The 57671-nt window shown below is 61.2% G+C and carries 49 protein-coding genes (1 of these 49 running past the window's edge); 31 read left to right on the forward strand and 18 right to left on the reverse strand.

The window, feature by feature from the left end; all coding sequences use genetic code 11:
• The 3 genes from IH881_09215 to IH881_09225 form a co-directional block, all read right to left on the reverse strand.
• A partial coding sequence (locus IH881_09215) for a hypothetical protein (protein MCH7867863.1) occupies window positions 1–3581 on the reverse strand: 3581 nt, incomplete at its 3' end.
• Window positions 3582–3621: 40 nt separating this feature from the next.
• Window positions 3622–5031, reverse strand: coding sequence for a phenylacetate--CoA ligase family protein (locus IH881_09220; GenBank protein ID MCH7867864.1), 1410 nt, complete (start codon window positions 5029–5031; stop codon window positions 3622–3624).
• A 188-nt stretch (window positions 5032–5219) separates the two neighbouring features.
• Window positions 5220–6053: a queuosine precursor transporter gene (locus tag IH881_09225; protein MCH7867865.1), complete on the reverse strand. Its 834-nt coding sequence runs from the start codon at window positions 6051–6053 to the stop codon at window positions 5220–5222.
• Window positions 6054–6299: 246 nt separating this feature from the next.
• On the opposite strand from IH881_09225, the gene mfd reads away from it, so the two are divergent.
• Complete coding sequence (gene mfd / locus IH881_09230) at window positions 6300–9821, forward strand: transcription-repair coupling factor (protein MCH7867866.1); 3522 nt, start codon at window positions 6300–6302, stop codon at window positions 9819–9821.
• Between the two features lie 7 nt (window positions 9822–9828).
• Here mfd and IH881_09235 read toward each other — a convergent pair whose 3' ends face one another.
• Window positions 9829–10530 carry a TetR/AcrR family transcriptional regulator gene (locus IH881_09235; GenBank protein ID MCH7867867.1) on the reverse strand — a complete coding sequence of 234 codons (702 nt, stop codon included), beginning with the start codon at window positions 10528–10530 and terminating at the stop codon, window positions 9829–9831.
• Between the two features lie 266 nt (window positions 10531–10796).
• Here IH881_09235 and IH881_09240 point away from each other — a divergent pair, with 266 nt between their 5' ends.
• From IH881_09240 to IH881_09275, 8 genes are all read left to right on the forward strand, one after another.
• Window positions 10797–11564, forward strand: coding sequence for an NTP transferase domain-containing protein (locus IH881_09240; protein ID MCH7867868.1), 768 nt, complete (start codon window positions 10797–10799; stop codon window positions 11562–11564).
• Window positions 11565–11570: 6 nt separating this feature from the next.
• Window positions 11571–12458: an SDR family oxidoreductase gene (locus IH881_09245; GenBank protein ID MCH7867869.1), complete on the forward strand. Its 888-nt coding sequence runs from the start codon at window positions 11571–11573 to the stop codon at window positions 12456–12458.
• Entirely contained in the window at window positions 12443–13459 is a 1017-nt protein-coding gene (locus tag IH881_09250; protein ID MCH7867870.1) for an aldo/keto reductase, read from the forward strand. The genes IH881_09245 and IH881_09250 overlap by 16 nt, the downstream gene beginning before the upstream one ends.
• 126 nt (window positions 13460–13585) lie before the next feature.
• Complete coding sequence (locus IH881_09255; protein ID MCH7867871.1) at window positions 13586–14623, forward strand: SurA N-terminal domain-containing protein; 1038 nt, start codon at window positions 13586–13588, stop codon at window positions 14621–14623.
• Between the two features lie 62 nt (window positions 14624–14685).
• Window positions 14686–17520, forward strand: coding sequence for an excinuclease ABC subunit UvrA (uvrA, locus tag IH881_09260; protein ID MCH7867872.1), 2835 nt, complete (start codon window positions 14686–14688; stop codon window positions 17518–17520).
• Window positions 17517–18404: a CPBP family intramembrane metalloprotease gene (locus IH881_09265; protein ID MCH7867873.1), complete on the forward strand. Its 888-nt coding sequence runs from the start codon at window positions 17517–17519 to the stop codon at window positions 18402–18404. Before uvrA ends, IH881_09265 begins: the two co-directional genes overlap by 4 nt.
• Before the next feature lie 221 nt (window positions 18405–18625).
• Window positions 18626–19141: a hypothetical protein gene (locus IH881_09270; protein MCH7867874.1), complete on the forward strand. Its 516-nt coding sequence runs from the start codon at window positions 18626–18628 to the stop codon at window positions 19139–19141.
• A gap of 75 nt (window positions 19142–19216) precedes the next feature.
• The gene (locus tag IH881_09275) at window positions 19217–20848 is read left to right on the forward strand and encodes a glycosyltransferase family 39 protein (protein ID MCH7867875.1); all 1632 of its coding nucleotides are present in this window, start codon (window positions 19217–19219) and stop codon (window positions 20846–20848) included.
• Between the two features lie 21 nt (window positions 20849–20869).
• Here the strand turns inward: IH881_09275 and IH881_09280 are convergent, their stop codons facing one another.
• The 10 genes from IH881_09280 to dnaN form a co-directional block, all read right to left on the reverse strand.
• Window positions 20870–22951: a hypothetical protein gene (locus IH881_09280; GenBank protein ID MCH7867876.1), complete on the reverse strand. Its 2082-nt coding sequence runs from the start codon at window positions 22949–22951 to the stop codon at window positions 20870–20872.
• 44 nt (window positions 22952–22995) lie between these two features.
• The gene (gene tmk / locus IH881_09285; GenBank protein ID MCH7867877.1) at window positions 22996–23643 is read right to left on the reverse strand and encodes a dTMP kinase; all 648 of its coding nucleotides are present in this window, start codon (window positions 23641–23643) and stop codon (window positions 22996–22998) included.
• 419 nt (window positions 23644–24062) lie between these two features.
• Window positions 24063–24368: an ATP synthase F0 subunit C gene (gene atpE, locus IH881_09290; GenBank protein MCH7867878.1), complete on the reverse strand. Its 306-nt coding sequence runs from the start codon at window positions 24366–24368 to the stop codon at window positions 24063–24065.
• Window positions 24369–24488: 120 nt separating this feature from the next.
• Window positions 24489–25208 carry a F0F1 ATP synthase subunit A gene (locus tag IH881_09295; GenBank protein MCH7867879.1) on the reverse strand — a complete coding sequence of 240 codons (720 nt, stop codon included), beginning with the start codon at window positions 25206–25208 and terminating at the stop codon, window positions 24489–24491.
• Complete coding sequence (locus IH881_09300; GenBank protein ID MCH7867880.1) at window positions 25205–25699, reverse strand: hypothetical protein; 495 nt, start codon at window positions 25697–25699, stop codon at window positions 25205–25207. The genes IH881_09295 and IH881_09300 overlap by 4 nt, the downstream gene beginning before the upstream one ends.
• Window positions 25665–25895, reverse strand: coding sequence for an AtpZ/AtpI family protein (locus tag IH881_09305; protein ID MCH7867881.1), 231 nt, complete (start codon window positions 25893–25895; stop codon window positions 25665–25667). The genes IH881_09300 and IH881_09305 overlap by 35 nt, the downstream gene beginning before the upstream one ends.
• Before the next feature lie 460 nt (window positions 25896–26355).
• Window positions 26356–27648: a glutamate-1-semialdehyde 2,1-aminomutase gene (hemL, locus tag IH881_09310; protein ID MCH7867882.1), complete on the reverse strand. Its 1293-nt coding sequence runs from the start codon at window positions 27646–27648 to the stop codon at window positions 26356–26358.
• Window positions 27649–27710: 62 nt separating this feature from the next.
• A complete protein-coding gene (gyrA, locus tag IH881_09315; protein MCH7867883.1) occupies window positions 27711–30170 on the reverse strand; it encodes a DNA gyrase subunit A in 2460 nt (819 codons plus the stop codon).
• Window positions 30171–30283: 113 nt separating this feature from the next.
• Entirely contained in the window at window positions 30284–32728 is a 2445-nt protein-coding gene (gene gyrB / locus IH881_09320; GenBank protein MCH7867884.1) for a DNA topoisomerase (ATP-hydrolyzing) subunit B, read from the reverse strand.
• 445 nt (window positions 32729–33173) lie between these two features.
• Window positions 33174–34304 carry a DNA polymerase III subunit beta gene (gene dnaN, locus IH881_09325; protein ID MCH7867885.1) on the reverse strand — a complete coding sequence of 377 codons (1131 nt, stop codon included), beginning with the start codon at window positions 34302–34304 and terminating at the stop codon, window positions 33174–33176.
• Between the two features lie 866 nt (window positions 34305–35170).
• Between dnaN and rpmH the strand changes: the two genes are divergently transcribed.
• The 16 genes from rpmH to atpC all read left to right on the forward strand — a co-directional run bounded on the left by rpmH (window position 35171) and on the right by atpC (window position 48339).
• Window positions 35171–35320, forward strand: coding sequence for a 50S ribosomal protein L34 (gene rpmH / locus IH881_09330; GenBank protein ID MCH7867886.1), 150 nt, complete (start codon window positions 35171–35173; stop codon window positions 35318–35320).
• An 8-nt stretch (window positions 35321–35328) separates the two neighbouring features.
• Complete coding sequence (gene rnpA, locus IH881_09335) at window positions 35329–35745, forward strand: ribonuclease P protein component (GenBank protein MCH7867887.1); 417 nt, start codon at window positions 35329–35331, stop codon at window positions 35743–35745.
• Window positions 35742–35987, forward strand: a complete 246-nt coding sequence (yidD, locus tag IH881_09340) for a membrane protein insertion efficiency factor YidD (GenBank protein ID MCH7867888.1) — start codon at window positions 35742–35744, stop codon at window positions 35985–35987. Before rnpA ends, yidD begins: the two co-directional genes overlap by 4 nt.
• Before the next feature lie 9 nt (window positions 35988–35996).
• A complete protein-coding gene (gene yidC, locus IH881_09345) occupies window positions 35997–37733 on the forward strand; it encodes a membrane protein insertase YidC (GenBank protein MCH7867889.1) in 1737 nt (578 codons plus the stop codon).
• 54 nt (window positions 37734–37787) lie between these two features.
• Window positions 37788–38675, forward strand: coding sequence for a hypothetical protein (locus tag IH881_09350; GenBank protein ID MCH7867890.1), 888 nt, complete (start codon window positions 37788–37790; stop codon window positions 38673–38675).
• A gap of 218 nt (window positions 38676–38893) precedes the next feature.
• A complete protein-coding gene (locus IH881_09355; GenBank protein MCH7867891.1) occupies window positions 38894–39463 on the forward strand; it encodes a class I SAM-dependent methyltransferase in 570 nt (189 codons plus the stop codon).
• 191 nt (window positions 39464–39654) lie between these two features.
• Window positions 39655–40575, forward strand: a complete 921-nt coding sequence (locus IH881_09360; protein MCH7867892.1) for a ParA family protein — start codon at window positions 39655–39657, stop codon at window positions 40573–40575.
• Window positions 40568–41542, forward strand: coding sequence for a ParB/RepB/Spo0J family partition protein (locus IH881_09365; GenBank protein MCH7867893.1), 975 nt, complete (start codon window positions 40568–40570; stop codon window positions 41540–41542). The genes IH881_09360 and IH881_09365 overlap by 8 nt, the downstream gene beginning before the upstream one ends.
• Window positions 41539–41970 carry a polymer-forming cytoskeletal protein gene (locus tag IH881_09370; GenBank protein MCH7867894.1) on the forward strand — a complete coding sequence of 144 codons (432 nt, stop codon included), beginning with the start codon at window positions 41539–41541 and terminating at the stop codon, window positions 41968–41970. Before IH881_09365 ends, IH881_09370 begins: the two co-directional genes overlap by 4 nt.
• A gap of 312 nt (window positions 41971–42282) precedes the next feature.
• Window positions 42283–42873: an ATP synthase F0 subunit B gene (locus IH881_09375; protein MCH7867895.1), complete on the forward strand. Its 591-nt coding sequence runs from the start codon at window positions 42283–42285 to the stop codon at window positions 42871–42873.
• A complete protein-coding gene (locus IH881_09380) occupies window positions 42870–43484 on the forward strand; it encodes an ATP synthase F0 subunit B (GenBank protein MCH7867896.1) in 615 nt (204 codons plus the stop codon). Before IH881_09375 ends, IH881_09380 begins: the two co-directional genes overlap by 4 nt.
• A 3-nt stretch (window positions 43485–43487) precedes the next feature.
• Window positions 43488–44033 (forward strand): ATP synthase F1 subunit delta, encoded by a 546-nt coding sequence (gene atpH / locus IH881_09385; GenBank protein ID MCH7867897.1) that lies wholly within the window; start codon window positions 43488–43490, stop codon window positions 44031–44033.
• A 3-nt stretch (window positions 44034–44036) separates the two neighbouring features.
• Window positions 44037–45587, forward strand: a complete 1551-nt coding sequence (locus tag IH881_09390) for a F0F1 ATP synthase subunit alpha (protein ID MCH7867898.1) — start codon at window positions 44037–44039, stop codon at window positions 45585–45587.
• Window positions 45588–46463 (forward strand): ATP synthase F1 subunit gamma, encoded by an 876-nt coding sequence (gene atpG / locus IH881_09395; GenBank protein ID MCH7867899.1) that lies wholly within the window; start codon window positions 45588–45590, stop codon window positions 46461–46463. It abuts the gene before it with no gap.
• A 47-nt stretch (window positions 46464–46510) separates the two neighbouring features.
• The gene (gene atpD / locus IH881_09400; protein MCH7867900.1) at window positions 46511–47929 is read left to right on the forward strand and encodes a F0F1 ATP synthase subunit beta; all 1419 of its coding nucleotides are present in this window, start codon (window positions 46511–46513) and stop codon (window positions 47927–47929) included.
• Between the two features lie 2 nt (window positions 47930–47931).
• On the forward strand, window positions 47932–48339 hold the full coding sequence (atpC, locus tag IH881_09405; GenBank protein MCH7867901.1) for an ATP synthase F1 subunit epsilon: 408 nt from the start codon (window positions 47932–47934) through the stop codon (window positions 48337–48339).
• Window positions 48340–48373: 34 nt separating this feature from the next.
• On the opposite strand, the gene IH881_09410 is transcribed toward atpC, so the two are convergent.
• A complete protein-coding gene (locus tag IH881_09410) occupies window positions 48374–48967 on the reverse strand; it encodes a hypothetical protein (protein ID MCH7867902.1) in 594 nt (197 codons plus the stop codon).
• 87 nt (window positions 48968–49054) lie between these two features.
• On the opposite strand from IH881_09410, the gene nagA reads away from it, so the two are divergent.
• A complete protein-coding gene (nagA, locus tag IH881_09415; GenBank protein ID MCH7867903.1) occupies window positions 49055–50224 on the forward strand; it encodes an N-acetylglucosamine-6-phosphate deacetylase in 1170 nt (389 codons plus the stop codon).
• Between the two features lie 29 nt (window positions 50225–50253).
• Here nagA and bioD read toward each other — a convergent pair whose 3' ends face one another.
• The 3 genes from bioD to bioB are packed head-to-tail and all read right to left on the reverse strand — an operon-like array spanning window position 50254 to window position 53247.
• Window positions 50254–50937, reverse strand: a complete 684-nt coding sequence (gene bioD, locus IH881_09420; GenBank protein MCH7867904.1) for a dethiobiotin synthase — start codon at window positions 50935–50937, stop codon at window positions 50254–50256.
• Window positions 50937–52145, reverse strand: coding sequence for an 8-amino-7-oxononanoate synthase (gene bioF / locus IH881_09425; protein MCH7867905.1), 1209 nt, complete (start codon window positions 52143–52145; stop codon window positions 50937–50939). The genes bioD and bioF overlap by 1 nt, the downstream gene beginning before the upstream one ends.
• Before the next feature lie 10 nt (window positions 52146–52155).
• Window positions 52156–53247 carry a biotin synthase BioB gene (gene bioB, locus IH881_09430; protein MCH7867906.1) on the reverse strand — a complete coding sequence of 364 codons (1092 nt, stop codon included), beginning with the start codon at window positions 53245–53247 and terminating at the stop codon, window positions 52156–52158.
• A 136-nt stretch (window positions 53248–53383) separates the two neighbouring features.
• Between bioB and radA the strand changes: the two genes are divergently transcribed.
• The 5 genes from radA to IH881_09455 form a co-directional block, all read left to right on the forward strand.
• Window positions 53384–54820, forward strand: a complete 1437-nt coding sequence (gene radA / locus IH881_09435; GenBank protein ID MCH7867907.1) for a DNA repair protein RadA — start codon at window positions 53384–53386, stop codon at window positions 54818–54820.
• 86 nt (window positions 54821–54906) lie between these two features.
• Window positions 54907–55962 (forward strand): polyprenyl synthetase family protein, encoded by a 1056-nt coding sequence (locus tag IH881_09440; GenBank protein ID MCH7867908.1) that lies wholly within the window; start codon window positions 54907–54909, stop codon window positions 55960–55962.
• A 20-nt stretch (window positions 55963–55982) separates the two neighbouring features.
• On the forward strand, window positions 55983–56429 hold the full coding sequence (locus IH881_09445) for a helix-hairpin-helix domain-containing protein (GenBank protein MCH7867909.1): 447 nt from the start codon (window positions 55983–55985) through the stop codon (window positions 56427–56429).
• Window positions 56430–56581: 152 nt separating this feature from the next.
• A complete protein-coding gene (locus tag IH881_09450; protein ID MCH7867910.1) occupies window positions 56582–57583 on the forward strand; it encodes an ABC transporter substrate-binding protein in 1002 nt (333 codons plus the stop codon).
• On the forward strand, window positions 57583–57671 hold the beginning of the coding sequence (locus IH881_09455; protein MCH7867911.1) for an iron ABC transporter permease. Its footprint extends 931 nt past the window's final position; only the first 89 of its 1020 coding nucleotides appear in the window; the start codon lies at window positions 57583–57585; the stop codon falls past the right edge of the window. The genes IH881_09450 and IH881_09455 overlap by 1 nt, the downstream gene beginning before the upstream one ends.

The raw sequence follows: 57671 nt of genomic DNA on the forward strand, positions 1-57671 counted from the left end.
CCGAGGGGCTGCTTGCGCGCGAGATCCCATAACGTTCCTCGCACATCGACGGGCAGCCGCAACTCCACCACCCGATGTTCCGCCTTCCCAGTCGACTTGCTTGTCGCCCCACCGGTGTAGTCGCTCAGCAGCAGATGATGCGGGCCGTTTGACAACCCCGTTGCGCTGACACGCGAGCCCTTCGCTTCGATCGAGGCCATCGGCTGGCTTCCCACGATCACATCTTCGACGGGAATCACCGCCTCCATCGCGCGAGCAACATGGTAAAAATCTGCTCCCTCGAAGTTCATATATGAAAACCATGCGATCCCGAGCGATCCCGAGCCGAATACTTCGATCACTTTGTCGTAGACCCAAATGCTCGGGAACTCCGCGGCGGTACCCGGATCCACCCAGGGAATGATGTCGCCGCGCGCCATCAGGGCGCGAATGTTTCGCAGACGCTCCCCTACCAGCTTTGGCAGGTTTCTGTAGACGACAGGCTGCGCGTAGTCGACCACTTCGTCGTAGAGCTTGTTGAAGTCAAATATCCCCGTGTAGATCTGGTTGGGTTCGCTGTTGTACGCACCCATGCGCGGAGCCACGCCCCCCGGCAATACCTCTTGCAGCTTGTCCCGGATGTTGAATAGCAACTCGACGCCAAGGTCCGTTACCGCGTCGGTGGGATCGCTCGCATGGTCCTGCGTGATGGCGGCAAGATAGTCGCTGCACTCCGGCGCGTTGCCAATCAAGCACGCATTGGCGCCGCCACCAAAGCACTCTATGTCCATCATGTACCACTCAGGCTTGACTTCGCGGTTGCGCGTGGCGATGCGCTCGAGTTCCTCCCAATAGTAAGTGCCTCGATAAGACGGGTCGATGAACGACTTGCGCACGCCATCCGAGTCCACAATCCGGGTTTCGGCAAAGATTGCCATCCGGTGATAAGGAGAGTCGACGACCAACAGGTCAAAGCCCTTGCGACGCGCAGCTCCGAGGAACTTGCTTCGCGTCTTCTTGTCGATGGGTGTGTCGAAAGAAACGAGGACCGGAACCGTGTTGAACCCCAGGCCTCCGTAATTCTCCAAGAAGTTGGGCCAGCTCATACTGTTGTGTAGTCCCATCCAAGCCAGACTGTGATGGAGCTTGGTTGCAGTCGGCAGCACGGGGAACGCCTTTGCGAGCAGGGCGACAGAATCGGGTTCTTCGAGCCCTACACGCTCGGCTTCCTGGAAGTACATGCGCGGGAGCGCGGTGCCGGGCGTTTCGGTGGGTTTCCCGTTGGCCCGAATGAACAGCGGGCCAAATCCTGACTCTCCACCCACGACCCAGCGATAGCCCAGCTCGACTCGGTAGCGGCGGATCTTCAAGCCGTCACGCATCCCCTTGCCAATTTTCTTGACCGTGTTTTCGACAACCTTTCCGTTTTTGACCTGACTCGCTCCGCTGGCCACCAACTCGAAATCGGTGGGAACCTCGACGATGTACTCGAAGCGAGCACCGGCACTGAGTCGCCGCGTGCAGGTCGCGCCAAGCCAGTTGGGCACCAACAGGTTGCTGCCCACGATCATGGTTTCGCGCAAGGGCTTCGCGCGGCAAGGGGTATCTGTCTTGGCCGACCCGAACAGTTTTATCTCACCCTCGGTCTCCGAAATGCTCTCACTTCGCATCAGGAGTTCAACGTTGCGGATGCTTCCCTTCACACCCTTGCTCGGCGGATAGTAGTAGGCACCAATGAGCAGCTGTTTCCTCGCCTCGGCGAGTTCGAACTCCGGAAAATCAAAGCTACCGATCACTACGCCCGATACCGCGACTTCGAGTTGATCGTGAACAAATCGAAGCAAGATCGGAGTCCACTCGTGCGCCGGAATGTCGAAGGGCAACGCGACTTGGACTTCGACCTGGCGCTCGCCATCCGCAAGTTTCACCTCGAGTTCACGTTTGTCGCCCCGGTAAAAAATATTGAAGCCGCCCAGCACCCCCGAGGATGTCTTGCTCGACATGAGCGCGCTCCAGGCGTTCCGCGGCTCGTCGAACATGACCTCGAGCCGAATTTCGAAATCGTTGCCGTAGAGTGGACCCGCGTCCCGGACCAGAACGCCTCCCGAGTCGGAAGTGCCACCAAAGTGCAACCGATCGCCGTGCCACTGGGCGGCGGCGCGCTTGGGAGAGCTTTCGATCACGCCGTGGTGCTTTGAAGCGCGATCGTGAATCACGATCCCAGCGCCTTCATTCAACGACCAACTTCCCCGGCTCACGAACCCCAAGGGTATGGCGCGCATGCGTTTCGCTGCAGACGCAGTGTCGCGCATGGTGACGTTGCGAATCTTGCCGCGAAATCCCGCCTCACTCTTCTCTACCCCAGCGCCGATGACGAGCGGATAGGGGCTCTTGGTCAAGCGCAGTCGAGGGACGTCAAATCGCTTGATCCGGCGATCGTCGACGTAGACTTCCAGTGCTCCGGCGTGACCGCGAACCCGGATGGAAGTGAAGCGCTGGGGTTCGAGAGGGGCCGTCATGATGCTCGCGTACTCGCGCCGAATCGTGCCGTTCGACATTTCGAAGCTCAACACTTGAGTGGCCTGCGACACGCAGAGGCGAAAGCCCCCGAGACTGCTGCCCTCGGGCTGGCTCGCGAGCAGGCAGCCTTGGACGAAATCGCTGGCGGGCGAAACCTCGAGAGAGAGTTCGAAGGTCTCGCCAGCGATGGGCTGCCCGGAGTCGACCCGCACTCGCGAGCCCGGCTCGCCGCTCAGAAACAGTGCGCCCCCTCGCCACTCCGCCGTCTGGCCCGAGCCGAAGGACTCGATCACGCCATTGCGACCGGCCACATAGTCGTGGATCAATGCTCCCTGGCCCTCGTCGAGCATCCACTTCCCGGCCGTGGCGAGGCGCTTCCCGTCGGTCGCGGCCGCGCGGAGTGACGCCGTGTCCGGGCACGGGTCGAGGTTCTCATAGTCACGAAAGTACGCGCACAGCGGCGGCGCCATCCCGGTGGCGAGCGAGGCCGGCTCTGAAAGCCCGACAACCCGAAGATCATTGAGCATCACTCCGGGGCGCGCTCCGCGCAGAGACACGAACTCGACCTCGAGCTCCCAACTGTGGTCTTTCGTTGAGCTGCAGGGGTCGCGAACGGGGATGCTTACGATCGTGCGCAGCGTCTGCCAATCGTCGGCGCCTTCGTACTCGGCAAACATCGAGAGGGGTTTGCGCGCACACTGAGGACCCTTCCAGTCTGGATCGTGAAGAATGATCCGCACGTGTTGACGCTTGGAAGCGTGAACTTTGACTTCGACTGCATAACGTCTTCCCGGAGCAAGTCCGCGGATCCGCTGTTTGACGATCGTCTGATCGCCCGGTTGCACATTCAACTGCAGGCACTGGCTGTCGGGACAACCCCCGGCGCCTATATGTCCCGTGCTGTCCTGGGCATCTCGTTCAGTGGTGTCGACGATCCAGTGCTCGAGCCCGGCGGCAAAGCTTCCATTGCGGACAACGTTTGCACCGAAATTTTCGATCTCTGCTGTCTCGACGATCTCTGCTGTCTCTCTCGACGCATCCTCGGCAATTGCGGGAAACCCACACCCGAGTGCAAGCGCCACTGCGATCGCGCTTGCGACTGGCCCTCGTCGGCCGCTGCAACTAAGAGTCTGCGAGTTTTGCAATGGTGGACTTGACCGCGCGGAACTTGCCGTTTGGCTCTCGGTCAATTTCCGTCACGCTGTGAAGGTGCACTGTTACATCGCCGCCAACGCGAGAGCGAAATTCACGCCGTAGCTTCGCTTCGGTTGCGGCGTTGAATCCCCGTCCCGGCACAAAGACGACGTCGATTGCATCGGGCGAGCTCTGCAGGATCTGCGCCTCTTCAACCTCGCTCATCGACTTGAAGATGTGATCCATGCGCCCGATTCGGCGACCGGAGGGCGTCACGATGAAATCTTCGATGCGACCGTCAACATCGAGAAAGACGTCCCCCGGTCTACCGCAGGGACAGGGGGCCTTGAGGCGCGTGCCCACGTCTCCAATGCGGTAACGAAGAAACGGGGTCGCGTTGTTCGAGAGCCCCGTTACGAGCAACGGGCCGCGAACATATTCGTCGGTCTCTTCCATCACCTCGACCTCGACGATGCAGAACTCCATGTCGACGTGGAGATTCTCCTCGCTGCACCCCGTCATCGAAACCGCAAACTCCGCACTCCCGTAGCGGTCCCACACCTTGGCGCCAAAGGCTTCCTCGATGTCCCGACGCTGGAACGCCAGCAGCGATTCCGAGGAAGTGAACACCGCCTTGAGCTGCCCGCGCGGAAGTGTGGTCCCCGCGGCGAGCATGTTGCGGGCAACCAGGTGCAGACCCGAGGGATAACCATTGGCGTAACGGGCATCCGTTTCGTGGAGTTGATCGACGTAGAGTTCGAGGTTGTCCGGCGACATGTGGTAAAGCGAAAAGAGCAACTGGTTGTTGTAACTGTTGTTGCGCCAAAAAGGGGCCTTGGTCTGGGTCACGGGCACCACGACTTTGCCCGTAAAGGTGAAGTGAAGGTCGTAGAGCCCGACGCCCAGCTGTTCGCGCAAGCGCCACACCGTGGCATACTCTTCCGCTTCCGTTTCCCGGGTATAGTAAAGACGCAGGGCCGTACCCGTAGTGCCGCTCGTCATACCGCGCCGGAGCGTGCGCTGGGGAATGTCTCGAGTCACGATCGCGTCAGTGTTCTCGCGGTAGACGCTTTTCGAAAGAATGGGGATCCGCGAAAGGGTCTCTTCAATCGCCTCCTCGGCATCCGCTGCGTACGACGGCGCGGGAAGATTCTGATAGAAGGGAGAGTGCTCGCGCGCGCGCTCCACCAGACGCACCAAACGTTCGCGCTGAATTTCCTTCAACACGGCTACCGGGCCGTGGATCGTTTCTTGCCACTTCCCGAGCGTGTTGTGAAAGTGATCCGAGAACCGGTTTAGAAAGCGCCGCTGGCCCGCCGCACTGATGGCCAGGTTCTGGGTAAAGACGGGCAAGTAGTCAAAGATATACCGTTCCGCGAGATCTGATATCGAACGCATTACGATCCAGCTCCCGCTCGAGACCAACCTCTCGGCCTTCGGGACACGCCTCGAATCACTGCTCGGTTCACTCCCATCATGCTTCGAAAGCCTATCTCAGTTTCGGCGCCGGATTTCGCGCTGCGCTCGTCCGTCGCGGTTGCATCATCGCAAAAATCCGCTCCGGCGGGTAGCGACGCTTCCGCGCGTCACTTCTGGCTCGCGTGCTCGGCACTGGGGTCCACTTCCAGGTATTGGCTCAAATAGTGGACGCCCACGTAGAAGGGAAGTGTATCGACCAGGGCGATGATCAGCTTGAATACATAGCCCGATGCAATAAAAACCCACAATTGTGGCCAAATCGGGCTGGCGGCATCGACCGGCAATCCGTTCGCATAAAAGTGTGTGATTGTGATCACCGCAAACGTGTCGATGAACTGGCTCACCAGGGTCGAGCCGTTGTTTCGCAGCCAGAGATGCTTGCCCCGGGTGAGGTTCTTCCAGAAGTGAAACAAATAGACGTCGCAAAATTGCGCCGCCAGGTAGGCGACCATCGATGCCGTTACCGCACCCATGGTGAGTTGACGGATACGAAAAAATGCAAAGTCGTAGGCATCGGTCGGCGGGAGTCCGGTGGCCACATCGAGGTCGGGAAACGGAGGTAGCGCGCCGCCGAGCCATAAGAAGCCCACCACCATGCCGTTCAACAACACCCCCACCCAGACCACGAAGTTGGCGCGCTTCCGACCGTAGAGTTCGCTGATGAAGTCCGTGCAGAGAAACGTGATCGGATAGGGAAGCACGCCGACCGCCAACGCCATGGGGATCTGAAGGCCGAACACGTTGAACGAAAGATCGATAAAGCGCGAGATGCCCAAAATGTTGAGCATCGTCATCGAGCCCAGGAAAACTCCAGCGAGTACGAGAAAGACGCGTTCGCGCCGCGCCTGGAGTTTCGACGCTTCGATGGGGTGTAGTTGGTGTCCTTGGTGTCGTTGGTGTCCTTGGTGGTTTTCTTGATTTGAATGCTGTTCCTCGGCCATGACGGGACCATCATACGCCGCCGCCCTGGGGAATCGCCACACACGCCTACGCCTGGGCCGATCGGGGTTCTTCAACAGGTTTCAAGGGCTGCGAAGTGCTGGCCGGGATGGTAAACCCCTGCAGACCGAAGCTCTGCCCGGGTACCCCGCCGTCGCGGTGGTACGCGGGCCTTCTTGCGTTCAGCGGCCGACGTTTTCGGGCGATTTGGTTTGACGTACAGCTGAGCGCACGCACGGGAAATACTGTTGAGTCGAACGAAGAGCAAAACGATCAAGCAGGTCGTGGGCCAGGTGCGAAAGCGCACTACGCCCGTGCGGATCACCGGATTGCGGGGCGCTGCGCGTTCGCTCGTCGCCGCCGAACTCATTCGCACCCAGGGGACCCGACCGATTCTGCTGCTGACCGCGCATTCCCGCGCCGCGGACGCACTCGCGGAAGATCTGCGTTTGGCCCTGGGAGAGCAAGAAGACGAAACTCGCGTCTTTTTGTTTCCCCGCCACGACACCCTTCCCTATGAGCGCTTCTCGCCCCAGTCGTTTGTCACGACCCAGCGTATGGCGATCCTCTACAGGCTGCTTCGATCGTTCGATATCGCAGACGTTGCGCCGATCGTCATCGCTCCCTGGAGCGCCCTGTTGTCCCGGGTGCCCGCACGCGAGCGGGTTCGCGCGCACACCACCCAACTCGAGGTGGGGCAGTCGATCGACCGCGATGTCCTGATAGAAACCCTCACCTGTGCGGGCTATTCGCGGGTCGCGATCGTCGAAGATCCCGGTGAGTTCGCCGTGCGGGGTGGCATCGTCGATCTCTTCTCGCCTCACTGCGGTCTTCCCTGTCGCGTAGAGTTCTTCGACGACGAGATCGAATCGATTCGCGACTTCGACCCCGCGAGCCAGCGCTCCCAAGGCAAGTGCGAGCACGTCACCGCATCACCCGCCCAGGAGCTGCTGATCGATCGCGAACAGGTGCTCGAGCGCGCAGACAGCTTGAGAGAACTCGCACTCGAACAGGGAAACGACGATCACGAGATCGAAGAAATCATCGACGCCTTGTTGCGCGGCAGCCTGCCGCCGGGCATCGAATCCCTGGGCCCCCTGATCCAACCCGATCAAGAGAGCGTGATCGACTACCTGCCCGACGACACCCTGGTGCTGATCGACGATCCCGCGGCCGGGCAGAAACGACTCGCCCAGTACTGTGAAGAAGCGCTGCGAAATCACGCGGCGGCCCGGGACTCGGGGCGCACGGTGATCGACCCCTGCGTGCTGCTGCTCGAACAGGAAGAACTCGAGAACGCGATTCGCGAGCGCAATCCCGTTTCCCTCGAGCGTCTTTCCATTCACGATCGCAAGAGTGGCGCGATCGAGATCGACATCGGTTCGACCGGGCACGATGAGCTGCGCCGAGATCTCGCCCGGGCCCGAACTCACGAACGAGCGCTCTCGCCCCTGATCGACAAGCTGGCACTTTGGATCTCGTCTCGGTACCGCATTGTGCTCACTTGTTCGGCGCTCTCGAGCGCCGAACGCTTGCGCGCGTTGCTGAGGGAGTACGGGCTCGAACCGCGGCTCGCGAACAATCGACGGCCGGTTTGGCGCTGGTCGGCACCCGGACGCATCGAGGTCCGGGTAGCGGACCTGTCCGAAGGCTTCGAACTCCCCGGCGAAGGCCTGGTGGTCGTCGGCGAAGAAGAAATATTTGGCAAGCGCGAGAAGCGACACACCCGCAAAACCTGGCAGGAGGGGGCGGCGATCGACGGTCTCTCTCAGCTTTCGCCCGGGGATTATCTGGTGCACAGCGATCACGGCATCGGGACGTATCGCGGGCTCGTGGAACTCGTGGCGGGTCGCGTCACATCCGAGCTGCTGTGCATCGAGTATCTGGCCGAAGACAAGTTCTTTCTGCCCGTTCACCGGCTCAACCTGGTTCAGCGCTATGGCGGTGCCGATGGCACCAAGCCCCGCATCGATCGCCTCGGCGGTGCAACCTGGGAAAAGGCCAAGCGACGCGTCAAGAAATCCCTCCGCAACATGGCCGCTGAACTCCTCAGTCTGCACGCGGCTCGAGAGTTGGCCCCGGGTTTCGCCTTCAGTCCCAGGGATACCTATTTTGAAGAGTTCGAGGCCTCTTTCGCCTTTGTCGAGACCCCGGATCAAATGAGCGCCATCGAAGACACGCTGTCGGACATGCAGCGCAACAAGCCGATGGATCGCCTGGTGTGCGGCGACGTCGGCTACGGAAAGACCGAAATTGCCCTGCGCGCGGCTTTCCGCGCCGCACTGGACGGCAAGCAGGTCGCCGTGCTGGTGCCTACCACAATTTTGTGTCAGCAGCACTACGAAAATTTTGTCGAACGCTTTGAGGGTTATCCGATTCGCGTCGATTTCCTCTCTCGTTTCCAGGGGACCAAAAAGTCGCGCGCTGTGATCGAAGGCTGTGCAACGGGTGAAATCGACATCGTGATCGGAACGCATCGCTTGCTGCAAAAGAAGATGAAGTTTCGCGACCTCGGCCTGCTCGTGATCGACGAAGAGCACCGCTTCGGGGTTACCCACAAGGAGCGCATCAAGCAATTGAAGAAAACCGTCGACGTCGTCACCCTGACCGCGACGCCGATCCCCCGCACGCTCCAAATGGCATTCACCGGGGTGCGGGACCTATCGGTGATCAACACGCCTCCTGTTGACCGCTTCGCAATCCGGACCCAGGTGAGTCGCTTCGACGAGTTGCTGATCCGCGAGGTGATTCTGCGCGAAACTCGGCGCGGGGGTCAGGTGTTCTTCGTCCACAATCGAGTGCAGAGCATCGATGCGATTGGCGAGATGCTCGGGCGTATCGTGCCGGAAGTGTCGGTCTTGATCGGGCATGGCCAAATGAAGGAGCGGGATCTCGAAGATGTCATGCGAGCGTTCATACACGGCGAGGCGGATGTCCTGCTCTGCACCACGATCATCGAGAGTGGAATCGATATCCCGCGCGCGAACACCATTGTGATCAACCGCGCCCACACCCTGGGGCTCGCGCAGCTCTACCAGTTGCGGGGGCGCGTGGGGCGCTCGACCCATCGCGCCTACGCGTACTTGTTGGTGCCGAGCCTCAATCATTTGACCCCTGATGCGGAACGACGCCTGGAGGCGATTCAGGACCTCTCCGCGCTGGGGAGCGGTTTTCGGCTCGCAAACATGGATCTCGAGATCCGAGGTGCGGGCAACATGTTGGGTCTCGAACAGTCGGGCAACTTGATGAGCGTCGGGTACGAAACCTATATGTCGATGCTGCAAGAAACCATGGAAGAGCTGCGAGGCGAGTTTCATCGGGCAGAGATTGACCCGGAGATTCGGTTACCCGTCGAGGCTCGGCTGCCCGAATCGTATGTTGCCGACGTCAGTCAGCGGCTGGTTCTGTACAAGCGCGCAGCGAGTGCGCGGGACGAAGAAGAGATCGCGCGGGTGCGCGACGAAACACTCGACCGCTACGGCCCCCTCCCCATCCAGGCCGAGAATCTCTTTGATGTGATTCGCCTCAAGGCCATGGCGCGCAGGATCGGAATTGCCGCAATGGATGTCGTGCGCGGAGAGATCGTGCTCCAGGTTGCGGAGAAGTCCAAGATCGAACCCGAACGACTCGTACACCTGTTGAGTCAGCCCGCCCTCGGATTGCGCGTAGCACCCGACCACAAAATCTACGCCCCTGCCCCGTCACTATCCCACGGCGCAGCGCCACTGTTCGAGGCCGCAACCGAACTCCTCACTAGACTCGGGGCCTGACTGCACCTCAGCGCGTGGCCGCGGCGACGGCGGGGTGAAGACGTACGAGGGTTTCGATCAAGGCTTCGCGGTCAGCGCGGCTTTTGTCTTCGAGCCACCAACACACGACGCTGTTCTGCATTGCGACGAACGCGCGCGCAGCAACTCCCGGGTGGAGCCGCATGTCGAGCAAGCCACTGGCCTGAAGTTCGGCGAGCCGCCGCTCGGTAACACGCGTCGAGTAACCCACCTGGGCTCGGGCCGGGGCGAGTTTGCCGGACTCGTCCCGGGCAACCCGGGGCGCGCGGATCGCCGCGGTGCCAGCCCCGAAGGCCACTCGAAACCGGGCGGGATTTTGTTCCCCGTACGCGACGATCGCCTCGACGAGATCGCGGACCTGTGCTTCGATCGTGCCGCCCGAGCGCGCGACCGAATGCGCGATCTGGCGGCGCAGCCGCTCGAGGGCGTCGAGTACCACGGCCTGGTGGACCTCGAATTTGTCCTGAAAATGGTTGTAGAACGTCCCGACCCCAACCCCGGCATCTCGCGCGATCTGGTTCGAGTTCACCCCGTCGAAGCCGCGATCTGCAAAGCGCTGGGTGGCGGCGGTGATCAACCGGCGACGGACCTCGCTGGGGTCTCGCGCCCGCTTCTTTTTCTTCGTTCGAACCCCGGCTCGCGGGGGGGGATCCAATGGATGGAAGGTTGGCGGTTGGATTGGGCCGGCCATCTACACCCCCCTCTATGTTGATACTGAGTCGCTTCCGCTCTTCTGGTGCGGATACAGATATCTAAGTCGGGGAATTGGATATCTGGCAGGAGTCTAGAGCGGGGTTCTCAGATGTGCAACAAGGCGGCATGAAACTTGTATTACAAAGGGAAGCGGGATTTCGTCGGCCCTCGGTCAACCACGACGCGTCTCGTGCGGGGCCGCAGTTCAGGCTGAAACGCCACATCGCGTTCTGTACCTCGCGAACGAGAAGGAAAGGGGTGTTGATGGCCGTGCTCGGAATCATTCAGGCTCGACTCGGCTCGACTCGGCTCCCGAGCAAAATTTTGGCTCCGCTCGCCGGACGCCCGATGCTCGAGCTGATTTCTCACCGATTGCGGCTCTCTCGAGTTCAGGAGTGGTGGCTCGCCACCAGCTCGGATCCGGCTGACGACGTCACGGAAAGTTGGGGCCACGGCCTCGGGTTGCGGGTTTTTCGGGGCGAGGATGAGAACGTGCTGTCTCGCTTTACCGCCATCATCCGGGAGCGCGAGCCCGAATGGATCGTCCGGATCACGGCCGACAACCCGTTCATCTCGGCTGAAGCGGTGGACCTGTTGCTCGACGCCCGAGTCCCATTCGGCAAAGACCACCCGCTGATCGAGTTTGTCGCCAAAGCCGATGGTTCGCACCAACTCCCTCTCGGCTTTGGTCCGCAGCTCGCCCGCGCCGAAGCCGTGTTGGCAAGTGAGGATGAGATCCCCGAGGACCAACCCCATCACCGCACGCATGTGCTCTCGTGGTTGGCGCAATCTTGCGCTGCAAAGTGCTGCCCGGTTCCAGATCACTGGCCCGCTCGACCCGAGTGGCGCTGGACCGTCGACACCTTTGCGGATCTCGCGATGGCCCGCAGTGCCTTCGCATTGTTCGAAGCACATTCCTCTGATCGCGCCATTGCCATCCACTATTCGGAAATGGTCGCGCTCCTGGATGCGCATCCCGAGATCGTCGCCCAGAACAACGGCGTCGAGCAAAAGCAATTGGTGGAAGGATAGGCCGGTATGTCTACGACGACTTCTGAAACAACGATCACGACGACTTCAACTACGACAACAACAAACGAGCCGTTCGATCTTCGCGGCTTTGGGATCGGGGTTACGGGCGGGGGAAGTGAGCTCGGCAGTGCGATCGCTCTGGGGCTCGCCGCCGCCGGGGCCACCGTGGTGATTTGCGGACGAACGCCGTCGACCCTCGAACGCGTGCTCGCCGAAGCAAAGTCCCGTGTTTTGCCCGGGGATGTAATCGCCATGGTGGGAGACGCGTGTCGCGACGCCGACCTCGAACGCATGCTTGATTTGATCGAAGCGGAAGCTGGACGGGTCTCGGGCTGGGTGAACAACGCCCATCCCGCCCAGGCCGCCGTATCGCGATCGAATCACTGGATGGAGTTGTCCCGCGCTCCCTTTGAAGCGTCGGTTGCAAGCGCGATCGGCGCATTTGCGCTGGCGACCCAGGCCGCCGCAGCGCGGATGTCCCGCCGCGCTGACCCACCGGCGGAGGCTCACGAAAGCGCGGGAGCCATCGTCAACGTGGCTTCGATCTATGGCGTGGTCTCGCCACAACCCAAGGTCTATTCACGCGCGAGTCAATTCGCGAGCCCGCCGGCCTACGGGGCCGCCAAAGCGGGGATCATCCAACTTACCCGGCACGCCGCATGTTCCCTGGCAGAGCTTGGAATCCGCGTGAACTGCGTTAGCCCCGGACCGTTTCCCAAGCGAGAGATCCGACAACACGAAGAATTTATCGAGGACCTCGCTCGCCGAATTCCGTTGGGCCGCGTCGGGAATCCCGAAGAAATTGCGGGCCCGGTGACGTTTCTGTTGAGCCGGGCCGCAAGTTATGTGACGGGACAAAACTTGTTGGTGGATGGAGGATGGACCACTTGGTAGCCACGACGATCCCGCTTGCCCTGGGTACGGCGCAGTGGAGCGGGAACTACGGAATCAATAATACGAGCGGTGCACCCGAGCCCTCCGCGGCGCAGGAAATGCTCAACCTTGCGATGCACGCAGGCATCACAACCCTCGATACCGCGCGGGGCTACGGTGACAGCGAAGCCTTGATCGGCGCCTCGTTGCGGGCCATCGGTTGCCAGGATTCGTTTCGGATCGTGACCAAGTTGCATCCGAAGGTCACGGGACCCGGAGCGACTTCCGCCGAGGCGCTCGCGAATACCGGCCGCAGTCTTTCCGAGAGCCGCCGCGCACTCGGTCGCCAGGTGTTGGACGTCGTGATGCTCCATCGCCAGCGACACTTGGAAGCACATGACGGGCGGCTGTGGCGACGCTTGCGGCGCGAACGAGAGCAGGGATTGATCGGAGCGCTCGGAGTATCGGCCGCAAATCCCGAGGAGGCCTGGCTAGCGCTCGAGCATCCCGAGATCGAAGTCATCCAGGTCGCAGCCAGCCTGCTCGACCAACGGCTGGCGCGTCGGGGGTTCTTCGAGGCCGCACAGGAGGCGGGAAAACAGATCTACCTGCGCAGCATATTTCTGCAGGGACTGGCGTTCATTCCGCCGCGTCAGCTACCGCACAAGTTGCGCGGCTTCACGCAGCCCCTGGCCGAGATCCGAGGCTGCATTACAGCGCTCAATTGCAGCATCGAAGAACTCTTCGTCGCCTACGTGGCCACGCTTCCGGGTTGCACTGCAGTGGTGGGCTGCGAGACCGCGTCCCAATTGCGCGGAATCATTGCTGCGAGCGAATCAACGGGCCCCAGTCCCGAAAGTCTATGCCGGCTTGCATCCCGAATCGTTTCCATGCCCGCAAGGCTGCTCGATCCCTCGCGCTGGAGTGAACTTCCGTCCGGTCACGCTGTCCAACCCAGCGCGGCCAAGGACCTCGCCCCCGCTCGTGCGTTGAACGGCGAATTGGCGCTCCCGATACCCTGAAGCGCAGCGGTCGGCGACGAGAAGCCGAGAGCACGGGACCTTGGCGAAGGCGAGGGTTTCGCAATGGGCTGCTAGCATCGCCGCCTGCTCATGGGGACCATTGCTGGCCCGCGGGGGATTGTACGAGTGAAGACGGGCACACACATCATCGGCCGTGCGGGAATCTGGTTTGCGGTGCTCTGCGGAATCGTCCTCTTGCAGAGCGCGAACCTGTCCGCCGAAGAGATTCTGGTTGACGGCATCGCCGCACAGGTCGGGGACCAACTTGTACTCGCGTCGGAGATCGAAGAAATCGCGAGGCCGGTCATCGAGCGCATGCGCGCCGCCGGAGTTCCCGAGGACCAGATCCTTCAGATGCGCAAAGACGCCCTCGAACGGCTGATCGAGTCCAGGTTGATCGACGTGGTGGTTCAACAGCTGGAACTCGGCGCTTCCAAGTCCGAGGTCGACGATGCCATCGCTTCCATCGCGCGGGACACCGGCCTCAGCCTCGGACAACTCGCCGAGAGCGTCGCGGGATATGGCATGGCGTTCGAGGACTATCGACTCAAGATCAAATCCGAGATCGAACGCGACAAGGTACTGAACTCCATGGTGCGCTCGAAGGTGCAGGTCCCCGATTCTGAGATCGTAGCTCTCTACGAAAAGCGATTTGGAAATCAGCCTGGCGGTGGAGAAGAAGTTCACCTGCGACACATCATGGTGGGCTTCGACGCGAACAGCGTCATGAGCGGAGACTCCGCTTGTCGGCGGGTCACCACCGCGAGAGAACAAATCGTCAGTGGACAGAAGAGCTTTGAGGAGGTCGCCCAAGAGATTTCCGACGCGAACCCCGAAAACGGGGGAGAACTCGGCTGGATTCACCTCGATGACCTTGCGGGCTGGATGGCCTCCGATCTGTTGAACATGAACCAGGCCAACCCCATCAGTCGCGTGATCGATATGCCCTTTGGTTGCAACCTGCTCGAGCTCGTCGAGCGGCGTACATTTCGACCCGTCATGATCGAAGATGCGCGCCCTCAACTCGAACGGGAACTCTTTCGGACCAAGACCGGGGAGGAGTACACCCGCTGGGTGAACGCGTTGCGCGAGCGGACGTTCATCGAGCGCAAGGGAATCTACGCGGCATCGAGCGTTGCGGAAGCTTCCGCGGACGCGCAGTGAAACCTCAGGCGGTTGCCCGGCTCGACGGCCTGCTGCCCCAGCGCGCGCATCCGAACATTGAAATCCGTGGCGCGCGCGAACACAACCTGCAGGACCTGGACATAGACATTCCCCGTGGTGCGCTCGTGGTTATTACCGGCCTCTCGGGTTCGGGCAAATCTTCTCTCGCTTTTGACACCCTCTACGCCGAGGGCCAACGCCGTTACGTCGAATCACTGTCCGCCTACGCGAGACAGTTTCTCGACCAGATGGCAAAGCCCGACGTCGATTCAGTGGAAGGGCTTTCCCCCGCAATTTCGATTGAACAGAAGGGCGCGACCAAGAGTCCTCGCTCGACGGTCGGGACCATCACGGAAATTGCCGACTACCTCCGCTTGCTCTACGCCCGGGCCGGAGAACCCCATTGCTACAGCTGTGGCAACCCGATCGCGGGGCAATCGCCCAAGGAAATGGTCGAACGCATCAGTGCCCTCGCAAACGGCACGCGCGTCCAGTTGCTCGCGCCGGTGATTCGAGGCCGCAAGGGTGCGTACAAGAAGGAACTCGACGACTACCGCCGCAAGGGTTTCGTGCGCGTGCGGATCGACGGAAAGATGTTCGACCTCGCCAACGAGATCAAAATCCCGCGCACCAAGGTGCACGACATCGACGTGGTGGTCGACCGCATCGTGCTCAAGGACGGGATCGCGGCCAGGCTCGGCGAGTCGGTCGCGACCGCACTCAAACTGGGCGTCGGCATGGTGAAGGTCTTGATCGGCCGCGAAGGGGAACCCGGTGCAGACGAATGGCTGCTCTCCCAGCACCGCGCCTGCGTGGCGTGCGAGGTTTCGTTTCCCGAACTCGTCCCATCGCTGTTCTCCTTCAATACCCGCAACGGCGCGTGCGTCGATTGTTCGGGCCTGGGGGTCATCGAAATTTTTTCACCCGAGCGGATCATCCCGGACCCCACGCGGTCCCTCGCCCGGGGCGCGATCGAACCCTGGTCCCGGGGCAAGGCCGCGGACTATTACGCCGAAGTGCTGGCGGCGCTCGCCGAACACTACGACATCGATCTCGAACGCCCGTGGAATCAACTGCCCGCCAGGGCGCGAGCGGGAATCCTCGAAGGAACGGGCAAGCCGAAAATTCCAATCCCCGGAGGCCTGCTTCGACCGGGTCGGAAACGTCGGCGCGCGAGGGCCGTGGTAGTGAGGCCGTGGCTCGGCGTGGTGGATGAACTCGAACGCCGCTGCGAAGTCGACGAGCGCGCGGCAAAAACCCTGGCGCGCTATCGGGTCGCAGGATCGTGCAAGACTTGCGGGGGATCCCGTCTCGGCCTCGAGGCCCGTCACACGAAACTCGGGGGCATGACGTTGCCCGAGCTGTGCGAACTCCCCATCGCGACGCTGGCCGAGACTTTGCCCAAGCTATCCCTGAACTCGATTCAACGCATAGTGTGCGAGCGAATCTTGCGCGAGATCGAAGAGCGGTTGCAGTTTCTTGTGGATGTCGGGCTCCATTACCTCACGCTCAATCGACCGAGCGCGTCGCTTTCGGGGGGTGAAGCCCAGCGGATCCGTCTCGCGACCCAGATCGGTTCCCACTTGATGGGTGTCCTCTACATCCTCGACGAACCTTCGATCGGCTTGCACGCCCGAGACAACGCCCGCCTGATCGAAAGTTTGCTGCGCCTGCGTGACATGAACAACAGCTTGATCGTGGTCGAACACGACGAAGCCACGATCCGCGCAGCCGATCACGTCATCGACATGGGCCCGGGCGCGGGGATTCACGGTGGGTTCGTGATCGCCGAGGGAACACCCGAAGCGCTGATGAAACATCCCAAGTCCCTGACCGGCGCCTATCTCTCGGGCAAGCGCGCGATCGCGATTCCGGTCGTGCGACGCAAGCCGAACGGCAAGTTCTTGGAAATTCACGGCTGCGCGGAACACAACCTGAAGAACGTGAGCCTGCGGCTGCCGCTCGGGGTCTTCACCGTAGTGACTGGGGTTTCGGGGTCGGGCAAGTCGACGCTCATCAACGCGACCCTCCACCGGGCGTTGGCGGCCAAGCTCCATCATGCGCGGGAAGTCCCGGGGCGGTTCAGCCAGATCGCCGGCCTCGAACACATCGACAAGGTGATCGATGTGGACCAGAGCCCCATCGGGCGCAGCCCGCGTTCAAACCCCGCCACCTACAGCGGCGCCTTCGACGCGATTCGCAGAGTCTTTGCCCAACTGCCCGAATCTCGAGTGCGGGGCTATGGCCCGGGACGCTTTTCATTCAACGTGGCCGAAGGGCGTTGCGAAGCCTGCGACGGTGACGGCGCACTGCGGGTCGAGATGCACTTTCTGCCGGACCTGTTTGTGCTGTGTGAGGTTTGTCGCGGCAAACGCTATACGGCAGAAACCCTGGCGGTTAAATATCGCGGCAAGTCGATCGCAGATGTGCTCGACATGACGGTGGAAGAGGGGCTCTCGTTCCTGGAGAACGTGCCTTCGATTCGCCGGCCCCTCGAAGCGTTGCGCGACGTGGGACTCGGGTACATTCATCTCGGACAATCGGCCACGACACTTTCCGGGGGCGAGGCGCAGCGGGTCAAGCTCGCAAAGGAACTCGCCAAGCGGGCCACTGGATCCACGCTATACCTGCTCGACGAACCCACGACCGGGCTCCACTTTGCCGACGTCGAAAAGCTACTCGAAATGCTCGGGAGCCTGGTGGATATGGGAAATACCGTGGTGGTTATCGAGCATCATCTTGATGTCATCAAAACGGCGGACCATGTGATTGACCTCGGACCCGAAGGCGGGGCGGAGGGAGGAGAGATTGTGGCCGAGGGAACCCCGGAAGCTGTGGCGCGATGCGCCCGGAGCCATACGGGCGTGGCCCTTCGCAGGATCTTCGAAGCCCGATGAGTGAACCTGGACGCAGATTTCGACAAGGCGGTCCGACGACGGAGCAACCGGAACACTACCCCGGTCCGATGGCGGCGCTGGGCCTTACCTTCGGTGCGGTGTTCGCCACCGCGATCGTCGCGGATATGTTCGCGAACAAACCCGACTTCGGTGCGATCGGGATTGGCCAGGTCGTGGGATTCGGCCTGGTCGCGATCCTCGCAACCCAGCGCATCCCCGAACCCCATGCGGAGCGGTTGGGCTTGCGGGGGTTCGATCCTCAGTTTCTCTGGGTGCTGCTTCTCTTGCTGCCATCACTCTTCTTGATGAGCGAGGTCGACAACATCATTCGCGATCTGACCGTTGTGCCGCCCAACCCAGAGATCGCACCCGAAATCGTTTCCCTCTTGTCGCCGGGCTTCTACGGGGAGATCCAGCGTTTTATCGTGATCGTCGGACTCGCGCCGGTGATGGAAGAGTGGCTGTTTCGCGGAGTCATTCAGCAAGGCCTGATGGGGAAGCTCGGCCGCATCCGCGGCTTGATCTTGACCGCCGTACTCTTCGCACTCTGCAGACTGGTCCCCGGATCGCCCGCCAGCACGTTGCTCTCATTTTTGCTGGTCTCGTTCGCCATGGGGTTACTGCTCGGCTGCGTTCGCATTGCAACAGGATCGCTTCTTGCCGTGATCCTCCTCCACACCGGGTTCAACGCGATCGGCTGGGCCGCCGGATTCTTTGCCGACGAGATGCCGATCGACGGCTTCAACGTGGAAAATTCTCACACTTCATTTCAGGTACTCGCCCCCGCAGTGGTGGCGACCGGATACGCATTGATGGCCTTGTACCGGTCACTACTAGACGCTCCGGCCGATCCGCCCCTCAACCCTTCCTCGGATGACGCGTAAGTTTTTCACGGTCAGCGTTTCCGCGGATGAGTTCGTCGAACGCGTTCTGCACACCACTTGCCTATCCGTGTATGCAACTTGCCGGCGGGCTGCCTTACTCCGCACACGGGTTGCCTCGATTCATCACACGAAAGTCAAGCCGCTGATAACGGCGGCCGATCACTTCCAATAGGGAGCTCGCCCCAGATTAACCGGGGTGAGCTATGGAGGGGGCGGTCATCATGGTTCGCAACGCGTTCGGTTTCGCGTCTTGCATGGTTCTTTGTTTTATTCTGTTTAGCCTCTCGGCTCGAGCAGCCACGCATTCGGCAGGTGCCGAACCCAGTATCTTCGAAGGCGGCGGAAGTCACGGCGTTCTCGACTTCGATATCCTGGACCGCGATGCTCCGCTCCGACCAGGCGAATTCGATCTCTTCGCAAGCGGGATTCCCAGTCGCTCGCTCACGAGTTCCGGCGATTCATTCGACTCCTTCAACTTCGGACTGTGGGGCATCAAGCCGATCCCTTTCTCGGCAGCCCCCGCACCCGGCAGCGCCGTCCTGTTCGCTGTGGGGCTGACGATCCTCGGGGCAACCCGGCGGAGGCGGCGGCGCAGCCAGCTCCTTTCCCGCAAGTTGAACAAAGTGACACGACATCTCGATCCCGGCCTTCACGATCAAAGCGAGTCCGGAGCCTGCGCGACTGAGGACGCGGGTGGCGGGGTGTGGAAACGAATACAACGCAGCAAGCGGGATTAGCCGCGGGTCAGGACTCGCGTGCCTGCTGCCGCGCAGGCTCCTGGCTCGGAGTCCGGCTAAGCTGGGTTGCGAGATATGCCGAACCCACGCACCCAGCAGCAACTCTGGCTATGTCTAGTAACGCTCGGCCTGCTGCTCCCCTTCGCGGGGAAAGCCTTTCATATCGACGATCCCATCTTCCTCTGGACCGCGGAGCAGATCAGCGCATCGCCAACTGATTTTTTTGGCTTCGATGTCAACTGGTATGGCTTCATCGAGCCCATGTATGCGGTCAACAAGAACCCGCCACTGGTGAGCTACTACCTGGCCCTGGTCGCCGCGTTCGCGGGTTGGTCGGAGTTCTCGCTTCATCTCGGCATGTTGCTTCCAACGCTGGCTCTGGCCCTGGGCATTTACCGTCTGGCCGAACGCTTCTGCGACGAACCCTTCCTGGCGGCAATCCTGGCCCTGGCCAGTCCGGTGTTTCTCGTCTCCGCAACATCTCTGATGTCGGACGTTCCAATGCTGGCTCTCTGGTGTTGGGCACTGGAGTTCTTTTTGCGCGGAATCGAGCGGGATCGATGGCGCGACTTTATCGTGGCGGGTTGTTTGATGGGGTTGTGTGTCCTGGCCAAGTACTTCGGACTGGCCTTGATTCCCCTGGTCCTGGTGTATGGCGCTGCACGGCGGCGCGCCCCCGGGCGCTGGTTGATCAGCGTCGCGCTGGCGCTCGCAATCATCGCCATTTTCGATCTCTACACCCGCGCGCTCTACGGCTTCGATCCGCTATTGGACGTGGTCGGCTATGCGATCAATCCCGATGTGCGGTTTCGCGTTTCCCCGCTCCAGCGAACCGCGACGGGCTTCTTCTTTTTGGGTGGCTGTATGCTTGGGAGCGCGTTGTTTGCACCGTGGTTGTGGTCCAGGCGCGCGTTGGCCGCGATGGTGTTTTGCTTTGGGCTCATCGCCGCAGCCTTCGTCTACTCTTTCGAAGCCGGACAACCGGGCTTTGATCTACAGATCCACCGGGCGATATTTGCATTTGCCGGCCTGCACCTGGTTGCCCTCGGGTTGGCGGATTTTGCGCGGCGGCGAGATCCCGAATCCATGCTGCTGATTCTCTGGCTCCTGGGCGTGTTTGTCTTTGCGACCTTCACGAACTGGACGACAAGCGGTCGCGCCATTCTCGCGGCGATCCCAGTCGTGGGAATCTTGCTGGTGCGCAGACTTGCGGATGTCCAAATGCTTCGGCCCCCGTTGATCGTTGGGATCCTGGTGCCCGGCCTCGCGCTCGCGATCGCGGTAGGGAAGGCCGACGCCGATTGGGCCCATTCGGCCCGGAGCGCGGCGCACCAGTTCGCCGCCAGCTCCGCTTCGGATCACGGCAGGCTCTACTTCCAGGGGAGTTGGGGATTTCAGCGCTACATGGAGATGGCGGGATTTACGCGTCTGGCCATGGGCGAGACGGCCCTGGTACCCGGCGACCGCGTCGTAATGGCAATCGATGGCTCAAACGTTTTTCGCTTGCCGCCGGGACGCTCGAAATTGATTGAGACACAGAGCTTCGCGTCTTCGAAGTGGATCGCCGTCATGTCGCGCGAGCGCTCGGCCGGATTCTACGCTTCGGTGTGGGGGAGCTTGCCCTATCGCTTTGGCAGTCCGTCTGCCGATCGCTACCGAGTCTTTCGCATGACTCGCAGCTGGTCACCGCAGAGGCTCCGCCGCTAGCAGCCTGCTGAGCCCGTCGATTCATTGATCGTCGGCGCGCAGCTGCCACAAGACGGCATGGTCGTTTCCGAATACACGTTCGTAGTGCTTCGCGAGAATTCGTAATGGAAAGTTTCCGCTTTCGATGAGCCAGAGAATTTTTTTGGAGCGCAGCCAGACCGGATCGAAGTTCGGGGGTCGAACGTGCGCCTGATAGGCCCCGGCCGTAAAGGACCCGCCGTCGAGTCCAAGAAAGAAGCTGGTGCGGATATCGCTGAAGAGGGGAACGGCGCGGCCAGCGTGGGTCGTAAGGATCCAATGTTCGTGTGGCGTCCCTACCAGGCGCCCGGGTAGCAGCACCCTTTCTTCGTCGCCGATCCGTTCTCGGGCGCGCGCCAGAAACTCGATATCCGATGCATAGACCCGACCAAGCGGGCTCTCGCGCAGCCGCGGGTAGTAGGCCCTGGCCTGATCCACGCCTGCGGATCCGAGCAGTGGCAGGCTCCCGACTGCAATCACTAGCCCCATTGCCAATCGTTTCCCGGATGTTTTGTCCTCGCCCGATCCATTTCCGAACATCTCGACCAGCAGGGCCGTGAAGCCGATTGCGAAAAAGAGCGTGTTGATCTGATACTGAAGTGACTGTGTGTAACGCGCCAACAGGGCGCCCTGGAGCACCTCGGGCTTCGCCAACAGCAGTGCGATTTCCAACCACAGGGCATGGATCGCGAGGCAGGCAAAAGCAGCCACTGCGAGGGTCAGGCTGCTGCGTTCGACTATCGAGCGGGACCGGCCGCGCGTCCGTCCGGTGAATAACGCTGTCGCGACACAGACCAGCAGGCCGATGAGCAGAGCGATCTGAACGGGATAGGTCGCTCCCGCGCCACCCGGGTTCGCGAGCAGGTTTGTAAGGCCAACATCAAGGTCCAGCTTCAGGTCGAAGTCGAGGGACAACGCATCTCCCGTGAGATCTTGCGCTTCCTCTACCTGGCCTTCCGGGCCGAACTGCTGGAGAAACAGACTGCGATAAAACGGATCCGTCCCGAGAAAAACGAAGAAGAGTGTCGCGAGCACGGCGGCGGCCCGGGTCAGACGCGCGATCCCGTGTCCCTTGATGGCGAGGCGAGTCTCCCGGTCTGAGCAGAGAACCGCGAGGGAAACGGCCCCGAACAGCAACGCCGCAGGTGCATGTGTGGGATTGACGCAGATTCCCGTGACGACTGCGCAGAGGGGTAGCGCCAGGAGCAACGGTCGCCGGCCGAGGACCCGGGACTGCTGCAGAACAAAGAAGAGAGGAAAGACGAGGACTGCGCTGTGGGCCAACCTCGGAGTGCCTTCGAGCATTTCTCGCGACGGAGCGAAGACTGCATTGAAACAGAGATATGCCACGCCGAAGTGAACCAGGCCCAGACTGACGAGCGCCCGGGGGCGCTGGGCGGATTGGCTCAAGACGGCGAAGGCCGCTCCGCAGAAAAGAGTGAACTGGACGTAGGGGCCGATGTTCACGACTTGCACTGGATGCAGGCCGGATAGCAAAGCCAAAATAAAATTGAGACAAGAAAATCCGCTGGGGTACACCATCCATGCGTCTGAGAACGGCATGAGGTCGTAGAAGAGATGCCCCCGTTCGATCAGAACCTTGGTATAGAACGCGTGGATGTCCGGATCCGAGGACGGGGTATAGAGCAGGTCGAGTTTTTGAAACGCGATTGCCGCAAGCCAGCTCAGCCATGACAGCTGGACGATCAAGCTGGGTAGCCGACTTCGCAGGGGTTGTGAGATCAACCTTGGGAGTTCGGGGTAACGACGCAATGCAAACCAGACAAGCGCGCCCTCGGCCAGCATGACCTCCGGAACCGAAATGCCCGGAAGTCCCACCGCACTGCAGAGCGCGGAGCGGATGTACACGTATCCCAGCGCGATCACCTGTCCGAGCAACATATGACTTGCGATCGCGAGATGCCGGGGGCTCTCGAGCTCGAGCAGTCGGGATGCGCCCCAGCCGATGGCGGCCAGGTGCGTCAGTCCAACGGCGAGCTTGGCGAGCGCGGCTCCGGTGTTGAACGATGACAACACACTGTTGAGCCCTGAGAGGGACAGAATGATTGCGAGCGAGATCGCCACGAGCCGAGGGTCAGCCGCAAATCGGCTTGCCGTCGAACCCTCGGTCATCGCGCGCCCACGGCCCCAAGGCCGTGAAACCGCTCGGCATCGAGTTCGACGACTGCCTCGACGACTGCGGCGTGAATTTCAGAAACCCCGGGACGTGCGTCGATTCTTCTGGCCCAGGGCAGGTCCATCGACCCAAAAATTTTCTCCGCGCGGGTGAGAAACTCGAGTTCTTCGAATGCGGGCTCCGCGATCCCACCCCGGGCGTTGACCCGGGCGAGACCCGCGGCGGCTGGAATTTCGAAGATCAGGGCAAGGTCGGGTTCGGGAAATTCGCTGCGGTTGGCGCGCAGAATCTCGTCGGCGTCGAGACCCCGGGCTCCCTGGTAGGCGACGTTCGAAAGCCAGTAGCGATCGGACAACACGATGGCGCCGTTGGCCAGCCCGGGCTCGAGTACTTCGCGTACATGCTCGCGGCGATCTTCCATGAACCACTCGAGCTCCTGCTCGGGGCTAACGCGTTCATCCGAGCGCGCCATTTTGCGAATGCGCGTTCCCACTGGACCGTCGGTGGGTTCTTTGGTGCGAACGACCGGACGTTGTTCCGCGCGCAGCCTTTCGCACAACAGGTCGGACAACAGATCGAGCTGAGTGCTCTTCCCGCATCCATCCAGGCCTTCAAAGACAATCAGTAATCCGCGCTCCACGAATCCTCCGTCTATCTATTCACAGACCTGCGCGACCTTGCGCCCTGAAGCTTAGCGACCCTTGAATTTGAAGCGTATTTTTGCCCGCAACGTATGGATCAGGACTGGCACGCGACTTGCTCTAGTAGCGGACATCGTCTTCGGACGTCGCCCAAGCAACCCCTTTAACGGGACCGGGGGCTACTGGGTGTGAGTCGTCGGGGGGAGGCAAACTGTATGTGTAGAGATTGTAACGGGGTGAGTCTCTGCGCTTGCTTCCACCCGGCGACTCAGTTGTACGGGGTGGGGCCCACGGGGTGGGGCCCCAGAAATGCAAAACCCGAACTCGTTTCCGAGCTCGGGTTCGCCGAACAACTACGGTCGCCATGTCCATCGCTAGCTAGCTAAATAGACAGGCGACCGGTGTCACGATCTCGCGGTCAGCCGATCAGCATGAACGCAACGACGAGGCCGTAAATTGCGATCGACTCGATCAGCACCATGCCGAGGATGAAGTTGGTGAACATCGCTCCAGCGGCGCCCGGGTTGCGCGCGATACCGGCGGTGGTGTTGCCGGCCGTCAGTCCCTGGCCAATTCCGCAGCCGAGACCAGCGAGACCCACGGCGAGACCCGCACCAATGCCGGGACCCATTCCAAGGCCGTGGTCGGCTCCCTGGGCCATTGCGACGCCGGGTAGCACGACGGCAACCAAGGTCCAAACCAGCAACTTTCCAAACTTCTTCATGATGATCTCCTTAAGATGAAACCTGTGTTCTAAACAGTTCTTGTAAAGGCCGTGCGGCCGCCAAATCGAACAAAAATCATTAGTTCGTTCTATTAAGTTCGTTCTTTGATTGTTCTTTGATTAGTGAGGCTCCTGCGAGGCGGAGCCGATGTAAATCATGGTCAAAAGAGCGAATACGACGGCCTGGAGGAAGCACACCATCAGGCCCAGGCCCATGAAGACGGCTGGGATCGCGAAAGGCACAAGCGAAATCCAGACTGCGACGACCTGGTGATCTGCGTACATGTTGGCCAACAGTCGGACGGCCAGGGTCAAGATGCGGGCCAGATGCAACACGATCTCGAGCGGCAGGAAGAACGGCGTCAGGGGACGTACGTGATAGGTCGTCCCGCCGATCTTGACGTTCATCAGCGCCGGACCCATGAATTGGTAGATGTACTTGAAACCGTGGATACGGATGCCCACGTAGTTGTAGTACACGAACGAGATGATCGCCCAGGCGGCCGTGGTGTTGACGTCAGAGGTTGAACCTCCGACTCCGGGCACCAGACCCATCAGGTTCGAAACCAGTACAAAGAAGAAGATCGTGCCGATCAAGGGGAAGTGACTGCGCCAGTCCTCGCCCATGATGTCCCGACTGAGGTCCGCGAGTTGGATCACGATCACTTCGATCAGATTGCGGAGCGTCACGCCCTCGTCGGGCAGGATGCCGCCGCCCTCGCTGGCAAGCTTGCTCTTGATCGACAGGGCTGCACCGCCCAACAGGATTGCCGCGAGTGCCGCAGCTTGAAAGACCATGCTGATGCCGACGGATTCGAGAGGTGCGTATACGCTGGTCATTCGGTCTCCTGGGCGCGATGGGAAAGCTGCCGCCCGGGATTCCAGACGCTGAATTCGTCCCAGCTCGGATCTTCGGGGCCAATTGCAGGGGCGGGGTCCTGGGGCACGAGCTTGGGTCGGTTCCACACCGCCGCGGCCACGGTTGCGGGCATTGCTAGCGATAGCCCGATCACCAGGCCGACGGGATCTGCGCCGGACATCAAGGCGGCGATGATTCCGCCGAACACCAGACCGAGGCGCAAGCCCAGGACGACAACCCAGGGCCCGCCACCGTTCACCACGCCGGTAAACAGAGCCTCCGCGGTCCGATGAAGAAAGCGGAAGTTCACGGCTTCGAGCGCCACACCGATGGCGAGGCTACCGGCAAAGTGAGGCGAGGCGATTGCGAACGAGGCCGCGATCGCACCTGCACCGATCCCCATGTTGAGTTTTTCGGCGGGATAGAGCTTCATCGATTCATCGATCGCTTTCCTGGTCTTGGTCTTGGTCATTCTCTGGTCTATCGGCGGTACCAGAAGTTTCCGTTGCTCGTTCTGTCGGTCCCGCCGGGTCTGGCTCGGCCGGTCTCATGCGTACGATTCGCAGCAGCATGGCGAGGAAGCCGATTCCCGTACCCACCAACAAGCCAACTGGGGCGGAATCAAAGTAGCTGTCGCACCAGTAACCGAAACCAACGGCGATCGGCACAGCCAAAACGGCTTCGAACGCGCCTTGATAGCTGGCCTTCTGTTGTTCAGTCAGGCCTTGCTTCTTGCCCGGACCCGACGTCTCGCCAAGTCCGTATCGCTTGCCGAGACTTTGTTTCGTTTTGCAAACCTCGAAGCGCGAGAGCGCTTACGAATCGGGTCGAGCGTTCGCGCGCGATCCATCAGGCGGGCGCCGTTGGCTTCTCGCTTCCGGGCGCTCGCAAGTTCTCTTCTGAATTCAGTGCCTTACGGGCTTTTAAATCGAGCGGGGCCCCTCGGGCGGCGGCATAGTAGCCGACCTCCCAGACCCGCTCAACGGCGTTCAGCGTCGAGAAACGCAATGGCAACCATTAGTTGCGGGTGTACTGGCCACCCATGGCGGGGGAGAGGGTGCGGCGGTCAGAACGGATCACCCGATTGAAAATCACGGGTTCTCGCCGGTGCTCTTTAACGCTTTTCGTTCACAGGCGAGCGACGCTGCGCAGGGCTTCGCTCGCGACCTCGAGGGTCTGGTCGATATCCGCCTTGCGGTGGGCGAGGGAGACAAATGCCGCCTCGAAGGAAGAGGGTGCCAGGTAAATCCCCCCTTCGAGCATGGCTGTAAAGAAGCACTTGAAGCGCTCCTGGCTGGCCTTCTTGGCGTCGGTAAAGTTTCGCACGGGACCCGGATGAAAGAAGAAGCCCATCATCCCGCCGGCGGCGGCGACACAGAATTCGACACCCTCGTCTCGCGCAATCTTCGCCAGGCCCTTGGTAAATTGCTGTGCGCGAGCGGTGAGTTTTTCGTAAACACCTTTGTGTTGCAGCTGTCGCAGGGTTTCGAGGCCCGCCGCCATCGCGAGGGGGTTTCCCGAAAGGGTTCCGGCCTGGTAGATGTCGCCCTCGGGCGCGATGCGTTCCATCAGGTCTCGACGCCCCCCATAGGCGGCCGCGGGCAGCCCACCTCCTACAATCTTGCCGAGGCAGGTGAGGTCGGGCGTCACACCGAACAGCGATTGCGCGCTCCCCGGATGAACCCGAAATCCCGTCATCACTTCGTCGAAGATCAGCAGGGCTCCGCGATCCGTGCACAGGTCGCGCAGGCCTTCGAGAAAGCCGGGCTGCGGTGGGACGAAGCCCATGTTGCCCGCGATCGGCTCGACGATCACGCACGCGAGATCGTCGCCCCATCGCGCAAATGCGTCGGTGACGGCATCGAGGTCGTTGAATGGGGCCTGAACGGTGAGCTCGGTCATGGCCTTGGGCACCCCCGGCGAACCCGGGATGCCAAGGGTCGCAACACCGCTTCCGGCACCGACCAACAGGCCGTCGGAGTGGCCGTGGTAGCAGCCGTCGAACTTTAGAATCCGGTCGCGTCCCGTCACCCCGCGCGCGAGTCGAATGGCGCTCAGGGTCGCTTCGGTCCCGCTGCTCACCATGCGAACTTTTTCGATACTGGGGACGAGCTTGCAGATCTCCTCGGCGAGCTCCGTTTCAATTTGCGTGGGTGCGCCAAAGCTCGTGCCACGGCGCAATGTATCGCGCAGGGCGCGCAAGACCTTGGGGTGTGCGTGGCCCAAGATGAGCGGACCCCACGAACCCACGTAGTCGATGTACTCGTTGCCGTCGACGTCGTAGATGCGACAGCCCTTGCCGCGTTCGATGAAGCGCGGCACGCCGCCCACGGATCCAAACGCGCGAACGGGAGAGTTGACGCCGCCGGGGATGCTCTGCAGGGCGCGCGCGAGTTGGGCGCGAGAGAGCTCGTCTTTCATGATGCCATGATGCCTCCAAGCGGATCCGCATGCGGTGCTTTGGGGGTGCGGTTCGAGAGGTTCTAACTCGAGTCCGAATCGGATGAGTCGCTACTCGCAGTGTCGATTCCGCTTTCGGCCAGTCGCTCGACCGAAACGACGCTCTCGCCGGCGTCGAGATTCATGACCCGAACCCCCTGGGTTGCGCGCCCCATCGTCGAAATCGTGTTCACTGGACAGCGCAGAACCTTGCCGCCACTGGTGATGAGCATGAGCTCGTCCGTTTCGACAACTTGCTCGATCCCCACTACTTCGCCGTTACGAAGGTTTGTACGAATCGCGATGATCCCCTGGCCGCCGCGCTTCTGTACCCGGTAGTCGTCGAGGGGAGTGCGCTTGCCGTAGCCGTTTTTCGTCACGGTGAAGATGGTCGCGTCGGGAGAGAGGATCTCCATGCCCACGACCTTGTCGGAAACGCCGTCGGATGTGGTGAGGGTAATGCCCTTGACGCCCGCGGCGCTGCGGCCCATGGGTCGGACCTCCGATTCGCTGAAGCGAATGGACTTGCCGCCCTGGGTCGCGAGAATGACTTCGTTCTGCCCGGTCGTGCGGCCGGCTGCAATCAGTTCGTCGCCGTCGGTGAGGTTGATTGCGATAATGCCCGCACGTCGGGGGTTCGCGAACGAGGCGAGGGCGGTCTTTTTGATCAAACCGTTACGGGTGCTGAGCAGGACGAAATCGTCGTCGACGTTTTCGAAGCTGCGCACCGGCAGCATGGTCTGCACCGCCTCGCCCTGTTGCAGCTGGAGTACGTTGACAATGGCCTTGCCCTTGGCCGCACGACCCAACTGCGGCAATGCGTGGACCTTGATCCAGTGCACGCGTCCCTTGTTGGTGAAGAACAGCACATACGCGTGGGTCGAGGCGATGAACAGGTGTCGCACGAAGTCTTCGTCCCGGGTCACCATGCCGCGCGCGCCCTTGCCCCCGCGCCGCTGGGCGCGGTACTGGGTGATGGGATTGCGTTTGATGTAGCCGAGATGAGAGAGCGTCACGACCATGTCTTCTTCGACGATCAAGTCCTCATTCGAAATGCCGTCGACCGCCACCGTTATTTCGGTGCGTCGATCGTCTCCAAACTGCTCCCCAACTTCTTCGATTTCTTCGATGACGACGTCGAGGACGAGCTCATCGCTCGCGAGCAATGTCTTGAGTTCGGCAATTTTCCCCCGCAGTTCGCGCAACTCGTTCAAGATCTTTTCGCGCTCGAGGGCGGTCAGGGCGCGCAGTCGCAGCTCGAGGATCGCCTGGGCCTGGCGCTCGGTCAGGGCGAAGCGCTCCATCAGTTGGCTGCGCGCTTCGTTGGCGGTTTCGGAGGCGCGGATCATTGCGATGACTTCGTCGAGGTTGTCGAGTGCGAGCTCGAAGCCTTCGAGGACGTGTGCCCGGGCTTCGGCCTGGGCGAGGTCGTAGATCGCGCGGCGGATTACCACTTCTTTGCGGAAGCTGAGGAAGTGGTTCATGCAGGTCTGGACCGGCAACGTCTCGGGGCGGCCGTTCACAAGTGCGAGCAGGTTGACGCCGAACGTCGTCTGCATCGCTGTCATTTTGAACAGTTGGTTGAGGATCACGTCGCGGTTCGCGTCGCGTCGGAGTTCGACCACGATCCGCATGCCTTCTCGATTTGATTCGTCGCGCAAGTCGACGATGCCAGCGATCCGACCTTCACGGACCAGGTCCGCCATCCGTTCGAGCAAGGCGCTCTTGTTGACCTGGTAGGGAATTTCCGTAACGACGATGCGTTCTCCGCGCTTGGTCTCTTCGAATTCCGCCCGCGCGCGCAGGGTCAGGTGACCGCGACCCGTCTTGAAGTAACTCCGCACGCCATCGGTTCCGCACAGAAGCGCACCGGTGGGAAAGTCTGGGCCGGGCATTCGATCCAGGATGTCGTCGAGGCTGCAGTCCGGGTTGCGTGCCTGGTAGACGATCGCCGCGGTCAATTCGCGCAGGTTGTGCGGGGGAACATTGGTCGCCATCCCCACGGCGATTCCCGAAGAGCCGTTTGCGAGCAAGTTGGGGAAGCGCGCGGGAAGCACCACGGGTTCGAGCATCTGGCCGTCAAAGTTCGGTTGGAAATCGACGGTCTCGCGGTCGATGTCGCGCAGCATCTCCCGCGCGATGAAGGCGAGGCGCGCCTCGGTATAGCGGTAGGCCGCTGCGGGGTCGCCGTCGATCGAGCCGAAGTTCCCCTGGCCGTCGACCAGCGGATAGCGGAGTGAAAAATCCTGGGCCATGCGGACCATGGAGTCGTAGACCGCACTGTCGCCGTGGGGGTGGTAGTGCTTCAGGACTTCTCCCACGACACCTGCCGACTTCGAGTAGCGGCGGTTGGGAAGCAGTCCCTCCTGATTCATCGCGTAGAGGATGCGGCGGTGGACGGGCTTGAGTCCGTCGCGCACGTCGGGCAGCGCTCGCGTGATGATGACCGACATCGAGTAGGCGAGAAACGAGCTGCGGACTTCGTCTTCAATATTGACAGGCATGAGGTTGCCGCCGACGGGCGGATCGCCGCCGTCGCCCGTTCCCTCGAAGTCTTGTGGATCGTCGCTCAATGGAACCTCTACATGCGCGGGGGCCAGCGACCCCGTGCGCCTAGCTAGACGTCGAGGTTTTCGACGTTGAGGGCGTTGTCCTCGATGAACTTGCGCCTGGGCTCGACGACGTCGCCCATCAGCGTGGTGAATACCTCGTCCGCTTCAACCGAATCATCGACTCGGACTTGGCACAGCACGCGATTTGCGGGGTTCATGGTGGTATCTGCGAGCTGCTCGGGGTTCATCTCACCCAGGCCCTTGTAGCGCTGAATCGAGACGCCCTTCTGACCAATTTCGAGCACACTCGCGAGCAGTTCGTCGGCCCCGTTGAACTCGCGAACGTCGTCGTCGAGCCGCAGGTTGTAGGGTCTGGGTGCAATTTCCGCGATCTCGTGGTGCAGGCGGATCAAGCGCTGCATGTCGCTCGACTCCATGAACGTGCGGTCGATCGTGAGCCGGTGTTCGATGCCCGCGCGCCGGGTCGTCGCAATCAGATAGGCGGCGCCGTTGCCGCCTTCCGTCGCAAAGCGAACCGCATCGGCGTTGGGAGCGATGAGTGCAAACTCTTCCTGGATCCTCGGCCCGATTTCGCCGAGTAGTACTTCGGGATCGCTCAAGTCGTCATCCGCAGTGAGGTTGCTCCTCACCAGGGCATTGATCACGCGCTCATCGAACATCCGCACCACAAAGCGATCGAGCGCCTTGCGAAACGTGCTCGCCTTTGCGAACAGCTCGCCGAGCACCTCTCCTTCGACGGGAGTGGCGTTTTCTCCGCTGGTGACGACGGCCATGGCAAGCGCATGATCGAGCAAGTACTCCTCGAGGGCGGGTTCGTCTTTTAGATACACCACCTTCTTGCCGCGCTGGGCGCGGAACAGGGGTGGCAGGGCGATGTAGAGATAGCCGTGGTCGATGAGCTCCCGCATCTGTCGGTAGAAGAAGGTGAGCAACAGGGTGCGGATGTGACTGCCGTCGACATCGGCGTCGGTCATGATCACGACCTTGTGGTAGCGCGCCTTTTCGGCATTGAAGTCGAGCCCGATGCCACAGCCGAGCGCCGCAATGATGGCCTGGATCTCCGCGCTCGCGAGCATGCGATCGAGGCGCGCACGTTCGACGTTGAGGATCTTGCCGCGAATCGGGAGAATCGCCTGGGTCCTGCGATCGCGACCCTGCTTGGCCGTGCCTCCAGCCGAATCGCCCTCGACGATGAAGATCTCACACAACCTTGGATCGCGTTCCTGACAGTCTGCGAGTTTGCCGGGCAGGCTGAAGTCGGCCAGCGCGCCTTTGCGTCGCGCCAGATCTCGGGCTTTGCGCGCGGCCTCACGGGCCTTGGCAGCATCTACCACCTTGGCCACGATGGGCTTCGCGACCCGCGGATTCTCTTCCAGGAAACTGCTCAGCTCCTGGTACAGGATCGCTTCGACAATACCCTTGACCTCGCTGGTGCCGAGCTTCGCCTTGGTCTGCCCCTCAAACTCGGGCTGGGGGAGCTTCACGGACACCACCGCCGTAAGGCCTTCGCGCAAATCGTCGCCGCTGACGCTTTCTGCGGGACTCTTGCCCCCCTTGGCCAGGTTCGTGAGGTAGCGGTTTATCGTGCGCGTGAGCGCCGTGCGAAACCCGATCAGGTGACTGCCGCCTTCATTCGTGTTGATGTTGTTCGCGAAGGAAAAAACGCTCTCGTTGTAAGAATCGTTGTACTGCAGTGCGATTTCAACGTTGACCAGAACCGTGCGTCCGTGGTCGTTGAAGGACTTCTCGCCCGAAATGTAGATGGGGTCGTCGTGCAGCGGGGTCTTGTGCTCGTTCAAATGCTCTACAAAGGAACGGATCCCGCCCTCGTAACAGAAGTCGTGTCTCTTGTCGTCGCGCTCGTCGACGATCATGATGCGGACCCCGGCGTTCAGAAACGAAAGCTCGCGCAAGCGCTGGGACAAGATGTCGAAGGAGAAGTCGACCGAGGGAAAGATCTCCGGGTCGGGCGAAAATAAAATTTTGGTGCCGGTCTTTTCGGTCTCGCCGATCGATGCGAGCGGAGACGTGGGAAAGCCGCGCTCATAGTGCTGCTGCCAGACTTCTCCGCTGCGACTGATTGTGAGCTCGAGCTTGGTCGAGAGCGCGTTTACAACCGATATCCCGACGCCGTGAAGTCCGCCCGAAACCTTGTAGCTCTTCTCGTCGAACTTCCCGCCCGCGTGCAGGGTCGTCATCACGACCTCGGCCGCCGACCGCTCTTCCGTGGGATGAATATCGACCGGGATCCCGCGACCGTCGTCTTCGATACTGATACTGCCGTCGGTATGGAGAACGATTGAAATTTCGTTGCAGAAGCCCGCCAACGCTTCGTCGATTGAATTGTCCACGACTTCATAGACGAGGTGGTGCAGTCCAGCGGGACCGGTGGTCCCGATGTACATGGCGGGTCGTTTACGAACTGGCTCGAGACCCTCGAGGACCTCGATCGAACTAGCGTCGTATGTCACGCGCGGGTTGTCCCTGATGTTTCTTGCACTCTATGTCTGCCTGTTCTGTTTGCGTGCCGCGCGCTTTCGCCGGCAGGCTGTACTTTCGGATCAACTCCAAGAGCGGGAATCGTCGAGTGTTCCAGGGCAATCGAGCGCCCATTGATAACTTCGTCCCTCGTTCCGGGGCTTCGAATTTTGACGATGCGATGCGAAGTCGCGGCGCAGCTGTGGCTCCTCGGGCAAAGAATTTTCGCCCTTTTGGGCGGTTTAAAAAGTGGATTTTTTGTGATGTCGAACCGAAAAACTCCGGGCGGTACGCGCTTGTGCGCGACCCCGGAGCGCCGCGGTTTCGCGTAGGTTACAGAATACGTAAGTCTGCGTAAAGACTCTGGGTTCGACGAATTTCAGCTGCCCGCAACGCGCCGGGCGATGGGGCGCTGTTCTCGCTTGAAACCGCTGTCGAAACCCGGCCTGCCCCGGCTCAAACTCGCATCGGCATGACGACCGCGAGGGTGTCTTCATCGTCGGTCGGAACCAACTGTGCGGGAGCGAGTTCGTTCTGTAGACCAAAGCGAACTTCCTTCGAGCGGAGCGTCGAAAGTGCGTCCATGAGGTAACGGGCATTGAAGCCGATCGCGAGGTCTTCACCCGCGAAATCGATGTCCAGCTCTTCTCGCGCATCACCCAAATCCGGGTTGCTCGAGCTGATTGTCAGCCGCCCGTTGCTGAGTTCCAGCTTGACCGCCCTGCTGCGCTCCGACGACAGCAGCGCAACTCTGCGTAGAGCCCGTCCGAACTCCTCAGCGGGCAACACAATCGAGCGCTCGATCTTGGTGGGAAGCACCTGGGTGTAGTTGGGGAACTCGCCCTCGATGAGCCGCATGATCAGGGTCACCCTGCCCTTGCGCGCCAAACCGTTATTGCCCTCGAACGCGAGTTCGATTTCGTCAGCGTCGTCTTCGTCGACGAGCTTCTTGAGTTCCCCGATCCCTTTACGGGGGATTATGACCCCGTTCTCCAGACCCAAGACATCTTCGGAAAGGGTTCGATCGACCGACGCCAAGCGATGGCCATCGGTTGCGACCATGCGGATGCGGCCAGGCTCGTCGAGAACTTCGAGATACACGCCATTGAGGTTGTAGCGCGTCTCATCCACAGAGGCGGCGTACATCGTTCGTTCGATCATCACGCTCAAGACCTGGGCCTGCACCCTCGCGGTCTGTTTGGGCGCAAAGTCCGGGAGTGTTGGGTATTCCTCCGGCGAGGTGCCGGCGAGGGTAAAGTCGCTGCGGGCACATTTGATATTGAGATACCCGTTAGCGGTCGCTTCGAGAAAAATATCCTCTTCTGGCAACTCGCGAACAATCTCAAAGAGCTTCTTTGCCGAAACCGTGACGCCACCGGCCTTCTTGACCTTCGCGTCGTGAGAACTTTGAATCCCGACCTCGAGATCGGTGGCCGCGAGATGAAGCTGCGCGGCCTCATCGCCTGCCTTGACCGTTGCACGAATCAAGACGTTGGCCAGGATCGGCATTGAGTTGCGTTTTTCGACGATGCTCTGAAGACGTGAGAGACCTGTTTGTAACTCGCCTTTGCTAATTGAGAGTTTCATCTTCATCCTATTTATTTTTTGGATAGATTTATTAGAGAGAGATAGTAGTAATAGGTGGCTGACAATCGGATAAAACCCACCTAATCAGTGGATGTAAAACAGGATTACTGATCGCCTAGATTTGTCGGGTACCACGTGAACTGTCGGAAACCGGGAGGCCGGGTCGTTTCTGGGGTGTTATGCGTCACGATTTGACTCGGAGCTTACCACGAACCTCGGGTCGAGGTGACGGTTTTGTCCAGAGACTTCGGTGCGTTGAGTGTCCGGGAAGCTAGGGTTCGGCGTTGCAGGAGCTCTTCGCGGTGGATAAGATCTCGCGTCCGCAGAATGCCGGCGGGCGGTTGGAACCCGCTGAGAAATGGGGGTCGGGGACGCTCGAGCCAGGTCAGTTTTTTGGCCGGCCAGGAGGCGTGAGTCGGCCGCAGGGTTTTTGCGGGTCGATGGGAACTGTCGGCGGAACGCTCGAGTGATGGCCGGCCGTCTAGCGGATCGACCGTTTGCAGACGTCGAGTGCACGTGTCGAGAGTTCAGCGAATTCAAGACCAGCAGAGAAGTTGTCGTACTCGGTCGCAAGTGATCGAAAGCAGCGGTTGGGTCGAGCGGGTGTCGGACGGTGGAGACAAGCACGAAGAAGGACGAAGAGAGAAGCGATCGAGCGCGAAATCGCTTGATCTTCGCAGTTCGGGGAAGTAGCGAGAAACGGCTTTAATTGGGTGATTGGGGAGGTTTAAAAAAGTCACTCGAGGCCGGCCGCAGGCTGAGCCCAAGCAGAATTTACGGTTGTCGAACTTCGATTATTCGACCGACAACTCGACCACTAGAACAAAACTTGCAATATCCGCATTCAAGCAAAGAGAGCATGAGCAATGAAGCGCACATACCAGCCCAGTCGAATCAAAAGAAAACGCAAGCACGGCTTTCGAAGCCGGATGAGCACCAAGGCGGGACGCGCGATCTTGAGCCGCCGCCGGGCGAAGGGACGCTCGCGTCTCACGGTCTCGGTGGGCTCGAAGTAGGGGCGACTGTGCCCCCCCCCGCTCGCTTTCAACGAGCGGATCGAGTGATTTCTGCTCGGGACTACGCACGGGTGCGCCGCCAGGGCGGACGCGCGGCTTCGAAGAACTTCGCGGTTTCGATCGCCGCCCGGGACGAAGAAGTGCCCGGCCAGGACGGATCCGGGAATAAATCGCGGACACGCCTCGGACTCATTGTCAGCCGAAAGGTCGGGAACGCGGTGGTGAGGAATCGCGTGAAGCGGTCGATCCGTGAGTGGTTTCGGACTACCGGCACCCGGTTGGCGGAAGGCGTCGATATTGTGGTGATTGCGCGTCAGGGCGCGGCCAACAAACTGTCGAGCGAGATCTGGCGAGAACTCAGTTCGCTGTTCTCAAAGGGATTGTCGAAGAGTCCGGTGGTCACGAAATCAGGGGTGAGAAAATGACGCGAGTGACTACTCGTGAGACTTTGGGAATAGCGCGGTCGATCGCAATATTCGCCATCCGCCTCTACCAGATACTGATATCGCCGTTCTTCGCCCCGGCGTGCCGTTTTGCGCCCAGCTGTTCGCAGTACGCAATAGACGCAGTGGGCCGCCACGGTGTTTTGCGCGGTTGTTCGCTCGCTGCGCGGCGACTCGTAAAGTGCCACCCCCTACACGAGGGCGGGTTCGACCCCGTTCCCTGAGGCATATCGTTGGACCGCAACACCCTTCTAGCCATTGCATTGTCGCTACTCGTGCTGAGCGCCTGGTCCTCTTGGGAGGCGACCCACGTGCCGCCGCCGACAGAGGCGGCGGAGGAAGCCGCAGCGGCCCCGGGCGATTTTCGCGAGGCGCCGGAAGCGACAACCGATAGCTGGCCTGGCGATGATTCCGCGCGAGACAGCGTGTGGCGGAGCGAAGGGGTCGGCCAAACCACAGTCCGGGCGGCGACGCCCCAGAAAGTGATCGAGCGCTGGAAGGGCGGCCCCGAGAGTGCGCTTTATCGCGTCCAACTCGACAATCGCGGCGGCGGAATCGCGAGCTGGTTATTGCTCGACGAGGTCTATGAGGTCGGCTTTGGCGAGTCGGCGGTTCCGATCGAACTGGTGACTCGCGACGATGAGAACACCGTCATTCTCGCGACCCCGCTGAAAGGTCTCGGGATAGGGGATCTAAGCGAAGCGCTGTTTCGAGTAGAGGGCCAGGGATCGCAGCGCGTGGTTTTTGTACTCGAGCGCAACGGGATCGTGGTTCGCAAGACTTTCGAATTTGATCCAACGAGTTACGCCTTCGCAGTCGAAGTCGCAATCGAGAACGCCACAGATCGCGCTTTAAACCTCGATTTCGACCTCGAATGGGCCGCTTCGGTCGTCGAGGGCAATGACTTCACCGAGCAGTCGTTGATCGCCTTGGCCAATGATGAAGTCGAGCGCGAGCTGATCCCGAGCGTGGGCTCCGGGGGGTTCTTTTCGTTTCTGGGTGGTGGCGACGACGAGGGACCCACCACATTCAAAGGCGTGATCGAGTGGGCCGGCGTGTCGAATCGCTACTTCCTCGCGGCGCTGATTCCGAACTCGCTGGAGTCGAGTATCGCGACGGTGAGCTTCGAGCCCGTGATTCCGAGCAAGAGTGCGGTTACGCGCCTGGTCTACGAAGACGTGGAAATTCTCCCGGGCCAGGTGGTGGCGCGAAACTTTCGTGCGTATATCGGACCGAAGGTCGCCGCAGGGCTTACCACGGTGGAGCCGGGTCTCGAGCGGTCGATCGACTACGGCTATTCCTGGCTCGAGCCGCTGACGCGGTTCTTTCACTGGCTGCTCGAATTTCTCTACGGCGTCTTTCCCAACTACGGGGTGGCGATCATCATGGTGACCCTGATGGTGCGCCTCGCGACGCTGCCCATCATGCAGAAGCAGATGAAATCCATGGAGCGCATGCGGGAATTGCAGCCTCGCCTGAAGGAGATCCAGGAGCAGTTCAAGGAAGACCGTCAGCGACAGTCCGAAGAGACGATGAAGCTATATAAAGAAGAGGGTGTAAATCCCCTCGGTGGCTGCCTCCCGATGTTGCTTCAGTTTCCGGTCTTCATCGGCCTCTTCTATGCGCTCCAGAGCACGATCGCGCTGCGCCACGCCCCGTTCATTCTCTGGATCAACGATTTGTCGGCCCCCGAGGAGCTGTTTTCGATTCCGGGTCTAGATATTCCTATCAGGATTCTTCCAATCGTGATGGGGGCCAGCATGTTCATCCAGCAGCGCATGACCCCCATGACCGGGATGGATCCCGTGCAGGCGCGAATGATGACCACCGTCATGCCATTGATGATGTTGGTGCTGTTTTACCAATTTCCCTCGGGCCTGGTTCTCTACTGGATGATCAGCAACTTCCTGGGAATTGCTCACCAGTTGTGGGTACGTCGCACTCGACAGGCGCAAGCGGCGGCCTCCTGAAGATCTATTTAACCATCCAAATCAACCCACTAGTTGAGAGAGGGACGAAGCATCATGTACGACGCAAAAGCGGAAGCAAATGAGTTTGTAGCGGACGACCGCGCCGAGGCGGTAAGCAAGGCGTGTCGGTTCTATGGGATCGAGGAGTCGGAATTGAAGATCATTGTCCCCGAGGGGGGCGAGATATTCGGCGCTGGCGCTCGGGCCGTGCTGGTCGCCATTCCCAAGAACGCAAAGCCCATTACTCCACACTCCGACTCCGGCGATCGAGGCGGCAGGGGACGCGACTCCGAACGCGGGCGAGGTTCGCGTGGGCGCGGCGGGGACCGGGGTGATCGAGGCGGTCGGGATCGAGGACGCGACAGCAGCCGCGGCCAGGATCGCGAGGTCGTGTCGGCAGAGCGCGAGAAGCCCCAGGGAGAGTCTCGTGGGGTAGTCGAGGGTCAAGTTGGAGAGGTCGGGAAGTTCATTCTCGGAATTGTCGAGCGCATGGGCCTCGGCGAGTTTCGCATCGCGGAATCGTCGGAAGGCGATTTCTGCGTTTACGAGCTCCGGGGCGAGGCTGCGCTCGCGCTGGGGACCGGCGACGGCCGGGCGGTAGACGCCCTGCAGCTGCTCGGCAACCAGTTCGCCATGCGGTTGAGCGATGATTCTCCCAGAGTTGTGGTGGACGCCGAGGGAGACGCTGAGAAGCGAACCGACTTTCTCGCGCGTCTCGCCAAGCGGGCGGCCGGACGCGCGAGCGAAACCAAGCGCGCGGTCGCACTCGACCCCATGAATGCACGAGATCGGCGGATTCTCCACGTGACGGTCAAAGATCTCGATGCCGTTGCGACCATGAGCGTGGGAACGGGGCGGTACCGCCAGGTCGTCGTCGTGCCAGAAGGCGCGGACGAGTACGCCGAAGCGGTGGCTTCGAGTTCCGCAACCCAGGACGACTAGGCGCCCTCGATTGGGGGGATTGTTCTAACCCGCCTCGAATGTTCCACGGGGAACAGACTGGGCATGTTCCACGGGGAACGGAACCCATCGACCCCCAAATACCCACAACAGACGAAGAATTTGAGTCCGCCCGAGAATCCATCTCGCTAGGCCTTGTGGCCCTGGGGTACGACCGCGAGCCTGCGGTTTTCGACCGCCTCGCGCGTCTCGCGACCCTATTGTCGAGCTGGGCCCCGCGAATGAATCTCACCGGCCACCGCGGCGCGGACACCATCGCGCGGCGGCTGATTCTCGACGCCCTCGCGCTTATCAATGTGCTTCCAGACTTCGAGAAGCTCGTGGATCTCGGATCGGGTGCGGGATTTCCGGGCCTCCCGATCGCGATTCTCTTTCCCGGCAGGACTGTAGTCTCGGTAGAGGCTCGCTCGCGCCGAGTATCGTTCCAGAAAACCGTGATCCGCGAGCTCGCGCTAGAGAACGTCACCATTCTGCTGGGGAGAATGGAATCCCTAGACCCCGTTCTGGCCGATGGCGTGGTGGCCCAGGCGGTGGCCCCGCCCGAACGCATTCTCGACCTGATGTTGCCCTGGTGCGTCGATGGCGGTTGGCTTGCGATTCCCGGGTCAGCCGACTCGCTCTCGAGCCCGCCGCCCGCGGCCGCCTCCCACACGCAATCCGCAGAGCTTCGCTATCGAGTCCCACTCGGGGGTGCGGATCGGCGGGTGTGGATGGCGAGAAAGTCCGCTCAACAGCCCACGGTTGAACAAATCTCCGAGATCGAGCGATGATTGTCGCCACGGCGACACTTATCCGAGCAACTATCCAAGCAACCACGCCGGGCGTGTGATACTTAAGGCGTTGGAGGGGGTGGGCGGGTTGGACGCTCGCCCGGCTCGGCAGAACACGAAATCTACCGGGCCGGGAGGCCCCTCCAGTCGGCGCCTCCTGGGCGTCGCGCGAACTGAGAGGTCAAGCCTCGGTGTCACCCTGTCGCGTCATTGCAGTCGTGAACCAAAAGGGCGGAGTGGGGAAGACCACCACCGCGGTCAATCTCGCGGCTTGCTTCGCGGTTTCAGAGCGCCGAACCCTTTTGATCGACCTGGACCCCCAGGGGAATGCCAGCAGCGCCTTTGATGTAGTGAATCCACCATATCAAGTATATGACACATTAATCGGTCGCATGGCGATCAAGGAGGCGGTGCTCGAGACCCAACTCGACTGCCTTCAGCTGCTGGCCGCGGGCCCCGATTTGGTTGGCGCCGAGATCGAACTCGCGGCTGCCGAAGATCGCGCCGAGCGCCTGGCTGAAGTCGTCGTCGACGCCCGCAACGACTACGACCTGATCCTGATCGACTGTCCGCCCTCGCTCGGAATCTTGACCCTCAACGCGCTCACGGCCGCGGACTCAATTTTGATCCCACTTCAATGTGAGTATTACGCCCTCGAAGGTTTGGCGCGTTTGCTGGAGACACGCGACCTGGTTCGCGCCCAACTCAATCCCGCTCTCGAACTCGAGGGCATCGCACTCACCATGGTGGATATGCGAAATAACCTCAGTCGCCAGGTCGAATCCGAGGTGCGCCAACACTTTGGAGCCAAGGTCTATCGGACGCGGATCCCGCGCAACGTTCGCCTGAGCGAAGCACCGAGTCACGGCAAGCCGATCCTGCTCTACGACATTCATTCGCGCGGAGCCGTGGCGTACCTGAAGCTTGCCGAAGAGATGCTGTCGAATATCCCAAGAGAAGAGGACGCGACCGCTTCCAACGCAAACCGACAAGCTGAAAAACAGCTCGGCCAGGCATCTGAATCGAAACCATCAACAGCGAGATCATCCATATTGAAACCATCGATGTCGGAAACATCAATAACGAATAGACGGGGAACCCAACATGAGTAATCGTCGCAACGCATTGGGTCGCGGTCTCGGAGCATTGATTCCTGGGGCCGGAAGTACGGAAGCACCGGCGACACCGCCCGCGTACGGCGAGCGCGTCCAGTCCGGTCACATTCGCGATATCCCTCGAGATGGGGCGCGAGACGCCGAATCGGCCCATCGGGCGGGATCGGGAGATCCAACACTTTTGAGAGTCGACGACATCGACCCCAACCCCGAGCAGCCGCGCCGTAACTTCGATGCGAATCAGCTCGAAGAACTCTCGCAGTCGATCCTGCGCCATGGCGTCCTGCAGCCGGTTGTCGTCCGGCGCGCCGGATCTCGCTATGAGTTGATCGTCGGCGAGCGGCGTTGGCGCGCGACCCAGGCCGCGGGCCTGAAGACGATCCCCGCAGTGGTGGCGGACATCGCTCCCCAGGAGCGACTCGAAATCGCGATCATTGAGAACGTTCAAAGGCAGGACTTGAATCCGATCGAGCTCGCCTATGCGTATCGCGCGTTGATCGAGAGCGGTGCGACTCAAGAAGAGGTGGGGAAGAAGGTCAGCAAAGAGCGCTCGAGCATTACCAACCACGTACGCCTGCTCGATCTGTCCCGGGAAATTCAGGAAGACGTGGAACGGGGCCGCCTCACGATGGGTCACGCCAAGGCGCTCCTCCAGGTCGGAAATCCAGAACGGCGCCTGCATCTGCGCGATCGAATCGTGAACGAGCGGCTCTCGGTTCGGGAGGCGGAAATGCTGGGTCGCGAAATCGCCGGGCCAGTGGCCCGGACCGCACCGCGAAAACCGCGCAAAGCGTCCACGGTGCTGGATCCGAGCCTGGCGCCGGTTCTCGAAGCCCTCCAGCGACATTTGCAGACGCGGGTAAAAATCGTCGGCGGGACCGAGCGCGGAAGGATCGAGATCGAATACTTTGAGAAGGAGGATCTCACGCGGATCGTGAGTCTCCTGATGGAAGGATCTCCTTGAGCCAGGTCGTCCCAGCTTCCCCGGCTTCGCGTCCGTCTTCCGCGGCGGATCCGTATCCCCCCGCGCCTCGCCAGGCAGGCCATCCGGCGCAGGAAGCAGCGCCGGTGATTCTCGCAGCGGGTGCCTCATTCGAAGGTTGGCTGACGTGCCGCAAGGCGGCGCGCATCGAAGGTTGTTTCCGCGGGACCGTGGTGGCCGAGGGTCGCATCGAGCTCGGCGAGGATGCTGAAGTGATCGGTCGAATCGAGGCGCGGGATATCGTTGTGGCGGGGAGCTTCGAGGGCGAACTCGTCGCCAGCCATTGCATCGAACTTCTCGCAACCGCTCGGGTCACGGGTGAACTTTACGCGCGAGAACTCGCCGCGGAAGAGGGTTGTACGGTGTCGGGGCGCTGTCGCACCGGGTCGCCTCCAAAAGCCCCCCTCTGACCCGACGCGGTTCCCCGAACGTCTTGAATCTGCGCTCAACTATGCAAAAATTGCCGCGCTGAAAACTCCACATCAGGCGTCCGAAGCATTGCAAGTGCGACCCCAAAGCACCGAAGAGAGTGGGGAAGCAAAGCAGGCTGGAGCGCTCGATGGACGGGGGCCTGCAACAATCTGGCGCATCGACAATGGGTACGACTAGGCGAGCATACGAGCCCCCGAATGACCGCGGGCACGACGTTTTAGACACGGACACCGGTGACCTAGATAGATGAAGCGGCGCGCATCGCTTCCCGGCGCCCGGGAGAGAACCAGGTGACAAATCTACGAATGCGGTCCTCGACGCCGGCGCCCGGCGCGATGGCCTCGCCAACGCTCGGGCGAGCCCGAACCGTCGAGTTCTGTGTGCGCACCGCGGCGTGGATCGTGTTCGCAAGCCTGATCGCGACTCCGGCGTACGCTTCGGGCAAACTCGTACTCCTGCCCAACCCGACTACGCTCGTCCCCCTGATCATCGCGTTCGTGCTTTTGATCGGACCCCTCAACGCGATGATCTTCCGTCCTCTACTCCGCGTACTCGACGAGCGCGACGCCAAGATTGCCGGAGCGACCCATGAAGCGGGGCAGTTGGTCGAGAGAGCGAGAGAGTTGACCCAGCGATACCGCGAGACGGTTCGAGAAGCGCGCGACGATGCCGAGGTTGCGCGCAAGCAACAACTCGAAGCAGCGCGTTCGGAACACGCTTCGATCACGAACGAAGCGCGAGCCCAATCAGAAGTTGAAATCAGGCGCGCGCGAGTAGACATCGAAGGCGCTCTCGTAGAAGCCCGGGAAACGCTCGAAGCCACATCTCGCGATCTCGCCAAGGTCGCGGCGGAGCGCATTCTCGGACGGCCACTGCAATGAGCATCCGTTCAGTGCGCGCCAAAGTAGACAGCGGTCTTTGCGGGTTCGTCTTCGTCTTCGTCCTCGCCGGCTCGGCGCTTCCCGCCCATGCTTCTTCTGGCGGGTCGGGTCCCGGGGTCAAAGAGCTTCTCTGGCAGGCGGCCAATCTGGTCCTGCTGCTCTGCGTATTGTTCGCTGTTGCGCGCAAACCCATCTCGGCATACTTCGCCGAGCGGCGCGAACAGATCCGGAGCGACATCAAGGACGCCGACAAACTCCTCGCCGAAAGCCGCAAAGAGTTTGCGCAATGGCAGGGAAAGCTCGCGGAGATGGACCAGGAGATTGAGGGCATCCGCGAAGAGACGCGTCGCCGCGCCGAAGACGAGCGCGACCAGATCGTCGCGGCCGCTCACGATCGCGCCGAACGGATCAAGGCAGATGCTGTCGTCGCGATCGATCAGGAACTGCGCAACGCTCGGGTGGAGTTGCAAAAAGAAGCCGCAACCATCGCCGTAGATCTCGCGGCCACGATGCTCGACCAGCAGGTCGACGATCGCGACCGCGACCGCCTGCTCGATGAGTTCATCACGTACGTTGAGCCGAATGGTTCTGCCAACGGGAACGGGAGGTAGCTCGTGCCGACTTCAGCCGCCGCACGGCGCTACGCCAAGGCGCTCTTCATGCTGGCAAAAGAGGACCGTCGCGTGAGCGAAGTCGGAGCCGAACTCGACACGCTCGCAGGGCTGCTCGCCGACAGCGAGGACCTGCGCAAAGCCCTGATGACCCCGCTCCATCCCGTGAGTGAGCGCAAGGCAGTTCTCCGATCAGTATCTGAGGCCGCCGGTATGGGCTCCGTGATTCGCAACTTCTACAGCTATCTGATCGACCAGCGACGCCTGGTCGAGTTCTACGGCATTCGCGAAGAGTACCAACACCTCGCCGATGAAGATGCGGGTTTGATCAAGGCCATCGTAACCACCGCCAGCCCGCTCGACGATCGACGCAAGGATCGTCTGCGGCGCGCGCTTTCCGCGCGCACCGGTCGCGAGGTGCAACTCGATGTCCAGATCGACCCCGACTTGATCGGCGGTGCAATCGCCAAGGTCGGAGGCATGGTCTTCGACGGAAGTCTCCGCGCGCAGCTCCACCAGCTGCGCGTCAATCTCACTAAGGAATCCTGACCCATGAACATCCGACCCGGAGAGATCACCGACATTCTGAAGCGGGAAATCCGCGAATACGATCGAGAGATCGACGTCGCGGAGACCGGCACCGTGCTTTCGGCCGGTGACGGCATCGCGCGGGTCTACGGTCTCGACAACGTGCTCGCGGGAGAGCTGGTCGAATTTCCCGGCGGCCTGCGCGGGATGGTGCTGAACCTCGAAGAAGACAACGTCGGCGTTGCGGTGATGGGCGAAGCGCATCACATCAAAGAAGGCGACATCGTAAAGCGCACCGGCCGCATTATCGAAGTGCCGGTAGGCGACGCGATGTTGGGCCGTGTAGTGGACGGGCTCGGGAAGCCGATCGACGGCAAGGGCCCGATCGAGACCTCCGAGTACCGGCAGGTTGAACTCAAGGCCCCGGGTATCGTGACTCGTAAGTCGGTGGATGAATCTCTGGCAACCGGCATCAAGGCCATTGACGCCATGGTGCCGATCGGCCGCGGTCAGCGCGAACTCATCATCGGCGATCGCCAGACGGGCAAGACGGCAGTCGCGATCGACGCGATCATCAACCAGAAGGGAACCGGCGTCCTTTGCATCTACGTCGCAATCGGGCAGAAGCTGAGTACGGTCGCCCAGGTGATGGAAAAACTTATCCAGCACGATGCGATGGAGTACACCGTCATCGTCGCCGCGACGGCTTCCGAACCCGCACCACTCCAGTTCATCTCCCCCTACACGGGCTGCACCATCGGCGAGTACTTCCGCGATACGGGCCGACACGCACTGATTGTCTACGATGATCTTTCCAAGCAGGCCGTAGCCTACCGCCAGCTCTCACTCTTGCTGCGCCGGCCGCCGGGACGCGAAGCCTACCCGGGCGACGTCTTCTACATTCATTCACGGTTGCTCGAACGTGCATGCAAGCTCAACGACGATCTTGGGGGTGGAAGCCTCACGGCACTTCCCATCATCGAGACCCAGGCGGGGGACGTTTCGGCCTACATCCCGACCAACGTCATTTCCATTACCGACGGCCAGATCTTCCTGGAAACGGATCTCTTCAACTCGGGCATCCGACCGGCGATCAATGTGGGCCTTTCGGTTTCGCGGGTAGGCGGCGCAGCCCAAAAGAAAGCCATGAAGTCGGTAGCGGGCTCGCTCAAGTTGAGTCTCGCCCAGTATCGCGAGATGGAGGCCTTCGCACAGTTCGGTAGCGACCTCGATCATACGACCCAGGAACAGATCGCCAATGGTCAACGCCAGGTCGAGATCCTGAAGCAGGGGCAGTACTCGCCCATGTCGATGGAAGAGCAGGTGATTTCGATTTATGCGGCGACACCCCAGAAGACTCGCAAGTCCTGGGTTCGGGATATCGCAGTCAAAGAGGTTCAGGCCTACGAGAAAGAAATGCAGATATACATGCGGGCGAGTCATTCGGAGGTCCTCGATGCGATCCGCGACAGCGGAAAGCTGGAGAGCGACACCGAAAAGAAGCTGATCGCGGCACTCGACAAGTTTGCCGAGATCTACCAACCCAGATCAACCTCAGGCACCGAGGCCAGCTAAGTGCCAAGCTTGAAGGACATCAAGCGCCGGATCACGAGCGTAAAAAATACGCAAAAGATCACGAGCGCAATGAAGATGGTCGCTGCCGCCAAGCTGCGCCGGGCACAAGAGGCGATCGAGAACGCGCGCCCTTATGCGGAGCGCATGCGCGCGACCCTTGAAGAGGTCGCGGGGGGCATGGGGACGGTTGAACACCCACTGTTCGAAGCACGAGAAACGGTTCGCTCACTGGAGTTGATCATCGTCACCTCGGACCGCGGTCTCGCCGGTGCGTTCAACAACGCAGTGATCAAGTTTGCCGAAGGGATCTTGCGGGAACGCGAAGCGGGCCTTTCAAAAGTTTCCTTGACCCTGCTGGGCAAGAAAGTCGGCGACTACTATCGCCGGCGCCGCGCCGATGAAATTCGCGAGGCAAAGCCCGTCGGCAAATCCATCTCATACGCCGATGCGGCCGAAGTGGCTCGAGGGGCTGCTCGACGTTTTGAAGCTGGCGAGGTGGACGAGGTTGTCCTCATCTACAGCGAGTTCATCACCACCATGACCCAGACTCCACGCAGCGTTCAGTTGCTTCCCTTTAAAGCCCCGGAAGAAGCGGTAGAGGAAGAAGGCGCGGCCAAGAGCCCCTACGAGATTGAGCCCAACGCCGAGAGTCTGCTCGCGGTGTTGGTGCCCAAGGCCGTCGAAGTCGAAGTGTTCCGTGCCCTGCTGGAAAGTCAGGCGGGTGAACACGCCGCGCGCATGGCCGCGATGGAAAGCGCAACGCAGAACACGCAAGAATTGATAGAAAAGCTCACGCTGCAGTACAACCGCGCACGCCAGGCGGCCATTACCAGCGAGCTGGTCGAGATCGTTACGGGCGCTCAAGCGCTCGAGTAGGAATCACGGATAGACGCGTATTGAACGACTAGGGAGCAAAAAGAGCCATGCAAACCGGAAGAATCGTGCAGGTCATGGGACCGGTGGTGGATGTCGAATTCCCCCCCGGTGACATCCCGGAGATCAACACGGCGCTGCGCACCACCAACGCAGCGATCGATGATCGAAGCGACAACCTCGTGCTCGAGGTTGCGCTCCATCTCGGTGAGAATACGATCCGTGCCATCGCGATGGACACAACCGACGGGTTGCGGCGGGGACAGGACGTAAGCGACACCGGAGCCCCGATCATGGTCCCGGTCGGTCCCGGAACACTGGGGCGGATCATGAACGTGATCGGTGAACCGGTGGACGACCGTGGCCCGATCGAAGCCGCCATGTATCTCCCCATCCACCGACCGGCCCCGGAGTTTGTCGAGCAGTCGACGGCGGTCGAAATTCTGGAGACCGGTATCAAGGTTGTGGATCTGATCGCCCCCTACCCCAAGGGTGGCAAGGTCGGGTTGTTCGGAGGCGCCGGGGTGGGCAAGACCGTCGTGATCCTCGAACTCATCAACAACATTGCCAAGAACCACGGCGGCTACTCGGTCTTTGGCGGCGTGGGCGAGCGAACCCGCGAGGGCAACGACCTGTGGCACGAGATGGAGGACGCCAAGCTCGCCGACGGCACCACCGTGCTCGACAAGGCCGCCCTGATCTTCGGCCAGATGAACGAGCCCCCGGGAGCACGCGCGCGAGTCGGTCTATCGGCCCTGACCACCGCCGAGTACTTCCGCGACGAAGAAGGCCAGGACGTGCTGCTCTTCATCGACAACATTTTTCGCTTTACCCAGGCGGGCTCCGAAGTGTCGGCGCTGCTCGGGCGCATCCCTTCGGCGGTGGGCTACCAGCCGACGCTCGCAACCGACATGGGCGAGTTGCAGGAGCGCATCACCTCCACCAAGAAGGGCTCGATCACCTCGGTGCAGGCCATTTACGTACCCGCGGACGATCTCACCGACCCCGCGCCCGCAACGGCCTTTACTCATCTCGATGCCACTACGGTGTTGAGCCGGGCCATTTCTGAACTCGGCATCTACCCGGCGGTCGATCCGCTGGATTCGACCAGCCGAATTCTCGATCCACAGGTGATCGGGGAAGAGCACTACAACGCGGCGCGCGAGGTCCAAGCTACGCTTCAGAAGTACAAGGAGCTGCAGGACATCATTGCAATTCTCGGCATGGACGAACTCTCCGAGGACGACCGCTTGGTGGTCAATCGCGCGCGCAAGGTACAGCGATTCTTTTCGCAGCCCTTCAACGTTGCCGAACAGTTCACGGGTATCGATGGCGAGTACGTGCCGATCGAAGAGACGGTCCGAGGCTTCCGCGAAATCCTCGAGGGCAAGCATGACGACATCCCCGAGCAGGCGTTCTTCATGTGCGGCAGCATCGACGGCGTGCTCAAGAAGGCAAAGGAGCTCTAGCGTTGTCCCTCGATCTCATCATCGTGACGCCCGAAGGAGAGGCGTACTCGGGCACGGTCGACCAGGTGGTGTTGCCCGGCTCTGAAGGCGAGTTTGGCGTGCTCGAACAACACGAGCGCACATTGGCGCCGCTGCACCACGGTGCGATCGAGATCAAGCTCGCGTCGGGCAGCGAGTGGGCTGCGGTTTCGAACGGCTTCGCGGACGTCAGTTCGGAACGGGTGGTGGTGCTGGCAGATTATTGTGTCATGGCGGGCGCAATCGACAAAGCCCAGGTACAAGAATCTCTGAACGAAGCCCAGGCGGAGCTGGCTGCACTGGCCGAGGGTGAAGAGAACGAGTCCCGACGCGAGACCCTGAACGAGATCGTCCGCAAAGGCGAAGTACAGCTCGAGGTCGTGGACAAGTAGTCGTGGACAAGTAGCTTCGACGAGCAGCTCGCCTCTAGCTGGCTTTGACCGCTCGCGCTTTGAGCTTTACCTGTCCGTCCACCACTTCGACGCGAAACGTCACGTCCTTCACCCCCAGCTTCTTCTTGATCGCTGCCGCTTGTTTGTCGATTACGGACTGAAGCTTCGCGGGGGTGAGGCCCTTGACATTCTGGCCACAAGTCTTCGCGGCCTCGATGTAGCTGTTGAAGATGTCCTCGTCAGCGGAACCCGGAGTCGCCCGGGTATCTGCGGGCGAATCTGCGGGCGAAGAAGAAATCGCAGCCTCGTTGCGAGCACGGTCGTGGAGGTTCGCCTTGAAGACGTGGCGCTGATACGTCCCGTTCTCGATTTTCCGCAGCGTGTCGTCCCAGCGGCGCTTGTAGGTCATGAACATCTGGTTGATGGTCTGGAACTTGAATCGCTCGGCTGTGTTCTTGATCACGCCGTTGCTCAAGCGGATCATGACCTTCTGAATCTCGGCACGCGCATTCGCGGGTTCGCGCGGCCGCGAACCCAAAAAATACTGCTCGTAGTCGCGTCGCAGCGTTTTGAGCTTCATCTCGATCAAACGAAGCTCTTCAGTGAGTATCGTGGGTTCGTTCCGCATTGGGGGATTTATCGGATGTACGAATGGGGTCCTTTAGCTACGACCCTTCTCTCTCCTGAGCTCGCGGAGAGCTGGTAGTCTCCCGGCGTGAATCCAAAATTCCTCCACAATCTCGTGATTCTTGACCCCGAAGTTGCGACTTCGCGAAGGGGTGGGGTTCTGGTCGAAAACGGGAAAATTGCCGCCGTGTTTGGGGAGCAGGACCCGGCGCCCGAATCCGCTGAACGGGTCAATTTAGAGGGTTTCGCGCTGGCCCCGGGCCTGCTGGACCTTCATTTCCATGGCGAGTTGATCTTTGCCGCGCCCGCTGAAGTGCCGGCCGCGCTGGAGCGGACCGCCGAAGCGCTGCTGGGGATGGGAACAACCGGCTTCCTGGCGACTACGGTGGCCTGGAATGACGCGCGGATCGAGCAATGGGTAACGCAAAGTCGAGACTTTATGACGCAAACGCGTCAATCCGGTGCGCAGCTCCTGGGGGTCCATCTCGAAGGGCCTTGGATCAACCCAGCGGCCGCGGGAGCTCAGCCGGGAGAGTCGATCCGGCCGTTTGACCCCAAAAAAGACGATTTATTCCTGGATTCTGCTCGAGATGTCCTGAAAATGGTGACATTTGCGCCCGAATGTCATGGCGGCCTGGAACTGCTCGCTGCCTTGAGGGGCCGAGAAATCGTCGCCTCGTTGGGCCATAGCCTCGCTAGCCAAAATGTCCTTGACGCATGCGTCAAAAGCGAGATGACGCACGTAACCCACCTCTTCAACGCGATGGGGCCCATCCATCACCGCGAGCCAGGGCTGGCGGGTTGGGCCTTGGCGGAGGACCGGGTCAGCTGCGACCTCATTTGCGACGGGGTCCACGTCCACCCCGCCATGGTCCGCACGGCCTGTCGGGCAAAGGGCGAGCAACTCATGCTCATCACCGACCGGATTCAACCGCCCGCGGCTGCTGATTTGGACTCGGTCTCGTTCGGTTCGGGCCCAGTCCACGACGACGGCGATGCAATTCGCCTGGCCGACGGCGGACTCGCGGGCAGCAACCTCAGTCTCGATCGCGCAGTGCGGAACGTCCAGGCGTACGGCGCAATGAATCGCATCGAAGCAATTGCCGCCGCAACCCTGCGCCCGGCACGGCTACTTGGAATCGAATCCCAACGCGGAACCCTGCGCCCGGGAGCGCGAGCAGACTTCGCAATCTTCGACGCCGAAGACAATGTCCACGAAACCTGGATTGCAGGCGAACGAGTCTTCGCGCGCAACTGAGTTCTGCGAATCGTAATTGCGGACGACCGCTAATCAACCAGCGCCCGGGTCAGCGCATCGATCGCCAGCACGTCCTTGGCCGGAAGCTCTCCCTTCGCCGCGTGTTCGATCTCTCCAACCAACAATGGACCCAGTTCTGCGCGCAGGTGACTGAGGTTTGCACGGTCTGAATTCGACAGCGATCCATCGGCGTCGCAGAGAATCACCCCCGCTAGCGCAAGGCCGCGGCGTTCCACCTCACGCAACGTCAACAACGTATGGTTGATGGTTCCGAGCGCCATCCGGGCCACTACGATCACGGCTAGATCCAATTGCTGCGCGAGATCTCCCATGTCGCTGCCGGACGTGGTGGGGACCAGCAAGCCCCCCGCGCCCTCGACCACCATCAGTTCGTGGCGGCCCGCAATCTCTGCGAAGGATTGCGCAAGCAGTTCGAGATCCACCTCGCGTGCCTCAGCCGCTGCCGCAACATTGGGAGCGGCCGGCATGGCGAACTGCAGCGGACAGATTTCTTCAATCCCATCCCCAACCCCCGCAGCATCGCGCAGAGCCAGGGCGTCCAACGGTCCCGCGACCCCTACCCCAGTCTCGATCGGCTTCATGACCCCGACATCGATTCCGCGCTCGCGCAATCCGCGCACGAGTGCGCACGCGGCGACGGTCTTGCCAACGCCGGTGTCGGTTCCCGTGACGAAGAAGCCGAGCCGTCGCATCAGTTCTCGGGGGCCGGGGATGTAGCGGGGAAGGTAGACGCGGGGTGCTGGCCGATGACTTCGACCAGACAATCCGCAAGCGCATCGATCTCATCGAACGAGTGCGTGGCCATCGGCGTAATGCGCAAGCGCGCGCTGCCGCGGGGCACCGAAGGATGTCGGATTCCCTGCACGTAATAGCCCCGGGCGAGCAATGCTTCGCAGACCTGCATCGTGCGGTCGTTGTCGCCGAGAATCACCGGAACGATATGCGTGCACGACGGTGCGGTCGAAATCCCCGCGTCGCCCAGTCGCTCGCGCAGTCGTGAGGCATTGCACTGCAGCTGCCAGCGCCGCCATGGTTCATCGCGCACGAGTTCGAGCGCGGCCCGGGCCGCGGCCACCTGGGGCGGCGGCAAAGCACAGGTAAAGATGAAGCTTCGTGCGACGTTGATCAGCAGATCCCGCAAATCCCGCGCGCCCGCGACATACGCGCCAAAGGATCCGATGCCCTTGGCGAGATTTCCAATCTGGATGTCGACATCCGCCAACACGCCGCAATGCTCGCCGCTGCCTCGCCCACCCTCGCCCAGGGTCCCAGTTCCATGGGCGTCGTCCAACAACACCATCGCGTCGTGGCGGTGGGCGATCTCGACCATGGTCGCAAGCGGCGCGATGTCGCCGTCCATGCTGAAGACGCCATCGAGTGCGAGCAGTACCCGCCTCTCGCCGTCGCAGACTTCACTCAGGGTCTTGTCGAGCGCCGCGCAGTCAGCGTGGGGGATGACCCTGGCTTCGGCTTGCGACAGCCGCACACCATCGATGATCGAAGCGTGGTTGAGAGAATCGGAAACCACAATATCGCCCTGTCCCATGAGTGCGGGAATGATGCCGAGATTGGCCGCGTAGCCGGAGTTGAACAGCAGGGCCGCTTCGCAGCCCGTGAATTTGGCGATCTCTTCTTCGAAGGCTTCGTGGATTTCGAGGTTGCCGGAGATCAGCCTCGACCCCCCCGCCGCGCAGCCCCATTCGCGCGCTGCCTGTGACGCGGCTTCTACCACCTGGGGGTGATGACTCAGGTCGAGGTAGTTGCTGCCGGCAAACAACAGCACCTCGCGCTCGTCCATGCGAACACGAGTGCCGTGAGGCCCCGAAAGCCTGCGCAGTTCGCGATACGTACCGCGACGGCGAATCGCCGAAAGAGTCTGTTGTGCAATTTCGCGGAGCACCATGCTGCGACTATTCCCTATGACCTGCGACCTGGGACCGTGCACTGATTTCGGGTTTGAGCAGATCGCCCAACGGCCCTGGAAGTCTGAACTCGCTGGTGTCGGGCAGCGGACCGTCGTAGTCCGAATTGCCCGATACCGTGAACCCCGCATCGGCGATCATCTGATACGTCTCACGCGCGGCATCGCCACGGGTCGTCAGGTAACCCTCGACGAAAAGGGAATTGGCGGGATACAGGCCCAGGGGCTGCATGCTCCGCAGGTTCCCCTCGCGCCCGCCGGCAATCCGAATCTCTGCGGTGGGGTTTACGAATCGCATCAAGCACAACACCCGCAGACAATGCGTTGGATTCAGAGATCCGTCTTGCTTGACCCGGTTGCCCTCCATGGGAATCAAAAAATTGACCGGGATCGATGGGACTTCGAGTTCGCGCAACTTGAACGCGACCTCGACCAGTTCTTCGGCATCCTCTCCCATGCCCACGATCAACCCGCTGCAGGTTCCAATGCCGTTGTTGCGCGCCGCTTCGAGGGTCGCGACTCGGTCCGCATAGGTGTGGGTCGTGCAGATCTTGCCGTAGCGCGCTTCGCTGGTGTTCAGATTGTGGTTGAGGCGGTCGAGTCCGGCGTCGGCCAGAATCTTTGCGTGCTCGTCTCCGAGTAGTCCCACAGAAAGGCACACCTCGACGGGATACCGTTGCTTGATCTTGCGAATCAAGCCGGCGAGTCTCCTGGTGCGCTCGATCGTCGGACCCCGGCCCGAGAGCACCATGCAGTAGCGCGACGCCCCGGCCCTGGCGGCCTTTTCTGCTTCGTCGAAAATTTCCTCGTCGCTCTTCATCGCGTATTTGCGGATCGCGACCTCGCTGTCTTTGTTCTGCGAGCAATAGCCACAATCTTCGGGGCACAGGCCGTTCTGAACGTTGTTCAGCACGTGAATCATGACCTCGCGGCCAAAATGTTTTTCGCGGATCTTGAAGGCCGCTTCGAGTAGCGGGAGCAGCGAAACGTCTTCGCCCTCGACAATCCAGCGGGCCTGTTCGGCGCTCGGGGCCGCGCCCGCGAGTCCGAGTTCGGCGAGAGAGGAGTAGGGATCGGTCAAGGTTCGAGTCTCCGGTGGGTGGGTGACGGTGAAGACGAGCGGTAATCAGGCGATCTTGGGTCGTTGTCGGGCTCTCCCGTGCTGTCAACCAACATTCACGGCCCGGTTTACTGGCTCGCGCACTATACTGCGGGACGTGGCGAGACCCAAGACCGTATACAGCTGCACGAACTGTGGTTCCCAGCATCCAAAGTGGCTAGGTCGCTGTAATGAATGCGGAAATTGGGGAACCCTGGAAGAAGAAGTCGTCGCCTCGGGTGCCTCTCGGGATGCCCTCCCGAGCCCGGCCCGGGACCTGTTGGGGCTTTCGGGCGCCGCAAACCACAAAAGCGACAAAATCAGGACCCTGGGCGAAATTGAGCCCGGAAGTCTCCCCAGGATGCCCTCAGGACTAGGCGAACTTGATCGCGTACTGGGTGGAGGCTTCGTTCCGGGTTCCGTAGTGCTGCTCGGCGGCGAACCGGGGGTCGGGAAGTCGACCCTGGCACTGCAAATCGCGGCGCGGATCGACGCTGCGGCCCGCCAGGCCGGCGAGGGAAGTCGAAGCGTCCTTTATATCAGCGGCGAGGAGAGCCCGGAGCAAATTCGCCTGCGCGCAGAGCGGCTCGAGGAAGACAGCAGCGGAGTCGCGATTCTCGCCGAAACCCGGGTCGAATCGTTTGCCAATGCCTGGAAGGAACTGGCGCCGAGACTCGTCGTCATCGATTCGATTCAGACGCTCCAGACCTCTCGGGTCGAATCGTCCCCCGGCTCGGTGAGCCAGGTCCGCGAGAGCGCGTCGCTGTTGGCCGCGACCGCCAAGCTCCACACCACCACCCTGATTCTGGTCGGACATGTGACCAAGGACGGAACCATCGCGGGCCCCCGAGTGCTCGAGCATCTGGTCGACGTCGTGCTCAACTTTGAAGGCGATCGCAACCACGCTTTTCGGCTGTTGCGAGCCAGCAAAAATCGCTTCGGTTCAACCCAGGAGGTGGGGGTCTTCACGATGGCCGAGCAAGGATTGGTGGAGGTCGAAAATCCGAGCGAACTCTTCCTGGCCGAACATCGCGACGGCGCGCCGGGCTCGTGCATCATCCCATTGCTCGAAGGGTCGCGTCCGCTGCTGATCGAAATCCAGGCGCTGGTTGCCACCGCGACTTATGGAACTCCGCGACGAACTTCGATCGGAATCGACGACAGTCGGGTCGCGCTGATCCTCGCGGTACTCGACCAACGCACTCCCGTGGATCTTGTTTCACGCGATGTCTATGTGAACGTGACCGGGGGCGTCCGGGTCGGGGAGCCGGCGGCCGATCTCGGACTCGCCCTTGCGATCGCTTCGAGTGCACTCGACATTGCGCTGCCAGCGGGGGCCGCGGCAGTTGGAGAAATTGGTCTCGGGGGTGAAGTGAGGCGAGTCGCTCGACTGGATCTTCGCATTCGGGAGTTGGGCCGCCTGGGCTTTCGCCAACTGCTCGTTCCACCGGGTACGCGCGCCGCCGTAAAGTCTTCAACGTGCGAGTTAATCGAAGTTGACAACATTGCGAACGTGATCTCATGGTTGCGCGAAAGCGCCGGTCCACGCCCGTGAACCCTCGTTAAGCAACCGAATTCACACGGTTTTTTTCAAAGCATGGCTTTGACAGGCCCAGCGCGTGTGGCTACCCTGCCGGCGCCATGAATAAAGCCAAGACAAAATCCGAAGCGCTCGATACGCGCATCGGTGAGCTGTTCGCCCGCATGTCCGAAGGACTCGGGCTCGTCGATCACGCCATGCACGAACAACTCGACAGCGTGAGCGAGCTGATGCCGCTGATCGGCAACCACGTGCTCTCGTCCGGGGGCAAGCGACTGCGGCCCATCCTGGTTTTGCTTTCTGCCGAACTCTGTGGCTACACGGGGTCGCGCAGTGTTCAACTCGGAGCCGCACTCGAACTCATCCACACCGCCACCCTGCTTCACGATGATGTCGTGGACCTCTCCAAGTTGCGCCGCGGACAGCCGTCGGCGAATGCGATCTGGGGCAACCGGCGCGCGGTGCTGGCGGGCGACTTTTTCTACGGGCGCTCGTCTTCCATGATCGTCGAAGACGGCAGCCTTGCGATCCTCGAAATATTTTCCAACACGATTCGCATGATGGCCGAAGGCGAACTGATCCAACTGCAACGCAGCTTCGATACCAACATTTCCGAACGACAGTACTACCAGGTGATCGAGCGCAAGAGCGCCGTGCTGCTCTCCGCCGCTTGCGAAATTGGCGCCGTGCTGGGCGATGTAACGCGCGGCGAGGTGCGGCGGGTTGCGGAGTTTGGTCGCGCCCTCGGCGTGGCGTTCCAGGTGCGAGACGACGTGCTCGACTACGAAGCCGACGAGGCCAAGATCGGCAAACCCCTGTGTGCAGATCTGATGGAGGGCAAGATCACCCTGCCCCTGCTCCTCACCCTGAAGCGCTGCACGAATAACGAGCGAGAATTGATCTCGGGCGAGCTGAAAAATGCCGCGCGGATCGCGCATTTGAACCTGGCGGGCGATGACGGAAAAGAAAGCACAGCCGAACTCGATTTCGGCCCGGTTCTGGAGTTGGTCGAGCGCTACCGAGGGCTCGCCGACAGCACGCGCCGCGCCGAAGAACACGCAAAGCAGGCCGCTGCCGCGATTGCAGCCTTCCCCGAGGGGCGCGCCAAACGCGCCCTGCTCGATCTCGCGGAATACGCGGTGCAGCGGGATCACTGAGACCCCGCCCGCCGGTTTAGATGTCACTACCCCGCGGTCCCGCGGAGAACCAAATGTTCAGTACCAAGATCCATTCGAACACGAATCGCGACGCGATTCGCAGTGCCAACCGCAGTGCCAATGCCGTCATGGCCTCGAGTGCCCTGCGGCGCAATCTCGCCCTCGTTGCAGCTCTGATGATCGCCCTTGCGGGGGTGGCGGGGGTGGCGAGCGTCGCCCAGGCGACCGACGGGACCACGCGGCTCAGTGGCGTGGTGAATCTCAACACCGCGGACGCCGAGCAGCTGCAGATGCTGCCCGGTGTTGGGGAGAAGCGGGCCGCCGCGATCATCGACGTCCGGACCAGCAAGGGTGGCTTCAAATCGGTCGACGAGATCGTGGAAGTGAAGGGCGTGGGCGCCAGCATGCTGGAGCGACTGCGGCCCCACCTGAGCGTGAGTGGAAAGACGACCGCCAAGCTGTTGTAGTGAGTGTGTAGTGAGTATGTAGTGACTGTGCAGTGAGCGTTTAGTGAGCGTTCGCTAGACGGCAAGTGGGTGCCGGGGGCGCGACTCCCGGCACCTCATTTCCGGGTACCATTGCGCCGCAAATTTTCGCGCAACTGGAAATGCATGACCCCGTGATCTCTTTTACCGAAACGATCCTTATCCAAGCTAGTCGACCCGGGCGACCCGGGTTGTCGTCGGGCGGTGGATCGGTCTACCGACTTGGGGTTGCTTGGCTGCTCCTCACCTCGATCCTCTTCACCACCGTAGTCACCAACGCCCACGCGGTCAAAGCGACGCCAACGCATCATGCCATCCGGGTGATTTCGCTCAACCCATCCCTTACCGCAATCTTGCTCGCCATTGGCAAGGGGGATCAACTCGTGGGGGTCGATGATTTTTCTGCCAAGCAAATTCCCGCGGTTGCGGATTTGCCGCGGGTCGGAGGGCTGTTCAATCCGAGTCTCGAGGCCGTAGTGGCCCTCGAACCCGACCTGGTCGTATTGGTGCCGAGCGCCGAACAACGCGACTTTCGCATGCGGTTGCAAGAACTGAAGATTGAAGTCGAGAGCTTTCAAAATTTTCAATTTGCCGAGGTGCTGGAGAACATCACCCGTTTGGGAAAACTTCTGGGCGCCGAGCAAGCGGCCGCCGAGCGCGTCGCGGCGATCCAACTCACCCGCGCGGCGGTTGAACGAGTCGTCGCGAGCCTGGTGGGCAAAGGCCAGGCGCGACCCACCGTCGCGGTGGTGGTACAGCGCGACCCACTCTTCGTGGTGGGGGGCGAAAACTTCATCGACTCCATGCTGCAGATCGCGGGCACGCAAAACATCGCGGCCCACTACAGCGAACCGTACCCGCGAATCGGCATGGAGTGGATGGTCGCGGCCTCGCCACAATTGTTGCTCGACCTCAGCCCCGGGTCCCGAGAAGCGAAGTCGTTCTGGCAGCGCTGGCCCCATATTGCGGCAGTGAAGAACGATCGGCTCATCTCTCTCGATGCGGCACTGATCTCGATGCCGGGTCCCGATCTCGACAGCTCGCTGCGCCTGCTGGCGAGCACGATCTGGGGTGACGAGATCTTGAGCCGCATTCGCCTCGAAGAAGCCGCGCTCGCCCGGGAACGGGGTCGCTGATGCTGCTGACCCGCAGGCGATACGTCAGCGTGCTCCTTTCCATGTTGCTGCTCCTGATTGCGAGCAGCTGGTGCTCCCTGCTCTTTGG

The organism is Myxococcales bacterium (assembly GCA_022563535.1).
Classification (GTDB): domain Bacteria; phylum Myxococcota_A; class UBA9160; order UBA9160; family UBA4427; genus DUBZ01.

Coding starts and splice junctions, on each gene's coding strand:
- IH881_09300 (MCH7867880.1), bottom strand. CDS start 25,699: ATGACCAAGACCAAGACCAGGAAAGCGATCGATGAATCGATGAAGCTC.
- dnaN (MCH7867885.1), bottom strand. CDS start 34,304: ATGAAACTCTCAATTAGCAAAGGCGAGTTACAAACAGGTCTCTCACGT.
- IH881_09380 (MCH7867896.1), top strand. CDS start 42,870: ATGAGCATCCGTTCAGTGCGCGCCAAAGTAGACAGCGGTCTTTGCGGG.
- atpD (MCH7867900.1), top strand. CDS start 46,511: ATGCAAACCGGAAGAATCGTGCAGGTCATGGGACCGGTGGTGGATGTC.
- atpE (MCH7867878.1), bottom strand. CDS start 24,368: ATGAAGAAGTTTGGAAAGTTGCTGGTTTGGACCTTGGTTGCCGTCGTG.
- yidD (MCH7867888.1), top strand. CDS start 35,742: ATGACGCGAGTGACTACTCGTGAGACTTTGGGAATAGCGCGGTCGATC.
- hemL (MCH7867882.1), bottom strand. CDS start 27,648: ATGAAAGACGAGCTCTCTCGCGCCCAACTCGCGCGCGCCCTGCAGAGC.
- IH881_09410 (MCH7867902.1), bottom strand. CDS start 48,967: ATGCGGAACGAACCCACGATACTCACTGAAGAGCTTCGTTTGATCGAG.
- rpmH (MCH7867886.1), top strand. CDS start 35,171: ATGAAGCGCACATACCAGCCCAGTCGAATCAAAAGAAAACGCAAGCAC.
- IH881_09225 (MCH7867865.1), bottom strand. CDS start 6,053: ATGGCCGAGGAACAGCATTCAAATCAAGAAAACCACCAAGGACACCAA.
- IH881_09270 (MCH7867874.1), top strand. CDS start 18,626: ATGGTTCGCAACGCGTTCGGTTTCGCGTCTTGCATGGTTCTTTGTTTT.
- IH881_09295 (MCH7867879.1), bottom strand. CDS start 25,208: ATGACCAGCGTATACGCACCTCTCGAATCCGTCGGCATCAGCATGGTC.
- IH881_09220 (MCH7867864.1), bottom strand. CDS start 5,031: ATGCGTTCGATATCAGATCTCGCGGAACGGTATATCTTTGACTACTTG.
- IH881_09245 (MCH7867869.1), top strand. CDS start 11,571: ATGTCTACGACGACTTCTGAAACAACGATCACGACGACTTCAACTACG.
- IH881_09250 (MCH7867870.1), top strand. CDS start 12,443: ATGGACCACTTGGTAGCCACGACGATCCCGCTTGCCCTGGGTACGGCG.
- bioD (MCH7867904.1), bottom strand. CDS start 50,937: ATGCGACGGCTCGGCTTCTTCGTCACGGGAACCGACACCGGCGTTGGC.
- IH881_09275 (MCH7867875.1), top strand. CDS start 19,217: ATGCCGAACCCACGCACCCAGCAGCAACTCTGGCTATGTCTAGTAACG.
- IH881_09440 (MCH7867908.1), top strand. CDS start 54,907: ATGAATAAAGCCAAGACAAAATCCGAAGCGCTCGATACGCGCATCGGT.
- IH881_09350 (MCH7867890.1), top strand. CDS start 37,788: ATGTACGACGCAAAAGCGGAAGCAAATGAGTTTGTAGCGGACGACCGC.
- IH881_09390 (MCH7867898.1), top strand. CDS start 44,037: ATGAACATCCGACCCGGAGAGATCACCGACATTCTGAAGCGGGAAATC.
- gyrA (MCH7867883.1), bottom strand. CDS start 30,170: ATGCCTGTCAATATTGAAGACGAAGTCCGCAGCTCGTTTCTCGCCTAC.
- IH881_09365 (MCH7867893.1), top strand. CDS start 40,568: ATGAGTAATCGTCGCAACGCATTGGGTCGCGGTCTCGGAGCATTGATT.
- IH881_09265 (MCH7867873.1), top strand. CDS start 17,517: ATGAGTGAACCTGGACGCAGATTTCGACAAGGCGGTCCGACGACGGAG.
- IH881_09445 (MCH7867909.1), top strand. CDS start 55,983: ATGTCACTACCCCGCGGTCCCGCGGAGAACCAAATGTTCAGTACCAAG.
- IH881_09240 (MCH7867868.1), top strand. CDS start 10,797: ATGGCCGTGCTCGGAATCATTCAGGCTCGACTCGGCTCGACTCGGCTC.
- IH881_09235 (MCH7867867.1), bottom strand. CDS start 10,530: ATGGCCGGCCCAATCCAACCGCCAACCTTCCATCCATTGGATCCCCCC.